This is a genomic window from Paenibacillus sp. R-74696, from assembly GCF_055814915.1.
Window position 1 is genome coordinate 1 of the sequence record NZ_JBPULM010000009.1, and the last position, 53676, is coordinate 53676.

The following is a 53676-nucleotide window of genomic DNA, read 5'->3' on the forward strand; positions in this document are numbered from 1 at the left end:
AGCTCCAGCACCGGCAGTTCTCCGCTAAACTGGCTCAGCCAGTAGGCTCCCTGCTGGTTCAGACGCTCGCGCTGCGCTTCGGATTGCTGCCATACCGCGTAATCCTTGTACTGTATCCGCAGCTCAGGAAGCTCCTCGCCACCGTACAGGCGGACGAATTCTTCGACGAGGACATCCGTAGATACGCCGTCCGAGATGATATGATGCATGTCAACGAGCAGGATGTGGCGTTGTTCCGCCAGTTGGATCAAGCCTATCCGCAGAAGCGGCGGCTTCTTCAGATCGAACGCACGGATGAATGCCCGCACCTTCCGTTCCGCCTCTTCTTCGCTAGCCGCCATATACTCCACGGCAAAATTCGCCTCTGGATATACCCGTTGTACCGGTTCGCCGTTTACGATCTCGAACCCGGTGCGCAGCGTCTCGTGGCGTGCGATCAGACCGCGGAACACCGCTTCAAACCGTTCCCGCACAAGCGTTCCCTCCAGCAGCATCGCTCCTGGCATGTTGTAGCTTTGCTCCGCTCCTTCCAGCTGGTGCAAAATATAAAGCCGCTTCTGCGCCGACGATACAGGGTAATGCTCGCTTGCCTCCGTCCGAGGAATCGCTTCGTAGGCCTGCTGCGCCATCCCCTCGAGCGCTTCCGCCATCTTCTCGACGGTAGCCGAGCGAAACACCTCTTTTAACGGCAGACTGACGTTCAATTCCTTGTGAATCCGGCCCACCAGCGTCGTCGCGCGCAGCGAGTGCCCGCCAAGCTCGAAGAAATTATCGTGGACGCCGACCCTGCCCACTCCGAGCACGTCCTGCCAGATGAGCGCCAGCTTCACTTCCAGCGGCGTTCTCGGCGCCACATAGTCCATCCCCGTCTGCATGCTTTCCTCCGGGGCCGGAAGCGCTCGACGGTCCACCTTCCCGTTCGTCGTCAGCGGCATCTGCTCCAGCTGCACAAAGTACGTCGGGATCATATAGCCCGGAAGCTCTTGCGACAGCGTGTTTCTTAGTTCACTTGCCGCCAGCTTGCTGCCAGCTACGAAGTATGCGCAAAGCTGCTTCTCCCCTTCTGCGGTTTCACGAACCACGACTGTCGCTTTTTCGATCGGCTCCACCTTGAGCAGATGCGATTCGATCTCGCCCAGCTCGATGCGGAAGCCGCGGATCTTCACCTGATCATCGATCCGGCCCACATACTCAATCGTGCCGTCCGGCAGCCATCTGGCCAGGTCGCCCGTCCGGTACATCCGCTCGCCTGGCGCAAACGGGTTGTCCGCAAACTTCTCCGCCGTCAGCTCTGGACGGTTCAAGTAGCCTCTGGCCAGTCCGTCCCCAGCCACACACAGCTCCCCGGCGACTCCAATCGGCTGCGGCTTATTCTGTTCGTCGACGATATAGATCGCCGTATTGCTGATCGGCTGTCCGATCGGAATCGTGATCGCATCCTCTTGCACTTCGTTCACATCGTGGCAGGTCGCAAATACCGTGCTCTCCGTCGGTCCATACACATGCTTGATTTTGCCCGGTCCAAGATGCTTAAGCGCTTTTCGCACATGGTTGACGGAAACTCGTTCTCCGCCGAACAAAACAGCGCGAATGTAGCGCAGGCAATCCGGTTTCATGTCTACGAGCACATTGAAAAATGCGGTGGTAATAAACATCACCGAAATTTGCTGCCGTTCGATCAGGCCCGCCAAGTTCCCTACATCCAGCATCGTTTCCTTGGGAACAAGAATCAGCCTGGCTCCATTCAATAGCGCTCCGAAAATATCGAACGTCGATCCGTCGAAGGAATAGCTTGATAATTGCAACACGCTGTCCTTCCCGGTCACGTTTATGTAGTTGGTGTTGCGCGCAACACGAACGATGTTGCGATGGGTCGTCAAATTGCCCTTCGGCTTGCCGGTCGTTCCGGATGTATAAATGACGTAGGTCAGATGCTCCGGCTCGTTGACATCTTCCAGATTGGAGCCATTCTCATGATAAGACGCCTCATCGTCCAGCTCGATCCATGTACCACCAAAGGATGCCCGTGTTTGCAGACCACGCTGAGCCAACAGCACTTGCGCTCCCGAATCCTCCAGCATGTAGTGAATGCGCTCCTCTGGATACTCCGGATCAATCGGCACATAAGCCCCGCCAGCTTTCAAGATCGCCATAATACCAACGATCATCTCCAGCGAACGCTCTGTCATCAGACCGACAAGCTCGTCCGCCTGCACTCCCCTTGCGCGCAATGTCCGTGCCAGTCGGTTCGACCGTTCATTCAGCTCCCGGTAGGTCAAATGCTCCTGCTCATAAACGACCGCCACCGCTTCCGGGATACGCTCAGCCTGCTCCTCAAACAACTGATGGATCGTTCGTTCACGCGGGTACTCCGTGCTGGTTTCATTGAAAGCGTGCAGCAATTGCTGCTTCTCCGATTCAAACAAAATATCCACTTGATGGATTTCAAGCTCGGGCGAGGAGAGAACGATCGAAAACAGCCGTTGCAGGTGGTCTATAGCCTGAGTCATAAACGATGCATGATACAAATTCTCGTTATACTCAAGCTGGTAACGAACCAGACCGTTCTCCTGTGAGAACTGCAATGAAATATCTGTCATCACATGCTGACTGACATCAGCCGTGTGGATTTCCTTCAAAGAAACGAGGGTGTTGACTACAGGAACTCCGTCGATATATTCAAGCTCCAGCCGTTCTGTCATTTTCCGGAACGGTATGTTCTGATGCTTGATCGCTTCCGTCAATGAAAGCTTTACTTGGTTCAATAGAGCCTTAAAGGATTGATCCGCGCTGAAATTATCCTTGAGCATGACAACAGGGCTGATATGCCCCGTGGTTTCTTTCGACTTGCTGACAACCGGCATGCCGAGCAGGATATGCTGCTCGTTCGTATATTTGTAAAGGAGGCATTGCACTCCCGTTAATAGAACCATGTATGTAGCCAAGCCGGAGCCTTTGCTTAACTGAATAATCTGTTGCGATACATCCGCAGACAGCGCGCCGGCAATCGTCTGAATCTTCGCTGCAGCGTTATTTGGCAATTTGTTATAGGGTAGTTTCGTAGGTGTAACGTCTTCACCATCAAATTTTCCATTCCAAAAAAGGGCTTCCTTCTCAAATGCCACTTTCATCGTCTCCTTCTCTACCCGCAAAAGTCTGGTTGTACCATGTTTACATTCGCCGTAAGTGTGCGCTGTGGCGTTTCGGCCATCACGCACACTTGCAGGGAATGAAGATTAAAAGGCAAAATCAATGAATTCTTCAAGGAGCTGCTCTTGCTCCGCACTACGTGTAAGCGAAATCGTGTTCAACAGGACGTAAGGTTGTTCACAAATCTGGCTGATAATCGTTAATAAATCCTCGGCGAAATGACGAATCATGTTCGGGGTAAACAATTTTGTACAATATTCGAATTGACCGCTAATCGTGCCATCCTTCTCTACTTTCAGTTCCAGGGTCAGATCGAATCTGGCGATCGTTTGATAATGCATGAACGGTTCTACGGTCATCTCTCTGATCTCGCCAATACTTCGGTCTTCGGTGTTCTGCAGCACAAAGACGGTGTCAAACAACGGATTGCGGCTTAATTCCCAGGCAACCTGCACTTTTTCCAAAAGCTCCTCGAACGGGTAATCCTGGTGCTCATAAGCTTGGAGGGTCGTCTCCTTCATTTCCTCCAAATAAGACAGGAACTTCTTCTCTCCAGCCGGATAACTGCGGATGGCGAGCGTATTGACGAACATTCCGATCAGCGGCTCTACGTCTGTATGCGTTCTTCCCGCAATCGGCGCGCCCACGATGATGTCTTCCTGACCGGAGTATTTATGAAGCAAAACCGTATAAGCCGCCAACAGCACCATGTATAGGGTTGACCCGGTTTCCTCGGCAATTCGCTGCAATCCTTCGCTTCTCTGTTTGTCGATGACGATGCTCAGCACAGCTCCCTCAAAGCTGCGAATGGCCGTTCTGGCGAAATCGGTCGGCAGTTCCAAGCGTGGCAGTTTGCCGCTCAAAACATTCGTCCAGTAAGCCTCCTGTCGTTTCATTCGTTCGCGCTGAGCTATGGACTGTTGCCACACGGCATAATCCTTATATTGAATTCGCAGAGGGGGCAACGTCTCCTCGCTGTACAAACGAACAAATTCATCTATCACAATGTTGATGGAAATGCCATCGGAAATGATATGGTGCATATCAAACAACAGAATGTGGCGTTCTTTTTCTATTTGAATCAGCCCTACCCTCAGCAGAGGAGGCTGCTCCAGGTCAAAGGTGCGGACAAATTGTCGTGCAATTTCCTCGGCTTCCTCTTCCGTTGCCTGCCTATTCTCCACCGCAAAATCCACCTGCGGGTATATCCGCTGTACCGGCTCGCCGTCTACTAGCTCAAACCCGGTGCGCAGCGTCTCATGACGCGCAATTAGAGTGCGGAACGCCGCTTCGAAACGCGCCCGGTCGAGCGGCCCCAAAAGGAGCAGCGCTCCAGACATGTTATAGCTTTGTTCCGCTCCCTCCGTTTGCTGCAGAATATACAACCGTTTCTGCGCCGAAGACATCGGGTAATAATCGCTTTCTTCAGCCGTAGGAATGGAGACGTGCTCCGTTTGCTCCATCCGGTTGATGGCTTCGGCCATTTCCTCGACCGTCGCGTAGCGGAACACGTCTCGCAGCGGCAGATTCACGTTCAGCTCCTTGTGGATCTTGCTGACCAGCGTGGTTGCCCGCAAGGAGTGGCCCCCAAGATCAAAGAAGTTGTCTCGAACGCCAACCTGCTCAGCCCCGAGTACCTCCTGCCAGATGCCTGCCAGCTTCGCCTCCAGCGCTGTCCGTGGCGCAACATGCGCCACCCCACTCTGTCCACCTTCCGGTGCTGGCAGCGCCTTGCGGTCGATTTTGCCGTTCGCCGTGAGCGGCAGCCTCTCCAATTGCACAAAGTACGACGGGATCATATACCCCGGCAGCTCCTGCGACAACGCCGCTCTCAGCTCGCTTGCCTTCCGCTCATTCTCCGACGTGTAGTACGCGCACAGGGCTTTCTCCCCTCCTGCGTCCTCTCGCACCACCACGACCGCTTCCCCTATGCCTTCCGCTTTCAGCAGCTGCGACTCGATCTCCCCGATCTCGATCCGGTATCCCCGGATTTTCGCCTGATGGTCGATCCGTCCGATAAAGTCCACGTTCCCGTCCGGCATCCAGCGCGCCAGATCCCCCGTCCGGTATAGCCGCTCCCTCGCTTCGAACGGGCTCGGCACAAACTTCTCCGCCGTCAGCTCCGGTTGATTCCAGTAGCCTCGAGCCACGCCCGCTCCTCTGATGCACAACTCGCCCAGCACACCCACCGGCACCGGATTCAGATGCGCATCGACGATCGCAAACCGTGCGTTCAGCCACGCCTTGCCGATCGGCACGTTTCCTGCTTCCGGCAGCTTCTCCAACGGCTCCTCGTAGTAGCTCGAGTCGATCGCCGCTTCCGTCACGCCGTAGGCGTTTATGATGCGGATCTGCCCGCCGTATCTCTCCTGCAGCTCCCGGTAATCCCCCACGCTGCAGCTGTCTGAGCTCGTAATCAGCAGCCGCATCGAGGGAAGCGCCAGCTCCTGCTCGGCGATATACGCCATGAACGGCACGATCAGCGCTGGCGTCGATTCGAAGATCGTAATCTCGCATTCCCGTATCCAGCTGTACAACCGGGCAGGGTCGATCCGGTCGTCCTTCGGACAAATGACCATCGTTCCCCCGTTGTACAGCGTCCGCGCTATATCCCCCACGAACACGTCGAAGGAGAAGCTCGCTAATTGCAGCAGCCGGACGGGGAACTCGCTCAGGCGGTACTCTCGGCGATAGCCTTCCGCCGTATTCACCAGACTGCGGTGCTCGATCATGACGCCCTTCGGACGTCCCGTTGTCCCCGACGTATAGATCACATAGGCCAGATCACTCGGCTTGTTGACGTTCACCAGATTCATCCGGTTCGCGTCGTTCGACGCTCCTTCGCTGTACAGCGCCTCGTCGTCCAAGCACAGCACGGCCTGCAGCGTCTGCTCTTCCGCCAGCCACTCCCGCGTACGCTCCACTAGATGTGTCTGTGTCAGCAGCACTTCCGCTCCGCTGTCCTCCAGCATAAAACGGATCCGGTCGGACGGGTAATCCGGATCGAGCGGCACATAAGCGCCTCCCGCCTTCCATACCGCCAGAACCCCGACCAGCATGTCCACCGACCGATCCGCCAGAATGCCGACCAACTGATCCGGCTTCACCCCTTGGGATCGCAGGCTGCGCGCCAGACCGTTCGAACGCTCGTTCAGCTCGCGGTAAGTCAGCTGTTTCTCCTCGTACACCACCGCCGTCGCCTCCGGGCTCCGCTCCGCTTGCTCCTCAAACAGGTGATGGAAGGTTTTCTCCAGCAGCGGCGGCGCGGTCTCTGGGTTGAAGACGCGCTGAATCTGCTCCTGCTCCTCCGCCGTCAGCATGCCTAACGACGCGATTTTCGCGCCCGGATCGTTCACTATCGCGGCGACCACTTGCTCGTAGTGCTTCGCCAACCGCTCTACCGTTTCTGGTTTGTACAACGCGGTTGCGTATTCGAGGGCGCACTCCAAACCGCCTTTGCCCTCCATGACGTCAAGGCTCAAGTCAAATTTCGACACCAAATGCGCATTCGGATACAAGGCCAGTTTAAGGCCCTCGAGATGATAGGCTCTATTTTCCAAGCTTTGCAGCGAAAACATGGTGTCAAAGAGCGGATTGCGGCTCAAGTCGCGGGTCAGCTGCAATTTGTCCACCAGTTCTTCAAACGGATAATCCTGGTGCTCGTAGGCACCCAAGGTTGTTTCCTTGACTTCCTCCAGATACGACAGGAATGTTTTCTCTCCAGACGGGCCGTTGCGCAGCGCCAGTGTATTGACGAACATCCCGATCAAGGGCTGTAGATCGCCGTGTGTTCTTCCCGCGATCGGCGTGCCGATGATCATATCTTCCTGACCCGTGTACTTTTGCAGCAGAATCGTATACGCCGCAAGCAACACCATGTACAGCGTCGCACCGTTTTCCGCCGCAATTCGCTTCAAGCCCTCGCTCTTCTCGGCATCCATACGGAACTGCAGCGTATGGCCATCGTACCGCTGCACGGCGGGACGCGCATAATCTGTCGGCAGCTCCATCACCGGCAGTTCTCCGCTAAACTGGCTCAGCCAGTAGGCTCCCTGCTTGTTCAAACGCTCGCGCTGCGCTTCGGATTGCTGCCATACCGCGTAATCCTTGTACTGTATCCGCAGCTCAGGAAGCTCCTCGCCGCCGTATAAGCGGACAAGCTCCTCCACTAGGATATCCACGGACACGCCGTCGGAGATAATATGATGCATATCCAGCAGCAGGAGTTGGCTCTCTTTAGACAGCTCCAGCAGACCTGCACGTAACAATGGCGGCTGTCCCAGATCGAACGCTCGGGCAAAATTTCGCATTGCCTCCTGCGCTTCTTCATCGCTTACTTGCCGATGCTCCAATATCAAATCCGCCTGCGGGTATATCCGCTGCACAGGCTCTCCATCCACCAGCACAAAGCCGGTGCGCAGCGTCTCATGGCGCGCGATTAAAAGCCGGAAAGCTTCTTCAAGCCGTTTCCGGTCAAGTATGCCGTCAAGCCTCATAATCCCCGGCATGTTGTAGCTTTGCTCTGCTCCTTCCAACTGTTGCAGAATATAAAGCCGCTTCTGCGCTGACGATACCGGGTAATACTCCTTTTCTTCGGTGAGCGGTATGGAGGCATACATCTTCTCTTCCATCCCGCCCATCGCCCGAGCCATTTCCTCAATGGTCGGGAGCCGGAAGACATCCCGCAGCGATAGATTGACGTTCATCTCTTTGTAGAGCTTGCTTGCCAACGCAGTCGCACGAAGGGAATGCCCGCCAAGATCGAAGAAATTGTCCTTCACTCCGATCCTTTCCGTCCCAAGCACCTCTTGCCAAATCTGCACGAGCTGCTCTTCCAGCGGTGTACGGGGCGCGGTGTATTCCGCACCGGTATTCACGCTTCCCTCCGGCGCGGGCAGCGCCTTGCGGTCCGTCTTCCCGTTCGACGTCAGCGGCATCTTCTCCAGCTGCACGAAGTACGATGGGATCATGTACCCCGGCATCTCCTGCAGCAGCCTTCCTCTTAGCTCGCTCACCGTCAGCAGTTTGTCTGCTACCACGTACGCGCACAGCTGCTTCTCCCCGCTTTCATCCTCGCGCGCCATGACCAGTACTTCCTGCACCGACTCTACCTTCAACAGCTGCGCTTCCACTTCCCCAAGCTCGATTCGGTACCCGCGTATCTTCACTTGATGGTCGATTCGTCCCATGTATTCGATGTTCCCGTCTGGCAACCATCTCGCCAGATCTCCCGATCGGTACATCCGCTCCCCTGGCGTAAATGGATCGTCCACGAATTTCTCTGCCGTCAGCTCTGGGCGGTTCAAGTAACCGCGCGCCAGACCCTCTCCGGCCACATACATCTCCCCTGCCACTCCCGCTGGTACGCATCGGCGCTTACCATCCAGCACGTACACCTTCAGCGTCGGGATCGGTCTTCCGATATTGCTTCTCCCCTCGGCGATTTCCACCTCGGTGATTTCCTTGTAGGTCACGTGCACCGTCGTTTCGGTGATCCCGTACATATTGATCAACTCCGTAGCCGGGTAACGCTTCCTCCAGTCCTTCAGCTGCTGCGGCGCCAGCGCCTCTCCTCCGAAGATGACCTTCCGAAGGCTCAGCGTCTGCCCGCTCTCCGTCAGCGCTTCGCGAAGCAGCTGGTAGAAATACGTCGGCGTCTGGTTCAGAATCGTCACGCCCCGCTCCTTCAGCAGCTGCAGGAACTGTGCCGGCTGTTTCGCCGTCATCGGCGGCACTATGACCAGCTTGCCCCCATACAGCAGCGCTCCGTACATTTCCCACACCGAGAAATCGAAGCAGAACGAGTGGAACAAGGTCCACGTATCGGATGCGCCGAAGTCGAACCGGTTCTTGCTGTTGAACAGCAGCCGCACGACGTTCTTGTGCGCGATCAAGGTGCCTTTCGGCTTGCCCGTCGTTCCCGACGTATAGATCACATAGGCCAGATCGTTCGGCTGGTTAACCGAGGCGAGGCTCGCGCTGTCCGCTGCGTAGGTCTGCTCGTCATCCAGAAGCAGGCAGACACCCGCAAAGGTCGCTTTGTCCTGCAAATGCGCTTGCAGCAGCAGCACACCGACTCCCGAATCGTCCAGCATGTAGCGAATGCGCTCCTCTGGATACTCTGGATCGATCGGCACATACGCCCCACCCGCCTTCAGGATCGCGAGAATCCCGATCACCATGGAAGGGGAACGTTCGGCCATAATACCCACCAGTTGATCCGCCCCTACGCCTTGGCTGCGCAGGGTACGCGCCAGACGATTCGCCCGCTCATTTAGCTCGCGGTACGTCAGCCGCTCGTCCTCGTACTCGACCGCGACTGCATCCGGATGACGCTCCGCCTGCTCCTCGAACAACATGTGAATCGTCTTCTCTCTCGGGTAATCCGCATCCGTATCGTTGAAGGCAGTGATCAGCCTGCGCTGCTCTTCTTCGCTAATAAGCGAAAGCTCGGAGATTTTCTGATATGGGCTGCGAATCATATGCTCCAAGACACAGTTGAATTGTTGGATGATCGCCTTCGCTTCATGCTCGCCAAATAGCTGCGTGCGGTAATACAGATCAACAAAGAGCTTTCCATCATCTGTAAAATCCAGCACATGAATATCAAAGTCGTTAACCGAATCCTCGGTGTAATCTTGATTCCCATATACAACTGCCTCATCCATACGAAAGAAGCTCACTGGTCGGTATTGTATCGAAACGCCAAACAACCGCTGGACATCCTGATTGCGGTGAGCCTCTCGCAAGTCCTGAATGATCTTATTGTACGGATAACGCTGATGGCGCAGGATGGAGGCTTGTTCTTTGGCGACATTTTTTAGAAACGAAAGCAATTCCTGCTCAGGCTCCACCAGCATCCTCGTTGCGACCGTACTGACGAACATACCGACCGTTTCTTTTTCTTTCCTTGTCGTCCGGTTCGCATACAATGTGCCAATTGCCACATCCTGCTCGCTCGTTACCTTATGCATGTAAATATATAAAGCGCTCAGAAAGAAGGTAAAGATACTGATCTGATGCTCCTCGCAAAAGGCTTTTACGCCATGATGCAGTTCATCGTCAAGCATCCATCTCTCGACTCTTGCGTCGGTGCCCATCGTTAGCGGATTGTATGACTTCAAACTAATGGCTTCGGGCATAGTGCCGAATTTTGCGAGCCAATAGTCCTTGTCCTTCTGATAGCGCTCGGATTGCTCGTAGTCGTGCTCAACCTGAATAAAATCGATATAAGAGCTGTACTTACAAGGAGAGCTATTGCCCTTTATGATATTTGAATAATGCTGCATGATTTCGTTTGTGGCCAAATTCATGGAGATGCCATCGGATACGATGTGATGCATCTTGAAATTGATCCACGTCTCCTCGTCCCCAATCCGTACCACAACGAACCGGTGCAGCTCGGAGTCCAGCAGCTCAAGCGGAATCGACCGAAGCTCAAGCATCCTTTGCTCCGCCTGCTCCTTGCTCAAATCAATACATTCGAAATCCTTCTCCTCATAATCCCGAACGTATTGATAAGGAACTCCATTCTCCGTCTTCAATCGGATACGAAAAGAGTCGCTTTGCTCAATGACTTTGTTTATGGCTTGCTTCAAAGCAAACACATCGATGCGGCCTGTTATTTTCACTATCGCAATGATCGTCGAGGTCGTTCGATTTGGATATAGCAATTCGGTATACCAAATCCGCTGCTGGGGTTGCGTTAATGGAAATAATGGAACATTGTTGTTTTTCATCGTCTCTCCCCTTGATAAATGCTTGATTGAACCTCCGAGGTACGCGAAGCCTAGCCAGACGTCCGACGTTGTGCTATGTAACCGCCAAAATGATCGCTACCAGCCAGATCGCTTGGCAGGCGCCAACGCCGTCCGTTCTTCTAGGCGATGTTTATGTCAGCTGAGGCTGAAGTGAATCGATCAAGGTGCAGCATTCCGATACGCCCCGCCTAAATATTTCGCATCCGGCAGCTAGTTCGTCCATGGAAATCGTAAGCGCAGGCATCAGCTTGACAACCATATCTTGACGTCCTGCTCGTTCGACAATCAGTCCAAGCTCATAGCATCGAGATACGATGGCTTTGGAGAGATTCTCATCCTGGCAAGCCGAAACGTCAATGCCCCATATCAATCCCATACCGCGCATCGAAATGAGTGGGTTGATCGGCAGAATATGCTCCCTCAGGTATTGCTCAACAAACTGCGCTTTACGTTCCGTCTCTGCTTCCAACTGCGTCAATTCCCGGAGCTCAAGAGCCGCCGTCGCGCCAACGAACGCAAGCTGATTTCCCCGGAAGGTGCCGTTATGTTCAGCCGGCTGCCAAACATCCAGTTCCGGCTTTAGCAGCAGCAACGACATCGGCAGACCATAACCGCTGATTGATTTGGAGAGCACGACCAGATCAGGAACAATCCCCGCCCGTTCAAAGGAGAAAAATGAACCTGTTCGTCCGCAGCCCACCTGGATATCGTCGACGATCAGCAAAATATCGTGACGGTTGCAAAGATCCCGAAGCTCCTGCAGCCACTGGGTAGGCGCCGCATTTAAGCCGCCCTCAGCTTGCATAGTTTCAAGGATGATAGCTGCCGGCTTAGCTATGCCCGAGTGATCGTCCGTTAAAATCGCTTCCATGTAGCCAATCGTATCCAAACTATCGATAAAACCCGTTGGGAATGGCATAAACGTAACATCATGCAGCGGCAATCCTCCCGCTTCGCGGTGGTATAGACTACTTGTGGCGGACAAGCTTCCAAGCGACATCCCATGAAACGAACCGATGAAAGCAAACACGCCCGTCCTTCCCTTCACTTTTCTTGCCAATTTCAGCGCCGCCTCTACCGCATTGGTTCCGGTAGGACCGCAAAACTGAAGCTTATAGTCGAGACCGCGTGGCTTCAGAATCTTATCTGAGAACGTCTGCAGAAAGGTCTCCTTGGCGGAAGTGTACATATCCAGTCCGTGACTAAGGCCGTCCGATTGCAGATATTGGATGAGCTGTTGCTTGATAAAATCATTATTGTGTCCGTAATTTAGCGCTCCGGCTCCGGCGAAGAAATCGATAAACGCTTTGCCGGACTCGGCGTACAATACCGAGCCTTTCGCACGCACAAAGACATCGGGAAAAGAACGGCAATAAGATCTTACATTGGATTCCAGCATTTCGAATGTGGTTGTCATAAAAAAATCCCTCCATAATTATGAAAATGTGCATAACAAATAGACTTCGTTAATAGGCGGCGATGGACAGCAATGAGCGTGATTTCATCATTTTTATGCGGCAGTTGGTTAACGTACAACCGGACCGCTTGCAGCAACCCCCCTCATCTGAGGTGATAATTCACGCAGCACACTTCTGATGACCTCTTGTTCCTGTTTGTGGAGAAAAAAATGATTGCCCTCCAACATCTGCACTTGGAATGCACCATTTGTATGCTCTTGCCAAGCGTCAAGCGATTCAATGCTTACGTCATGGTCCTGCAATCCGCCAAAAACCGAAATCGGACAAGGAAGCACTTCTCCCGGTCTATATACATAGTTTTCAACAGCGGAAAAGTCAGCCCGTAATTGAGGCATTACAATTTCCATCAGTTCATCATTCTGTAAAACTTCTTCAGGTGTGCCTTGCATGAGCTGAAGCTCTTTCTTAAACTGATCATCGGGCAATTTGTGTAGGGATTTTCTTGGATAAGGCAAGTGAGGCGCAGTTTTACCTGATACGAATAAGTGGAGTGGAGCCACATGATGCTTGAAGTGTAATTGACGAGCGGTTTCAAATGCTACTAGCGCCCCCATGCTGTGGCCAAAAAATGCGAAGGGCATATGTAAAAACGGTGTTATTTCCGAAACAAGCGAATGAACGATAGCCTCGACGGAATCCATCGGATCATCTAACATTCTGCTCTCTCGGCCTGGAAGCTGAACGGGACAAACATGAATGTGAGTCGGCAATTCTCGCTTCCAGTTACTAAATACAGAGGCTCCGCCGCCGGCGTAAGGAAAACAAAATAAGCGGAGCTTTGCAAAAGAGCCGGCGTGCGCATTCAAGAACCAGGAACTCTCTCGAGCAGTCATCTCTCTATCACCCACATCATAGTATTTATGTGGCTACTATAACAAAAATATCAAAAATATACAATTTAAAAATTGTAAAAAGCGAGTAAATAAGTCTAAATTAAACATTAAGCGACCATGAAGGCGCGTAACCATTCATTTTTATAGATATTGGGAGATTTCCCATAACGTTCTTTCACTCACGAATCCTCACTGCCTTAAATACCTTCTCAGCATCCATAAAGATAGGTGGGGTAAGGCTTTTCATTGTACCACCTTTGTTCATTCCCTCCTATTTCAATTTTTGAATCTATTGATTTTTACCATTTAGGAATGATTATAGATTTTTTTGGTTATTACACCAAAAAACTCGACTTTTTCTAAGTAGCTCCAAAATCGCGAGAAAATGGACCGAAATCCGGAATCCGGTAGACACCGATCTACAATGATGGGGTACATACGACTCTACAACATTATGATCTGCCAGCACATGGATGCCTGTTACGTCAGCCAGAAAGCGGAATGGGACCCGTTGAAAACGACAATTTGCCCTTCTGTTGCTTAAGTATTTAAAAAAGCAGGTCAAAAAATGGGCGGAGTCTATCCTTTATTAAAACTGCTTTTTATCTTTTACTATTTCCATATAATCCATCCATTTCCTTTCAACCAAACGTCGATTTGATCCATTTAATTCTAATAGGCGGTATAGGGGACCATCGGGAACGGTCGCGGGGCGGTTAGGCTGTGCAGGGTTGTCTGCTGACTATGCTTCTTGAATACTCTTCGGCAGACCAAGGACAATGGCTGCTTTTACATCGGCTTATGGAAATTACCGGTAGGCCTATTTATTCACGAAACAGATGACAGCATGCTTTCAAGAAGCATATGCACGGTTCTTTAAGCCTATTGACGGTGCGTACCAAGCCCTTGTCTATGACAACATGAAGGTGGCAGTCAAACGACTTGTCGGTGATGAGAAAGAATCTACGGAAGGGCTATTGCAATTATCTGTTTACTATGGCTTTGAGTTTCGGTTTTGCAATGCTCGTAGTGGAAACGAAAAGGGGCATGTTGAGAGAACCGTTGAAGTCGCTAGGCGTAAAGCATTCGCCTTTAGGGATACGTTCGAAACGTTAGAAGAGGACAACGACTTTTTGCTAGAAGTATGCGAAAGACTGAACAACAAACCCCACAATCGGCGGGAAGGAAAGACAGCGACAGCATGTCTGGAGGAAGAGCAGCCTTACCTGTTTCAGAGCCTGCCTATGTTTGGCGCTGCAAGGGTCGTACATGCCAGGGTGGATAAATATGCAACACTAGTTGGATGCCATGAGTGGCGAATGGAACTGCTTCACAATCTCGAAACATTAAAGAAAAAGCCTGACGCATTAGCCGATAACGGCACTTGCGCAGGCTCAATCCTACATCAAAAACATATATAAGACCTATATTCCAAAACAGGCCGAAATACACTTGCGTCAGTACGACGAAATGTTTAGAGCCCAAATGCGACCAATGGAGGAGGCGATTGCATGACTCCATCCATGGGCAAGGCTTGTTTACACGCTCCTTCTTGTTTGGGCTCTAGCTTACGTTCAGCTTATCGTTTAGGCTTGCGGCTATACGCCATATTGCTCGATTTTGATCAAATTCGTCGTACCGGATAGACCAACTGGCGCTCCTGCCGTAATGACGACAAAGTCGCCCTCAGCAAGCAGTCCGGTTTGCTCCGCATCCGCCATTGCAGCATGCAGCAGCTCGTCCGTCGTGCCTGTCTTCGTGCCCTTCACCGGAATAACGCCCCATAGCAGCGCCAACAGCGGCAAAATTTTCTCGTCCGAAGTGATCGCGATAACTGGCGATTGCGGGCGATATTTGGATACCATCCGCGCCGTAAAGCCGCTTTCCGTACGAGTAAGAATCGCTTTCGCCTTGAGCTCAAGGGATGAGCTGACAACGGCTTGGCTAATGACTTCAGTAATCGTCGTTGAAGCATTCTGACGGCGCTCTTGGAAGCCTGCGTAATAGTCCAGCTGGGATTCTGCTTTAAGCGCAATGGCAGCCATTGTAGCAACCGATTGAACCGGATATTTTCCTGCAGCCGTCTCGCCGGACAGCATGATCGCATCCGTTCCTTGCATAACCGCACCTGCAACGTCGCTCACTTCAGCGCGTGAAGGACGCGGGTTTACTTGCATGGAATCCAGCATATGAGTCGCAACGATAACAGGCTTGCCCGCTACGTTACATTTATTGATCATGTCGCGCTGCATCGATGGCACATCCTGAACTGGAATTTCAACGCCCAAGTCGCCACGGGCAACCATAATGCCATCCGATGCTGCAATGATGGAATCCAGGTTGACGACGCCCTCTTCATTTTCAATTTTCGAAATGATTTGAACATGGCCGGCACCGTGCGCCTGCAGCAGCTCGCGAATTTCCAAAATATCTTCCGCTCTTCTTACGAAGGAAGGCGCAACAATATCAATATTTTGCTGAATGCCGAAGTGGATATGGCGAATGTCGCGCTCCGTTACGCCCGGCAGCGTCGTGCGGATGCCCGGCAGGTTAACGCCTTTGCGCGGCTTGATCAGACCGCCGTTTACGATCGTACAGTGCACTTCCGTCGCTTCCACCGATGCCACCTCAAGATCAATCAGGCCATCGTCGAGCAAAATCGTATTGCCAGGCTTCACGACAAGCGGAAGCTCGCTATAGTTAACATGAATGCGGCGGCCATTGCCGAGCACTTCTTCCGTCGTCAGCGTCAGCGTTTCGCCAGCTACCAGTAGGTAAGAAGCTTCCTCCAGCTTGCCAATCCGCACTTCTGGTCCTTTAATATCCAGCAAAATCGGCACGATTGCATTTTCAGCAGCAGCCGCTTCGCGAATCCTCTCAATCCTCCCGGCATGATCCTCCAGTTCCCCGTGCGCCATATTCAGCCGCGCCACGTTCATCCCCGATCGAATCATTTCCCTTAAGGTTTCAATAGAATCACAAGCAGGTCCCATCGTACAAACAATTTTGGTTTTACGCATGAAGTCACATTCCTCCTGAACATTTATACCCCTATTATAAACCTAGCCGTTTCAATCGACTACGAAATATAGTATTCTAAATGTAATATAGTACTGTTTTGAAAAGGGGGCTAATGGCCTAAATGCTGCAAGTAACAGCGGTTCGGCAGGATCGGGGAATGGATTGGTTTTACGAAAAAAATACAAAACATACGAACGAAGCCGCGTTGATACTAGTGAGCTACGGGACCGTCGTCTATTGGATTGAGAATGAGAAGGTTATCGCCGAGAAAGGCGACCTGCTCTATATTCCGCCGAATCAAGCTTATTATGGCAAATGTGTGCCTACTGTTTTTCATGAGAAGTTTGTTGTTGCAATAACGTTGTCTGCTTCTCCCGTATTGCCGCTGCTTCAGCGCCAGACATGGGTGAAATCCCGCATTGGCATGTACGACATGCTGCTGGCCAGAATGAAGCATCTGCATGCGGAATGGCTGGAGCAGGCTGAGTATGCGAATATAATCGCTCAGTCTGTCGTAACCGAATGGCTAGCGGTCTGGAACCGCGAATGGAACAAGGGGCCCGCGATGGCCGATACGAACCAGCAGGTAGAGCGCATGAAGCATTATATTTTCAACCATTACCGTGAAAAAATTACGAAGGAGGAGCTTGGCAGCTACATTCAGAAAAGCCCCAACTATGCCGCTACCCTCTTCCGCCGTGTTACTGGGCAGACGATCAGCACTTTCGTTCACGATACGCGGATGAAAAAAGCGATCTATCTGCTCATCGATTCCATGCTGACGGTTGGTGAAGTTGCTGAATTCGTCGGCTATCGCGACGTTTCTTACTTCCAGCGGCTGTTCAAGCGTTTTACCGGAAGGACGCCGACCTTTTATATGAAAGAGCGCGCCAAGACCCAGCCTTAAATAACCAAATAATCGAAGCATGGAAATCCTAGGTTCAGCCGCAGGCTGTACAAGGGCAAATTCGCTAATGAGCAAATCATTGACGATGTGCTGAACGCAATGGTGAAATAAACAATTAATAAGCCTCTGGCTTTAAGAACACGCCGTACGATCGTCCTTGCTAGGCGAGGTACGGCGTATTTTTTTCATCAATAAGCACTGTACGCTTGTTCATTTAGCATTATAATAAGAGGTGATGTAATCACTTACATGGAGGTTGATAAACGTATGAGTTCGATCCCTTTGCATAAACGCGGCATTGAAGCGAGTCAGCTGGTTCTCGGCTGTATGCGCTTTGGCGGCGGCTGGAACCGTAATCCGATTGAGGCCGAGCATTTTAAGGAAGGCCATGAAGCAGTCGACGCAGCGCTGGAAATAGGCATCAATATGTACGATCATGCAGATATTTATACGTTCGGCAAAGCCGAGCAAGTTTTCGGCCAAGTGCTGAAGGACCGTCCGGGCCTGCGTGAGCAAATTATTTTGCAGTCCAAATGCGGGATTCGCCTGCAAGGCGGCGATGATGATCCTCAGCGCTTTGACTTTTCGGAAAGTCATATTTTAAGCAGTGTCGATGGCATTTTGGAGCGGCTGCAAACCGATTATCTCGACATTTTGCTGCTGCATCGCCCTGACGCGCTTGTCGAGCCGGAGGAAGTGGCCAGTGCCATTTCGAAGCTCAAGGCTTCCGGCAAAGTTCGCGCATTCGGCGTTTCCAATATGAGCCAAGGACAGATTAAACTGCTTCGTGCATATACGGACGAGCCGTTTATTGTGAATCAACTGGAGCTTAGCCTGCTCAAGCATGGATTTATTGATACAGGTTTGCATGTCAATCAGCTCGCAGCACGCGATAATGTGTTCCCAGAAGGGACACTGGAGTATTGCCGCATGGAAAATATTCAGCTGCAGTCGTGGGGTCCGCTCGCCCAAGGCATCTATTCTGGCGCTCCGCTCGGCGACAGCCCTGAATCGGTTGTTGCAACAGCCGCGCTCGTTGCTGAATTCGCGGAACGTAAGGATACGACGCCGGAAGCGATTGTGCTCGCATGGCTGATGAGACATCCGGCTAACATTCAGCCGGTTATCGGCTCAATCAATCCAAAGCGTATACTCGCCTGCAAAGATGCGGATACGCTGCGCCTGACACGTGAGGAATGGTACAGACTGTATAACTGCTCGCGCGGCAAAGCGCTGCCTTAAGGTTGATGAGCACAACGATACTTATACGTTTTTTTGCAAATAGCCACACCTATAAATTCAAGAAAACAATGCTTGCTCCACCAGCATGCAAAAAAAAAGCTTCCAGCGCCACTTTTCGCGGCGCAGGAAGCTTTTTTCTTATTCATTTCTTATTCATTTCTTATTCATGACTTATTGACTCAAATCGACTACAACGTGACTATGCGAGACTGTTCCAGACTAAAAACCAGCTTAAACGCCGGTAGCACGGAAACGGTAAACCTTGCTTGCATAATCGTTATGGAATTGCGGCGCTGCAAGTCCAGCATACAGCAGCTCATCGCCGCCATATGTCTCGCCATTCTCTTCCCATACATAGTCGAGGCTTGGATCTAACCCTTTCAGCACGAAGCGGCTGAGCGGCGGATTCGGCTCCTGCAAGACGGATGTGTAGACAGCAAACGCCTCGCTCTTGTCTTTAGAAACGAACATCCATGCCGCAATATTGCCTTCAAACGGGCTGGACAGACGATAGAAATCGCCAAACTGTACCAGGTGGCGGACTTCTTTATAGAGCGCAATTTGGTCTTTCACCGTTTCTTTCTCATCGTCGGTGAACTTCGTCAAATCCAGCTCATAACCAAAATTGCCAGACAGCGCCACATTGCCGCGAGTCTCAAGCGGCGTATTGCGGCCGACCTGATGGTTAGGAATATCCGATACGTGGGAGCCCATCGAGCTAATCGGATAGACAAGGCTTGTGCCATATTGAATTTTCAGCCTGGATACGGCATCGGTATTATCGCTTGTCCAAGTTTGCGGCATGTAATACAGCATGCCCGGATCAAAGCGTCCGCCGCCGCCCGAGCAGCTTTCGAACAAAATATGCGGGAATGCAGACGTAATACGCTCCAGCACGTCATAAAGACCAAGCATGTAGCGATGGGCCGTCTCACGCTGGCGCTCGGCTGGAAGCAGCGCTGAGCCGATCTCGGACATATTGCGGTTCATATCCCATTTCACATAAGTAATCGGCGCGCTAGCGAGAACATCCGAAATCGTTTTAACAATGTAATCGCGAACGTCGGCACGGGACATATCCAATATCAGCTGATTGCGGGCCTCTGTACGGCGTCTTCCCTCGACATGAAGACACCAGTCAGGATGAGCACGATACAGCTCGCTGTTCGGCGATACCATCTCCGGCTCAAACCACAGGCCGAACTGCATATCCAGCTTGCGAATGCGCGCTACCAGATCCTCAAGACCGCCCGGCAGCTTGTTTTTGTCAACGAACCAGTCGCCAAGCGACGAATTGTCACTATTGCGCTGTCCAAACCAGCCATCATCAAGGACGAACAGCTCCATGCCCAGTTCCTTGCCAACCTTAGCAATATCCTCAATTTTATCCGCTGTAAAGTTAAAATAGGTAGCTTCCCAGTTATTGATCAGAATCGGTCTGCTCTCGTCACGGAAGCTGCCGCGGCAAAGACGCGAACGATAGAGATCATGGAAGCTGCGGGACATGCCGCCCAGCCCTTGGGAGGAATGAACGAGCACCGCCTCAGGCGTCTGGAATTGCTCGCCCGGCTCCAGTCTCCAATTGAAATCAAACGGATTGATACCGATAAACAATCTTGCGGCATGGTATTGGTCAACCTCAACGCCACCCACAAAGCTGCCGCTGTAGACGAGGTTTACACCGTACACATCGCCATGATCCTCGGTTGCCCCTTCGGACAACAGCGCGATAAATGGATTTTGCGCATGGCTGCTGGCGCCGCGGCGGCTTTCCACCGATTGCAGTCCCGGCTCAAGATGGCGGCGATGAATGTAACGCTCGCGTGCCCATGCGCCAGACAGCTGAAGCATATCGTAGTGGTCATGCGGCAGGTCTAGGCTCATACTAAGCGCCCGCAGCAGCTGCAGCGTATTCTCTCCGCCATTAATGACACGAGCCGAGCGAGTAATCGCGTTATACGATTCGATTACGGTATAGCTCAGTACAACACGCAGACCGGAATAGCTGTCCGCAAGTGTAATTTCAAGTGTCTGTGCTTCATCCTCGCCCTCTACATAAACAGACGGCAATCCTTCAAGCGCCGGCTTGCCTTGTACGATACGGTGGGAATCGTAACGCAGGTCCGTTACCGTCGTTCCGTCAGCCAGCTGTACCTGATACGCCGGATAGCGAAAATCCGAGTTGCCGAATGCCGGATATTCCTGCGGCAGCGTGTCTAGCGATATTTTAAAATCATCCGCTTCTGTTGAAGGACTGAAAGAACAGCGCTCCTTCAGCTCAAGCAGTCTTCCGAGCTGGCTGCCGCGTACCCGCTTGCCCCAATAGACATGTGCCGGATAAGCGCCTTTCACCAATCCGATTACATAGCTGGTTTCTCTCGATTGCAGATGAAAAAGCTGATTTTGTTCGTCAAAAATAATAGCCATTATTCGTTAGCCTCCTTATTATGTCCGGCTGCCCCGCTGCTTTCACGCGCCATTAGCGTCGTATTCATCATGACATGCAGCGGAACCTCGCGGCCTTCAATCCGTTCTAAAAGCAGCTGCACGGCTGTCTTGCCCATTTGCTCCGTATACGCCTTAACGCTCGTTAGCGGCGGCTGTATGAAAGCTGATACCTCAATGTCGTCGAAACCGACAATCGCCATTTGCTCCGGCACCTCAACACCGTGCTCATGCAGCGCGTGAAGCGCACCGATCGCCATCGGATCGCTGCCGACAAAGCATGCTGTAGGACGTTCTTCCTGCCCTAGCAGCTTGTTCATCAGCTCGTAGCCGCTGCCTGTTGTCCATTCCCCAGCAAGCACCCATTCCTGGCGCAAAATGCCTTGAGACTCCAGCTGGCGCTGCATATGCTTGCGCCGCGGCTCGTCGGCGGCTTGATCTACTCCTCCGCCGATGTAGCCAATGCTGGTATGTCCAAGCTCCAGCAGATGCTCCATAACATCCTCAACCGCCTGCTCAAAATTCAAGTTGACCGTGTCATAATGCCGCAGCTTGCCCAGATGGTCAATCATGACCACTTTGTAGCCCTCGTACAGCATTCGAACATCGCGCTGCGCTACACCGCCAACGACAATGAGGCCATCCAGCTGTGGATGAGGCTCCATAGGTCCGCCAATGCGCCATACTTTACCGATGGCAATACCGAGCTCCTCACAGCGGCGTTCAATCCCTCTGCGAATCGACAGGAAGTAAGGATCAATATCCTCATGTTCAAGCGTAAAGCTCAGCAATAAGCCAATTTGCAGCTGAGAACGCTGGCTTTCTTGCTTGAGCCGTTTTAGACGCGATGGCTTGTACTGCAACTTTTCCGCTATCGCGAATATGCGCGCACGCGTCTCTTCGCCGACAGCGAGCGTCATATCGTTGTTGAGCACACGTGACACCGTCGCGGCAGACACCTCCGCCATAGCCGCAATTTCTTTAATCGTTGCCATTTCCTCCACCACATTCGTTTAGTTAATAAATTTACTAAATAACTTCCGCTTTATTTTAGCAAATTTCTCGGTGCACGACAAGCCTTGTCTCAAAGAACGAAAAAAAGAGCCTGCCCTTATACGGGAAGCTCCTGCTGGCTTTTCCTTATTTTACTCATAACCGGCTTAACTTACTCTCATCTAAGGCATACAAGCCTTAAGACACATGCTTGTGGTAAAGCTCGATGAAACACTCAGCCGTAACCGGCGGGCTATAAATATAGCCTTGTACCAGGTCACATTTATGCTGGCGAATAATTTGCAGCTCCTCGTCCGTTTCGACGCCTTCTGTCACAACCTTCATGTTCAGGTTGTGGGCGATTACAACCAACGATTTAAAAATCATTTGCTTCTTAAAATCCGAGACGATGTCATGGATAAACGATTTATCCAGCTTCAGATAATGCAGCGGAATGTTCTGCAAATAGCTAAGGGACGAATAACCCGTTCCAAAATCATCCAGAGAAAGCCGAATACCAAGCTGCTGCAGCTCGCGCAATATTTTAAGCGTATGATCGGGATTATCCATAAATATCGTCTCCGTCAGCTCGAGCTCAATTTGCTCTGGCCGGACTGAGGCTTCCGTAATAATGGACTGGATCGTCTCCACGATATGCTTTTGCTGAAATTGCAGCATCGACATATTGACGCTGACCGTCAGCGCTGTGACGCCTTGCTGCTCCCACATTTTAATTTGTTTGCATGCCGTTCGCAGCACCCATTCCCCAAGCGGAATAATGAAGCCTGTCTTCTCGGCCAGCGGGATGAAATCAAGCGGCGAGATCATGCCAAACTCCGGATGGCGCCAGCGGATCAAAGCTTCGGCTCCGTATATTTGTCCGGATTTCAAATCCACCTTTGGCTGGTAATACAATACGAATTGCTCGCCTTCAAGAGCAGGGAACAGACCGTTCTCCAGCTCCTGCTCCCGCTTTGAAACATCCTTCATCGATGGAGAGTACAGCCTGCTTGTATTGCGCTGCTTCTTGGCGACAAAAAGCGCCGTGTCTGCCTCCTTGACCATACGGTCGCCGGTTTCCTCCGTCAGCTCGTGCTGCAAGCTAATGCCAATACTTGCGGTTATGTAAAAAAGCCTGTCATTCAATTGGATAGGTTCAGCAATCGCAAACAAAATATCATCGGCTACAAGCAGCAGCGGATTCATATGATTCACATCATTCAGAAGCACGACAAATTCATCTCCACCAAAACGGAACACCTGGCCATTGGCACCAATGTTCTGTTTAAGTCGGTCTGCAAACTGCTTGAGCAGTTGGTCGCCCATTGCATAATCGAGCGTATCGTTAATGACTTTAAAGCGATCCAAATCGATATAAAGCAGTGCTGCCTGCTTGCTGCTGCTGTACGGCACGGTATGTATTTGCTCAATATGACGCGTATAGCCATAACGATTGGGCAAGCCCGTTAGCAAATCATGAGTCGCTTGAAATTCGATCAGTTCCTCGCTCGCCTTGCGATGATCAATCATGCGATTGAACTGCTGCGCCATAAATTCGAACTCGTCCTTCGTGTCAATGTCCAGCTTCTGGTCCGTGTCGCCCTCCACTAGCGCTGAGGACACGTGCACCACTTTGCGGATGTTTTGGAGCACGATTTTGCGAATGAGCAATATCATCAGCATCGTTGTGAAAATAAAAGCAACCAGGGAAATGATAATGGTGTTGCTTAAGCCTTTATAATAGTCCTTGAGCATATTGCCCTTTGGAATGATCGTTTCAAAATACCAGGTTTGATCCTTTATATGTATCGGGTTAAGCAGCCTCATTACAGTCCCGCTCACCATAGGGTCGGAGGTATACATAATGGTCAGGGCCTGCTCCTTCAGCTCCTCTAAAGAATTGCCATCCGGCAAAGGCAAGTAGGGCTTGGATACCAGCGCGCGATCGAGCCCATTAGCAAGGTAGCTGTCACCAGCCGTAATCATCGTCGCGTAGCCGCCCATAGGACGAATTTTCTCCACTTCCTGCTGCACCATGTCGAGCGAAATATCCGCTCCAACGACACCTAGAAAGTTGCCCTCATCATCCAAAATCGGATAAACAAACGACGAAATTAAAATCCGCTCGCCGTTAATATCATAATAATAAGGCTCCAATAAAGCGAATTTCTTCGTCTGCTTAGGAATTTGGTAGTAGTCCCCATCGCCGACCTGCTCATAGTTCTTATTTGGGTAAGCAACGATCCTGTCGCCTTGACGCACAATATAGGGAACAAAACGTCCCGTATCATCATCGTAGCTGCTTTTATTGCGAAAATTCCCATCCCGATTATCGAACGCATTAGGCTCCCAAACCGTAAAAACACCAAGTATATAAGGCTGTTCCCGCACAAAATTTTCAATAAGCCTGACTGCCTCCGTGCGGTCAGCCATGTTATATTCCTTCATTTGCTGCAAGGATTGCTGCAGGCCTTCAAGTCTAATTAAGGCATCATTTATCTCAATGGACATCTTGGTTATGTAAGCATTGGACTGGTTTTGCGCAACCAGTTCACCTTGGCGCAAGCTAACGTCGTACAGCTTCATTAATTGAATGGAAGCAAGCAAAGTGAAAGACAGGATCATGAGGGCTCCCAATGTAAAAATTAATTTATGCGCAATACCAACCCTCATTGTTTTCAAGTGCCTATCCTCCTCCAAATGAAGCTGCTTATAGAATCGACGAATTTTGCCAAATTATGATATAGTTCTAGTATACTTGACGCATTAATCCAAACACAACGCCAAATTAATTTAATATTTTAAATTGCCGCGACAAATTGCGACAATTATTGTCGAATCTCAAATTAACTGCTTTATTACCTGAAAAAAAGCTGTTTTCCCGAAATTCCCGCTTGGCTGCTGATGTGCAAAAATCTGTATTCCTCTGCCTCGTCTTCTGTTATTGCCGAAAGCTCCCTCACAAGAGATGGGAGCTTTCGCGCTTTCCGGGTTTACTTGGGTAGGCCCTATCGAACCTGTTTCCTGCTAGAAAAAAATGGTCCTTTTAACGCCTGCTATCGTCTGCCGCGTCCTTGGAACGTTGAAACTTGCGAATATCCTCGCGAAGCTGCTCGGCGGTTCTTCCTTCTGTTTCAAGGCCATACTCTTTCGCTGCTTGGCGCAGCATTTCCAGACGCTTAGCCCGATGCTCCGCTTTGAAAGCTTCCCACTTCGCTGGATCTTTTTCCTTCGCCGCCTTCAGCTCGACTTTTAATTGCTCGGAGGTCTTGCCTTCAACAGCAATGCCGAAATATTCAGCCATATAACGAAGCTTGGCTAGACGATACTGCTCATGGCCCAGCGCGTGCTCGCGATGATGCTTTTTATGCCCCTCGTGAAAATGGCCCTTGGCAGCTGGCAGCTTGTTAGGCTGCTGCTCCGCCTGCGGCTGGGCTGGCTCGGCGGCATAGGCTGCGGGTGCCATTATGGCTGCCGCGAGCAGGCATGCCGCTGCTGACCGCACTATTTTTGACTTGTTCATCCTTGGACACAACCTTTCTGCTGAGCATAAGCGAAGAAATAAATTTCTATTTCAGAAGCCTTTCACCGCCATGCCTACGTTCATGATGCAAGGGGGGCGAATTTCGCTTCAGCCCCTTACTTGGTTATTTTGTCCATCAGCGATTTAACATAATCAAGAGGATAGCGGAAGCAGCATAAAAAAACGCCAGAGCCTCTGCTCTGACGTCTGACGTTCTTACTATTGGCTGGCTGGATTGCTTTATGCCCCAGATGAAGCGCCGTTCTCCAGCTGCGAAAGCTCGGCAATCAGCTCTTCCCGGGAAAAATGCTCGCCAATAAACACGGCTACATCATTGACTTTGCCCTGCGGTGTTATTTTCATAAAATCGCTTTCCCCATAGGCATATTGAAACAAAAAACGGCTCGCCGTATCGGTGAACGTAACGATGCCCTTCGCCCGGTACACATGCTCCGGCAGATTGTTCAGCAGCGCCTCAAACTGGACACTGTCAACAGGCCCCTGTAAATAATGGGTCAGCGCCATTACATGGTCATGCGAATGATGGTGATGCGCGTGCGGCTCTTCCTGCTCATACGAATGATGGTGATGGATATGATCCTCATCATGCTCATGGGAACAGCCTGGACCACAGGCATGTGCAGCTTCTGCGTGCTCCTGGCTTGCAGGCGGCAGCAAAGCGGAAGAGCTTGCAGCCGCCGCTTGCTGGGCATCCAGCCAAGACCACTCGTCTATGATGCAGCGCATCGTCGCAACGATCTGGGCATGGGCGTTCAGCTCCCGCAGCGCCTGCTGCGCTTCAACCAGCTGCTCCGGCTCCAGCTTGTCCACCTTATTGAGCAGCAAAAAGCTCGCGCAGCGAATTTGGTCCTGCATCAGCTTAAGCGTGCGTCCTTTGCCGGCACGAGTTCGCCTTAACAGCTCGGGGCCATCTACGACCGTAATGACCGCTCTCAGGTCAATGCGCATATACATGGCCGCTTCGGTCACGCCGTCCAAAATCTCCATCGGATTCGCCGCACCCGTCGATTCAATGACGATGATATCAGGCTGATGCTCATCCATCAGCAGCTTCATCTCCAAGCTCAAATCACCGCGAATCGTGCAGCAAATACAGCCGCCCAGCAGCTCGGCCATCGGCACCTCGTCTCCGACTTCTTGCCCATCCAAATTAATATCGCCCAGCTCATTCATAATGACAGCTGCTTTCTTACCCTCAGCCTGCCAGTATTCGAGCATGCGTTTCAACAGCGTCGTCTTGCCGCTGCCGAGAAATCCGGTCAGCAAATAGACCGGCACTGGTGGTTTGCTATTTTCCATCTTCAAAACTCCCGTATCCATTATCGTCCTTCTACATAAGCTTTATTATATCGTAATTGTTACGTTGTCGCACCCTAAATACGGCCCCAGCTATGTAAAAGCCCGGAGCGCGGGATGCTCCGGGACGATTAAGCCTATTTCATGATTTTGCACGCTTTGTAAATGATGCAAAACCTTATAAAGTTAATAGCCATATCGGCAGACATCAATAATCATTCATTAGATGAAAGCGCGAGTGATGATAACAAGTAGAATGAAAAGGACGAGAATTGCTCCTACGTTAGTGAAGGGGCTGCAGCCGTGGCCGTGGCCGTGGCCGTAGCCTGCACCTGCTAAATTGTAGCTCATTTGTTCAACTCCTTTTTGTTCAGATATACGTTCCTGCGGCCCAGTGCCTAGTCCGGCACCGAACCGCCTGGTCCTATAACTGGACTATAGCCAGCAAGCGCGAGTAATAATAACAAGCAGGATGAAAAGCACGAGAATCGATCCTACGCTTGTGAAAGCTCCGCCTACACCGCAAGGGGCACAGCCAATTCCAGCGTTTGCCACATTGTAGCTCATTTGTCCATCTCCTTTGGTTGAAGTACACAGTATCCTATGGACGAAATGGCGAAACGGTATAGGCGCTTGCAAGAAATGTGCGTTTGCCCTGTTAGCCTCGGGCTTGCTGGCTTAAGGAGCCTTTTATGCAAAAACCTTGTCAAATCCAGCCTTTGAGCGGCTTAGCAGCTCATCCGACGTTTCCTCAGGAGCAGTCCGGGTCAATATCTCCTGTACAACTGGCCCCTTGTAGCCGATGTCTGCGAGCGCGGCAAGAAAGCCTTTCAGGTTAATAATCCCTTCACCAGGGTATAGACGGTCATTATCCAGCAGCTCATCGACAGGCAGGTCGCGGGCATCATTGATGTGGACATGAACGACCTGATCAGCTCTGAGGCCTCTCAAATGCTCCGGCGTAAAGCCCGTCGTATGGCAATGATAAGCGTCCACCAGCAAGCCAACATTGGGCCGATTAATCGCCGAGATAAGCGCAAGCGTCTCCTCAACCGTCCATATAAAAGGATTCGCCCATGCCGTCCGCAAATGATGCGGCCCCACAAACTCCAGCGCAAAACGAATGCCATATGCGTCCAAAACGTCGGCGATTAGGCGCAAGCGGGATACGGCAAGTGCTGTAAACAGGGCCGATTTGTAGTCCGTCGAAGGCAAAATATATGTACAGCAGGCTGTACATCCCAATTGTGCCGCCGCCGCCGCATGCAGCGGAAGCTGCTTCAGGCCCTCCCGAAACTGCTCATCCGTGCCGCGCCATTCCACATTCAGCCCTATTGAGCCTAAAGTCACCTGATGGTCAGACAGCAGCTTTGCCGCCCCTTGCTCTCCATGCTTGTCTACAAGCGCCTTGGCATCCATATCAACGACACCAAATCCATACTCTGCCGCTTTTGCAATCAGCTGTTCATCTGTAATGGATCCTAATCCCGACTTGCTTAATCCTCTAATCATTCCCCTACACCTCTTCCCAGTTAAATAGCACACCTAAATATTCATCTTTTTTATTTCGTAATCCTTCATAAGCAGCAGGTGCATCAGCAGGACTCATAATGTGGCTGATGAGCGGCTCGATCTGCAGCTTGCCATATTGCATAAGGCGGAATACGACCTCTGAATTGCGTACAAGGGAATGCTTGACGAAAGCTTCCGGCGTTAGCGGATAACGCCATTCATGCGCTCCCTTGAACGTCACACAGCCGCGTCCATTCAAATGGATGCTGTTCAGCAAATCGGTTACATTGCTTTGAAGCTCGCCCCTCGGGCTGCCGAGCAGGATCGCTTCCCCATATTGTCCGACAAGCGCTACATTATCCAAAATGACCTGCGGCACCCCTGTCGCTTCAATAAGCGTAGATACACCTTTGCCGCCCGTCAACTCCATAACCTGCTTATGCGAATCCGCACCTGCCTCAATGGCGTGCTGGATGCCGCAGTGCTTGGCGAGATCTCTGCGTTTTGCCGCTAAATCAATGCCAATAACCGAAGCACCTTGAAGCCCGGCCAGCTGCGCGGCCATATTGCCAATCAGTCCAAGGCCTGTCACCGCTACATAATCGCCGAGTTCAATGGACGATACCCGTGTGCTCGTCATCGCCACCGTAGCCAAACGCGTAAATGGAGCCCAAGCCAGTGGCAAGCTGTCTGGCACTTTAAGAAATACCCCGCTTGTCGTCGTCAGCTCATAGCGGGAATGCTTGCCGTAATGAAACACCATATCGCCAATCTGGAAGCCTTCAGCCGCCTCTGGTCCCATTGCCACAATTTCACTAGCTGCCGCATACCCAGGCACAGACGGCATAGTGAACCAGCTTTCGCCTCCGGAAAGACATGCGAGCTCCGTGCCAGGGCTAATGAGCGTATAATGCTTTTTCACCAGCACCTGATTGCCTGTAAGCTCTGGAACCTGGGCTTGCAGCTCCTCCTGCTTCACTTCTACTTTCCATGGGGCTGTAAACTCAATTTGCGTATTTTTCATGAGATGCACTCTCCCGTTATGTAGTGGTTGGACTACCCGCTTATGAGGCTCCGGATAGGACCGGAGGCTTCGGCCTTGAACTGGCTGGGCGTCAAGCCCGCCTCCCGTTTAAATATGCGGCTAAAATGATGAATGCTCGAAAATCCGCTGCCCGACGATATCGCAGTCAACGTTTCCTTGCCTGCCATGATCCGTTTTTTAGCATGCTCGATGCGTACATACGTCAAATACTTATGAAGCGTGACACCCGTCTGCTCTTTAAACAAGTTGGATAAATAGCCTGGCGACAGCCCAGACTGCTCGCTTATGCGATCATTGTCCAGTTCAGGATCGGCATAATGCTGCTGAATATAGTCAATACATTGCTGGATCGGCGCCCACGCTTTCGCTTGTGTGCCTTCCTGACGATCATGCCCGCTTTGATTGCGCAGAAAAAGCACAAGCAGTTGCAGGGCAATTGCCTTAAGCTCCAGCTCGCTCGTTGCGCCGCCTTCGATGAATTTTTTTCGCATGATGAGAAAATGCTTTTTCAGCTCCATGCGGTCTGGACCGCCGATGGCGGAAACGGGATGCAAGCCATGAAGTAATAGCTCACGCTGCGGAACGATCAGTTGCTCGCCGCTTGCAATGCCGATCGACTGCCAGCGTCCCCGCGCCTCATCATGATATAAATCAAAGTGGAAAATATACTGAATCAGCGGCTCGCTAGACGTGGAGCGAATGAAATGCGTCATCAGCGGCGGCATGACTATCGCATCCCCTTCCCCCAGCTGATAGCGCACGCCATTTAAAATAAAATCGGCCTTACCCTGCTCGATAAACGTAAACACATGGTCATAATCCAGCCACTCGCCCGATAGCTCGGCGGATTTGATGATTTTAACAAAACGCACGAATGGGGAAATGTCCTTTAATACTGCTGCCGAAAAAGTCATCCGCTCGCCTCTCCTCCTGCAAAAATAGCTTATAAGCTTTAGTTTAGCATGGAAGAGGCAATCGTTGGAGCGATAGATAGATTCGCTATAATGGACTTGATCGCCGAATAGGCTGCTTCCCTATCGTTTTATTCTAACGTAATAACGCTTCCAGTTCTTTAGGGGAAAGCAGGACTATTTAACAAAAACTACGATATATTTTTCACAAGGATTTGGTAGGAGAATAGATTTTGCTGGAGAATGATCCGAAAGGGGAGAAGCTGGTAGAAATCTATGAAGCAGAAGAGGATGCGGCGGGAATATATGTAAGGGGCCCTATGGAAGACCAGGATGCGGCGCATATATTCCGCTTTCCTTATATTTACGAAGTTCACCCGGATGGCGGCTACTTCTAAATGAATGAGCAAATTAAGCTTTCTTATCCTACATCCTACCCTTGCTATCGAAAATGCGTGACGGAACTGTTCCATTACCTCGACCGCAATCTGGAAATCGGGGAGGAAATCGAGCTATTTTCATGCTGGACGGATGGAATGGAGCGCTTTAAGGAGGCGGCGAAGCTGGAGGCCGATCTGATGTTGGAAATATCTGAGCTGCTTCAAGCAGAGGAGTTTGAATGGAGGAGGCAGCAGTACATCGTGGTCAAAAAGTAAGCTTGCGGCAAGCGCCGAAATGGAGAGCGTCTGGTGAATGTCGCTTAATAGCGTCGAAATCATGGTTTCTCTCCATTTCTTTATTCAGAGGCTAAATGCAAATCGCCAAAATTAGAGGTAGCTGGCGATCTATTGTTCTTTTTGACCACTTGCTTTGCGAAGCTCATTGGCAAGCCGGTGTGCTTCTTGCATGCCTGCGGTATCGCCTTTTTGCTTGCAGGCTGACCAGGCGGGCTGCAAGTAACTTTTAATAAGATCAGTAGCATCTTCAGCTTTCATCATATAGGAGCCCTCCTTCGTAATAATGGTCATCGCTGCCGTAATCTGTGCCGCTGTTGGCCGTATGCCAGCCCGAAGCTGAGCCGTCGAAAGGCCAAACGTCATTTCAAAATGGGGATAATCCTTAAATGAGGTCCAATCTCCTCCCCACGCAAAACCAAGCCGCTTCGCTTCATCTACAACCTCAGCCCAGTCGGCGACTTTATTGGCATTGCCGTCGCGTTTTGTATCCCAATATACCTGCTTTCCGTCTGACGACAGCAGCGCAAAATCTATCGCTACGCCAAAATTATGGTAGCTGTAGCCGCCTCTGGCGTTAGTGACAATGCTGCCCGCCGTCGTTCGGCCTTGCGCGTAGAGCTTGTCTTGCTCAGCTATTGTACGCAGGCCTTGCGTGATAACGATGGGAATATCACGCGCATAGCAGCGTTCGATAAGTCGCTCTGCGGCGGCATGAACTGGGACTAGCAGCCCTGCGAGCTTGGGTACGGATTTATTTTTCACCTGCAATAGGGTCAGCATTACGAATCGTTCCTTTCTTTTGGGTCACTTGATTCAGCTCGTTCGTTTGATTCTGCACCACGTTTTGTCGCCCTCTCCATCTTCGCCTTCAGTTCGCTCTCGATCAGCTTGACGACAGCCTCGGGAATCCATTTGCCCCAGCCGGCACGGTAGGCATTAGCCGTTAAGGACTGCCATGTGTGATAAATAAGCCCAATCGTAATCGCGTAGAAAAACAGCCCCGGCATCGCCAGCATCATATCCAGCAAATTCGCCAGCACTGGCAGGGCTAGAAGAAACAATGTCCGCAGCACGCCCTGCATGCCATATTCCGAGGAATACGTCGTATCTTTATGCGAAGCAGCAATACCCGTGATCCAGTCCAGCCCAATGACCACAATTAGCAGCAAAATCGGAATCAGCCTCCCCTCCCCGTAAATGAGCCCTATCCACGGTGCCAAAAAAGCGCCGATCGCTCCCGCAATCGTCGTGCCCGGCGTAATATCGACGTTGAAAATAGTTTTAAACATGCTTCTCATCCTCTCTTTGCTCACGCAAAAGGGGCTGTCCAATAAGTCCCTAAAATAAAAAGCGGGCGGAAAAACGCAATGTTTTCCGTCCACTTTTTTGGAAAGTGGCAAAGCCTATGCCTGCCAACTTCAGTAAATTGCAGGCCAAAGCCACAATCCCAAACTCGGTGTGAACCTTCTCTAGTCCTCGCAATTAGAACCAACCATCGTTTTCTTCATATATCCATTTCGAGCCATAGCGGATGTCCTTCTTGTAATGACATATCTTTTCGTTTATATAGTTACCATAAAGAATGAGAAGATCAAAACGTTAAAACTCGCCGCTTCCGCTCGAACTGACGCCCGTTTAAAGATTAACATCCGATATTTTAATTTGGGGTAAGGCAGCCGGTCTTCGCCGTGCGGCCCTTTTGCTTTAAACAAAAGTGTCCGGCTTGCTGACGAATCGGCTATCAATAATAGTGGACTGATTTTATTACCGACTGTCAGAATAGTCCCGCTACCCATCGTTGTTGCACCGTCGTGAAACGGGTGGAGCGTAGGCATTTCAGGCGCGACGCCCCACCGCTTATGCTTCTAATTAAGGCACATCAAATTAACGATGCTGCCATCCTCGCCGACTATCCGACCGGAATGTATTTCAAGCCTTTGAATATTAGGCATTAGTCCACCTCCTATTGTCCGATGATGATATATTTAAATGTCGTGTCCGATGACCATGAAGGCAAACATATATAGCTTGATGTAAAATCGCTTGGATTAGCGTGTTTAGAAAAATCCGTTCTTGTTGCATTATTTTGTCTTGACCTGATTGGATAACCTGAAATCGTATCCGGGGCTAGTTCCTCACAATAAAGTGTGTAACCTCCATAAAACGCATTGTTCATAAGCAACACGATTCTTGGCGTTACGTTATGGCCTGTTATCTCGACGATATACCCACCATCACTGCCTCCGCCATATGAGGGGAATCTATTTGATGTAGATATCGAGCCATTAGTCACCGTTCCTGCTACAATTTTATACCCGACTGGCATAGTTCCTAGTAAACCAAAAATGTCCACGCCTTGCCGGATGTTAGCAGCTATAAAATCAGGATCATAGATCAAAACCGTTCCAAATCCTGCTCCATTAAGCCCCGTTGTGTAAAATCCGGTTTTAGGCTCTATAACCAAATTCCCCATTGAATCAACTTTGATCGATTGTGCTCCGGTATACCCCTCGCCAAGCGCCGCCCTTGAGTAATTCGGCATTGCTCCTGCCACCAAACCCGATTCCGTCCCTATCGTCTTTCCTGCTAACACCTCAGCAGCGACAGCTGTCCCATACTCACCCCCTTCACCCTGTAATGTAAAAGCCGAGCCATTATAAACGAGCGTGTAGATTGAGCCTGCTTTAAGCAATCCCGCTGCCGGGGCACTGCCGGAAGGCTTGAGAATTCCTTTTGCACCTAGTCCATTAATATTAAGTGTTGGATTTGCGCCACTAGCTGCATGCAGCTTAATAGTGACACGCAAGCCTTCCGTTAGCGCCGAAACTAGCCCAATAGCTGCTGCATACGCTGATCCTGTTCCGCTTGTTGCACCATATCCAAAAGTTTGAACCGTATCCAGCCTTGCAACATCATCAGCAGCAGCCGGTACAGCTACCTTCGCTCGGCCACTAGCATCCCGCAGAATGGTACGATTAGCAGTAGCTGCTGCATCTGGCCTCATATTGATCCAATTAGGCGTAAATGCTAGACCAGCCGTCGTTGCAATAGCCCCCGTATCAAAATACTCCACGCTAGCAGTCAATTGGTTAAATCGAATTCCCCTCGCACCTAACGACGCATGTGTATTGCTATAACGGTACTCATTACTATTTGCTGTATAGCAGTTTTGCGCGAAAAGAGCATATCCTGTACTATTCGCACTCATATCTGCCCAAGAGCCTGCGCTAATTTCACGAGCAGCCGTCTCTACGAACAAAGCTCCGGTCATTTTGCCCCCAGTTTGGTCCAATTTCTCAGCATGCAGCTCCGCAATCGCCCCAGCCGCATCCTTCGCATCTGTCGGCACTGTAGACATATCCCCGATAGCCGCGACCTGATTGTTTACTTCCTGACCCAGCTCATTCATATCCGCCTCGGTCACGATATCATTAAATTTCCAATCTGTTTTAGCCATGTGTATGTTACTCCTCCTTCACAAAAATCGTTTGTATCATAAGCGTGTCTGATGCAATGGGCAGGTTTACGGTGTTGTCGCTGACGGTTCCGGCTGCATTTTTCAGTTCAATGCGAGTGACGGTATCGACCGTTCCCTCCGGAATCAAATAATTCAGGCTAAGCACACCTTCGCTGACCGATTTCACAATAAAATCCGTAATCTCATAAGCCCCGCTATTGAGCACAACCTTCGTAATTTTTGAATCAATAAACTCCGCGACCTCATGCTTAAACGTTGACGTAATCACTTCACAATCACCTCTGCTTCCCTATCTGTAAATGGCGTAACGCCTAGCTTCCAGCTGCCAAGTCTAGTATTCCGCAAGAGCGGAGCTCCCACAATGCGTTCCTCCAAAACAACGCCATCCATAATCGCTGTCTGCTGCCGATATACGATATTGGCGGGCTTAATCGCGGAAACCGTACGTTCCACCTCTTTAAAAATATTTGCCTCTTCAATCGCCGCTGTTACCGTCAATATGAAGTTTTGCACATCAACCGTTGCGATTCCGCGTCCTGTACCGACAAGAAAATCCAGCCGTTCCTGCAAATATTTCATTGTAAAAGGAGGCTTGGTCGAATAACGATTGACGATCCGTCTCCGGCGAAAATCAACGCTTTCCGCATTCGGATCGGCTTGAATGCCCAGCATGCGCTCCCTGCGTTTAATAGCCGGCAGGCTCGCCGTCATTACAAACCCGTCATCCAGTTGCTGAAGCTGTGCCTGCTCCAGCAGAGCCAACTCCACATCTTCCGTGGCTGCGAGCTTGATGAATTCCTTAATGTCCGCATACAGCTCCGGCCAATAGGATGAAACCGGCCTAGTCATGCACAACCACCGCCCCCAATAACGGGATTTCATCCTCAGCCAAAGCTAAATTGGCAGCGGCTCCGTTTAGCGTTGTGCCAAGTACATCAACCACTCCTGAAACGGTCAAAATACGGGCCTCGATTTGAGCAATGCGAACGGTAAGCTCCTGCTGATTCATCCACTCTTGACGCAGCTCTAGCAAATAAGCGGAAATTTTATCCTCAATATCGCTTTGAACCTGTCCTACCGTCCGGCCTTCCGCGAGCATGACCGTCGTTTCCACAGCAACCTGCGCCGTGTCGACACCTGTTACTGTTACCTCATGTCCAATCGGCGCCATACCAAGCCCAAGCCCGCTGTTAATGGTTGGATCAATGGCGGTCTGAACAAGCGCGATGAGCGGTTCCGCTGGCTTTGTCCAATCCGCAGCGATCACCGTGCATTTGACGGTGCCGCCACCATTCCACACCGGGAAAATTTTCGCTCCGCCTACGCCATCAATCGAGCTGATCATTTGCTTGTAATCGGCAATATTGCCGCCAAACGCTGGCTCGTTCACAACGCTATAATACCTTGCCCGCAAAGCCTCATCCGTTTCAGCTTCTTCGCCAGGCACCAAGATTTGCGCAAGCTCGGCGCGAGCCAAGCCATCAACATAAGCAAGCGGCAGCATCGCTCCATATTTCTGATTGCCAAGATTACCCGCTGTCTCGCAGGTTAATGTGAATAATCCCGTTCCGATTTTCCCCGTCACCGTATACCTCAGATCATCAATGGCAAATCGGCTCTGCAAAGGAACATCTACAAGCTGGCCATTGCTGCCAAAAAACTCCCCTTGCCGCTGGGCGAAGGTAGCTGGCTGCCTTTCCACACCAAACTCAGCCGTTCGCCGTTCCAGCCACTCGCCCGTAGCCGTATCCGCGAACAAAAGCATCTGATTCACATCAAGCTGCGCATACATCTCTGATAGCTCGGCAGCCGCTGGCGCCAAGGCATCATAAATCACGCTGCCTTCCCGCTTATCTACATCATCTGAAACCCGGTCCAGCATACGCTGTAAAATAAAACTGTACGTAAATGCCTCATACACGGGCCATCACCTCCTCTTTAAAGCTTCCTTCATCGGTAACTACCGTAAAACTCACCGCTGCCTTGTCCCCCTCAACCGTCAGTTCAAAATCGGTCACTTCTGCTATTCGATCATCCGACAGCAGCGCTTCAGTTACGCGACGCTTGAGCTCAGAGCGTACATAGAGATGAGAGGATTCATTCAATAAATCCAGCTCGGAGCCATAATCAAAGCTATAGATAAAATAGCGATATCGCTCCGTTTGCAAAATTTTGAACACCGCCTGCTTAATCGCACTGAGGCCATCCGTCATGCCGGACATACGCTTATTGGCAAAATCGATATAATATGTTCGGCTAGGCTCAATTGCCGTTTCGGTCTCCAACTCGTCGATGCTTGCACCTTGTGGAATCATGCGCTCACCCGATCCAGCACGACGAACTGTTGTCCGCCCTGAACCCGAAGCAGCAGCACAATATCACCTGGCTCCAAAGCGCGGCGAATCCGCTGCACATCGCTCACGCCTTCCGGAATAATTAAAAAATCCTCCGAAAGCGTGAAACGTTGGTCAACGTTCACTTCCAGAGGATTCGTGCCGGTTACCCGGCCGATCAACACAGCGACGGGATTGCCCGACGCATGGGCGGCAGCGCCCGCTTTTTTAATTGCATCAAGCAGTGCCATCATATCACCTTCAATTCTAATGTCATCGTATGCGCGTCCGCTTCAAGCTTGTGGGAGCATTCATCGACCAGAAAATATTGCCCAATGTCCAGCTCCTCAATGACAATCGGAACATAGGAGCCTGCACGCACGCCTAAATCGCCAATCGCTTCAACGCTGAGGCTGCGCTGCTCCCGATTTTTCAGCTTCAGCAGTTGGTCCAGCAATTCATTAATTTGCGCACTGTTCATTTGCTCATCGGCTACCTGATAAAATTGCAGCAGGCCCCATTTGGCGATATTCGCGCTGTCCTGTCCAATGTAGACGTCGCGCTTCCCGGTTTCTTTATTGTTTTGCACGATTTTGATTTTATTGTACGATTCGCTGTCGATTGAGCTTTTGTAGCCAAAATCCGTCATCAGGCTCCAGTCGCCAATGATAGAATCCGTCTTCATGTCCTCGATATTGCGAAGCGTCAGAGCACCTGCATCATCGAATAATACAAAATTACCCTTATCGTTAATCAGCGTATAATCGAGCGCCTTGCACATAATATCCAGCAGCTTTTTATTGTCCTCAATCATAGAAGGAATAACATACTCCGTCTCCGCCAGCGTCCCTATTTTCAAGCCCGTATCCTCAGCGATTTGCTTAATCATCTGGGTAGCGGTCTTGTTGCTGAACACATACGTATCGCTCATCAGCAAATAACGCAGCTGGTCATACGCCTTGATCGTAACGCTCTCGTCCCTGCCAAAATTGTATTCAAACACATAGCCGTAAAATACGACCTGCCCATCCTTCGACAGTCGAACGACATCGCCATTGTTAACCTCAAACGCTTGGTGCTGGTACGGAGCGCCCTTAATAAGCGTAAAATCCAAGCTCGATGCGGAGCCTATCCGCTTCGTTTTATACGTTAGGGAAGGCACGAGATTTGTCACATTCCACACTTTCCCATTCCGGTTATCGATCAAAATTTCCAGCATCTCATCACCCCGGCAGCTTCAGCACCCTGCCGATTTGCAGCTTGCGCAGCTCAGAATCGGCGATGCCATTCAGCTTCTGTATTTCCTTCCAACGCGACTCGTCTCCGAGCTGCTTTTTGGCTACCCCAATGAGCGTATCGCCGCTTACGAGCGTATAGGTTTTTGGGGTTTCCTTCGTATCGCGCTCTTTCTTGCTGCCCTTCTTTTGGCTTTTATTAATTTCGACGGGCCTTGCCTTATAAAACACATACTTTTTCAGCCCCAGGCTGTATTCAATATCACCAGAGCCCGCCGCTTCCCGCCATTCAAACTTCTCAATGCTGACGGCAAGATTCAAATCGAAGGAGGCACCTGTGAAAATAAAGCGGATCGGACGTTTCTTTTTCATCCAGTCCTGGATCAAGGTCAAATATACATAAGGCTCGAGCAGCGTCTCGCTGGCGATAAACGAATAATTCGCTCCGGGCGCAGGAAAAAAGCTGTCGAAGGAAACCTCCGTCAGCTTTGGACTTTGAATCACATTAATTTCACCAAGACCGGATACGTCGTAAGACTTGCCGCTAGTTGCGTCGCTTATTTGCAGCTCAGCTGGGTTAACCGGCAGTCGAAAGCCGCTTTTCTGATTGTCATAGCTGAGCCAAATACCGTACTCATGATGCTTGTTCGTAATCATTAAGCATACACCCCTTCCGCCGACGAAGCGATTTGTTCATTCAAGGAGCGCTCGATTCGGCCAATGATGGTGTCGATATCCGTACCATTGTTAATGTCGCCGGTCTGCACGCTCACGGTCGGCTGGAGCGATACGAAGTTCTGAATATTTTTCATCTCCGCAAGCTCGCGCATCGTCTTCAGATCCTCGCTGGCGATGTCGACGGTGTCATTGACCTTGCCGACTTCGTCGACTTTGTTGACGTTGGCGATGTCAGGTGTCCCGGATGTTACTGGCGTCACAGGCCCAGTAGGCAGCGCAAATCCGCCGTCTAAATCAGGACTGAAGTTATCTATTGTACTCAATAAACCATCCGTCAAATCCTTCCCTGCTCCATTTCCCTGTGTATAAGCATCAGTGGTGTCTGTTGTTTTCATTCTTAAATCAGAAAAGTCAACAACATTACCAATTTTATCTGGCTTAAGCCCTTCCACTGCGCTTAAATCAAGTTCAGGAATCAAAGGAATTTTCAAATCTGAGATGCTGTTAATTTTACCAATAAGCCAGTTCACACCATTAATTAAGAAATTAATCATACTTCCGAAATTATCAGTAATATTTTTAATAAGATTATAAAAGAGATTTTGAATAGCATACCCAGGTTCTTCAAATACATTGATCAAAAATTCAGCCACTGAAACGATAATATTCCAGAGAAAGGCAATTGAATTTTTAATAGTAGCAAATAGTGCATAAATGATTCCAATGACAAAACCAATTATATCTCCAACTGTCCCACCAAAGGCAATGACCGCTGCGACTAATAATCCCACTACCAAGATAACGGCTAGTATAGGCAAATTCAACATTAACCATCCGGCTATCTGCATATAAAGAGGAAGCAGCATATTATATAATCCTGCGATCATAGTAGGAATCAAAAAGACTGCCGCTGTTAGTAACATCGCAGCAATTGCTGGCCAGTAGGTTATTATATTGGTTATTACCCATAATGCTGCATCCCCCAGCATGACAAAGAGTTCTGCTGCAAAGCTTAATCCAGCACTGAGGATATCAAAATAGCCTTGAAGCTGTCCGCTATTAAAAGCTTCCTGAACCCTTGCAATGAATGGGGAAAGGACATCCAATGCCCCCATTCCTGCGTCAGCCAGGGAGGTTTTCAAATTACTAACAAGTGTATTGATTTGACTTTGTGGACTTTTATATACAATATCCAATTCAGCTATACCGAGATTTGCATTTTCAAAAACTTGATTAAGTCCAGTCAAAAATCCGTTCACATCGCCATTATTAATGTATGCTTGCGGATCGAAGCCCTCTGCCGCTTCCGAGGAAATACCATATTGTCTCATTAATAACGTCATATCGCCGTTCATCGCAGCTTTTATGGCCTCACCCGACTTGGCAGTACCTCCTTCTTGTGGATCAAATGCCGCAAGCTGCATAGCCATAGAGGTCATCTTCGTATATTGATCCATATTCTCTGCCATTGGAAGAAGCGTCATCGTATTTTTAAGCGCTTCAGTAGGGTCAATTCCTGCTGAAATCGCCTGATTCCTTACCGTCTCAAAAATGGCCGTGCCTTTTTCCTTACTCCCTGTACGTGCAATTAACAAATCCTTTTGAGTACGTTCGCTTAATGCACCTTTCAGGGATATTGCTGCTAGCTCAGAAGCTATTTTCAAAAGCTGCGTTTTAATAGCACTAAAAGGAGTAAGAAACGAATCGTCAACCGGCATTTGAAATGCCAGTTTCATATCTTGAAATGGCTTAAGAATCATATCCTGCTTTAGTCCGTTAAAAAAGCCCCCAGCTTTACCTAATAGCTTAGTGAACATGTCATTTGACGGTTCTTGCGAATCATTACGAGTATTTCCCACCGGCTTAATAGTCTTGTTATTCAACGGTATTTTAAAATTACTAACCATGAATTTAAATGGCAAAACAAACTTACTCTCAAACTCCCATGTTAATGCTTGGCCAACATCTTTTATCTTCGAAATCGCCCCAGCCGCTTTTTGGGTTTTTAATAGATTTTTAGCACCCGCTAGTGGTACAGTAAACATATCCCTCAACGGCGATTCTAATACATTTTTAACGTCTGTTTTTAACCCAAGTAAGAGACCCTCCAAAGACAATTTGGGTACGCTTACTCCCTTTAGCATGCCACCTATCCCCGACATACCTGAACTGCTGCTCTTAGCGGCAGTCGCATTGAAGCTGCTTAGCGTTTTGCCCAAAGTTGAAACTACACGATTCATCTCGTTCATCGTTTTGTTTAGCTTATTGAATTCCGAGGCTGCAGCAAACGTTTGCTGGGTTGAAGCGGCGCCGGTCTGTACCATGAACAACAACGTATTTTTCAACTGATCCAGCATTTTAACAGCACTTGCAGCAGCACTAGCATCCAATTTTACCGTATCGGCCATCCTTCCACCTCCTTACAGAACAAAAGCGCCCTCTAATAGAGAAGCGCCGTCCCGTTACCTTCATTATTTCTTCTTCATTTTGGCCCGTTGCTTTTTCTCGCTGTCGATGCGAACATCGATCATCGCGTAGATCGCCGCTTTCTCGCGGCGCGACATGCTCATCAGCTCATGGGGCAAAATGCGAAGCTCGTGGAGGGCGTAGTAAGCGTAATTCGCTTCCCCGTCGCCCTCTTTAATTAGTTTTTTACTTCATCGCTCAGCTCATTAAGACTTTGATTAAAGCCATTGATTTCCTGTACACGCTGCACGAGCGAAGCATATTCGCCCGGGCGCAGCATTTTGCGGAGCAGATGCTCAGCGCCCATCGTGCCGTACGATTTCTGCAGCTCGGCATCCTTCAAGCTCGGATATTGAATGCTGCTTACGACCAGCTTGGCCAAATATTCATCCGTATTCGTCTCCGGCACGAAGGTACCGTTTTTGCCTTTCACTTTGCGGGTTGCGGATTTGCGGCATTCTTCATTCTCCGCCTCCGTCATGCTGCGCAGCTCCCAGGCTACCGGATTGCCGTCTGCATCCTTGAATCGCTCGGACACGACGAATTTCTCCGTCGCCTCCGCAGCTGTATTTTGCGCAAAAAACAAGCTTAAGTCACTCATTTGCTACCTCCATGGATTGGGTTTATTTTAAAATAAAGCTATTTTATACGCGTGCTGGCGCTTTGAAGCTTTCAGCAATATCGACGCCGTCGAAGGTGAACTCAAGCTCTTCCTCAAGCGCTTCGCTCTCCGTGTCGAGCTTGCCGATGATGACCTTGTTCAGGTTGACGTTGTATAGTACAACCTCTTGGCGGCCGATTGTCGAAGTCGGATCTTCGTTGATGATGTGGACATCAAAGTTCGTATCAATGCCCGTTTTCACATAATCGAGCATCATTTGGCGGAATTTCGACGTCACATAATACACCGTCATGCTGCCGGTACCCGACCAGCCCGTTGCTTTGTGCTGCAATGCGCGATGACCCAGCGTCTTAATTTCCGCTTTCGTCTTCTCCACGCTTGCTTCAAGCGTTTTAATATAGAACATTTCCTCGTTTTGGCCGTTGATTTTCGCATAAGCGCGTCCCTCTTGCCCCGAAATCGTATCTCCTGCATGCAAAAATGCCATATTACTTCACCGTCACTTTCATGTATACTTTTTCAATGCTGTCAACCGGCTGGATGTAAACGTTGATAACGATGCTGTCGGAAGCCTCGCCCGCTTCAACCGTCAGGTCGGTTTGGGAATTAAAGTTTTGAATCGCATTGCCGTCCTGGAGCAGCGTCAAATATTTCACGCATTCGCTGCGGAATAGGCTGCGGCCATCCGGGTTGTTATCGATTTTGCCGATATATTGCGTCTCGAACAGTTTTTTCATGTCAGTCGCAATGCCGTCCAGCACGCGGATAACGCGATTTTTCGCAAAAGAAGGATTTTTGCCTGGCACATAGGTGACCAGAGAGTTAATATCCTGCTCAACAATGACGCGGCCGCCATTCGGTGTGAACAAAAACTCACCCGCACGCAAAGCCTGCTCGATTTGTGAATTTGAATAACGAACGTCGGCATCCACCGCACCTTCATACACGCTGTAAGTAAGCGACTCACTCATGCTTGCGCCGGAAGTAGCAGCTGCCACCCATACGGTTGCCTGCTCGGCATTTACAGCTGTGCCGTCTTCAAGCTTGACGCCATTTTTCACGCTAATGATACCTTCGTAATCCGATAGTGGGGCATTCGCCAGCACGACCTGAATTTTCTTGCCATCATTTTCGCGCAGCCTGCGGGCAAAAGCGGCGTAAACCGACTTCAGCGAGCTGTCGCCAGACACAAGCGCCACCGCATTAAATTCCTGCAGCTCAACAGCTGCCAAGTAATCCAAATGATTTTGATTCGTCACCGTGCCGTTCGCACCGCCAGCAAGTACTGTGCCAGCTGTCGCAACAAGCGTGCCCGTGCCGCTGAAATCGACGAAGCGATTGGATTCAAGACCGGCAATCGCAGCCACCGTCTGCGAATCCACCTCTTCACCCGCCAAGTAAGTAACAACGTCGAATTGATCTTCGTCATCCACATTGCTTTGAACCGATACGGTAATATCGTTACCACGAGTACCGCCAAATTTGGCTGTTGCAACCAGGCCACCAATCGTTGCAGTCGCTTTCGTCCCTGCGTTCAAGCGGTAGAGCAGCAAAGTTTGTGCCCGTTTCAAAGCTTCACGAACGAGCAGCATTTCCGGTGCGGTTACATCATAACCAAGTACGCTGCGCAGATCGTCACCTGCTTTAATAGAAATCATCGTTTGCGGCGCACCCCAGTTCAGTGTCAGCGCCGTTGATACGATGCCGCGTTCCCCTACGTTTGCTGCCGATTGCGGCTCAGCCGCGAAATTAATGTATACCCCTGGTCTTGCTTTCGTTTGCGTTGTCCAAGTTCCTCCTGCCATGATCTACATGACCTCCTTTTGTGAATATGCTTGTAATTGCTGTTTGACCTGCTCATGGGAGTACGCGCTCTGCTCGTCCAAAATGACGCTCAGCACATCCTTCTCTCCTGCGGAATACCGTGCTGCTGCCAGCAGCTTCCGCTTGCTGTGCTTTGCTTCCAGCGTGCCTTGCCGATTTTCCTGATCGTTCACCGCTGCTTCCCTCCTGTTTCCTCCAAGCTACCTTGCGGCTCTGTTGCCGCCTCTCTCGGCGATTACCAGCCTTGACGCTGCTGCTGTAAAGCTTCCTTCACCTGGCGCTACATGTCCTCACCCCCTTTCATATTGAGATATTTAAATTACTTATAATTATGAAAAGAGGATTTAAAATACCTATCGAGCATCGCTTGCTGCCGTTGCTCATTTGGTGACAATATCATAATAACACGGTTTTGAAGGCCATTTCGGACACTGGGCGGACACTATACGGACATAAACCGGACAATCTCGGAAACGGCTTTTTGACGCCATCTGCGGAAGGTGCGATCGACGATTCCGAGCTCCGATGCGACGAAATCTGCTGGCTTTCCTTCAATATATCGAAGCCTGAGCAGCGTCGCATATTCAGGGAAACAAGCTTCCAGCGCTTCCAGTGACTCATCAATCGTTTGCAGCTGACGCTCCAAATCCTGCAGCTCGCTCAAACGCTCAATAACACCTTCATAACCTTCCGGCGCTGCACCGGCCCTCGCCTCAATAACTTTAGCGATTTTGCGGCTGAGCTCCTGTACGAGCTGTTCTTCATCGGCATTGCCCGGCTGAATTTGCTTCACTTCTCTTAATTGAGCCTTCGTTCCCGCCGGATATTTCGTTAAATGCGCATGTGCCAGCTGCTCCAGCTGCTGCTCCTGCTTGTCCAAGTACATATAAGAAGGAATCCCGCGCAGCTGGCGATGAAGCTCCTGAAGCTTGTCATCCTCATAGACCGTGCTCACCGTCAGACCGCTTCCAACCTTTTGCCTCTCAATCAGCTTCTTTCTGGCAGCGAGACGCTTATACGACTTTAATTGCTCAATAGTCAACTTTTCTACGTCCATTAAAATACCCTCTTCCTATTTATTTAAGTATTTTTATTACCCTGCGTTTTAAAAAAATAATAACATATCTACGATATTGACAATACCATCGTTAAAAGGTAAACTATAATTATAGTATTAAAAATACGTTTTAGCCGCTTTTAAGGCTTATATACTCGCTTTCAAATGCTTCACTTGCTATTTTCAGTAGCATTTGCTGAATTCGTTCATAGCCGCTGTAACGACTGTGAATCCTATTATAATTGATATTTATAATACCGTCAAGTATTATAAATACCTTTTCGAGAGACGGAGGGTATTACCATGGCGATGGGAGCAAGGATCAAGCAATTGCGCACACAACGAGGGCTAACGCAGCAGGAAATTGCTGAACAGCTTGGCATGGGACGTTCAAATTTTGGGCATATCGAAAACGATCGTGTCGTTCCAACTAGTGAGGATTTGCAGAAAATTGCAGACATTTTGCATACGACTGCCGACTATTTGCTAGGACGCCGCGATGCGTTTGCGGAGCACGTGCCGGACTGGGCAACTGCCAAAGACAAACGGGATTTCAAAAAAATGCTGGAGGAAGACGGAGAAGTCATGTTTGATGGCGTTCCGATGAGCCAGGGTGACCGCCAGCGTGTCATGGATGTGCTGACCGGCCTATTCTGGGAAGCTAAGCAGATGAACAAACGTGCTCCCAAACCAGAGATAACGGACAAAACAACAGATCATACCGAAGGGTAGGTGCTGCCATGGACAAACTAATACTGCGCCTTGTACGAAAATTCCAGACAAGAGATCCTTTTGTGATCGCAAACGGTTTGGGTATCCATATCCGTTACGCCGATCTGGGGCAAGAAACGCGAGGCTTTTATTATAAGAAGCTGCGCCGTCGGTTTATCGTTATACACGAGCGTCTGCCGGATGACTGGCAGCGTTTTGTGTGTGCGCATGAGCTGGGACATGACCGCCTGCATCCCGGCTTTAGCCGTTTTTGGCTGGATGAGCAGTCCTTTATCAATGTTGGAAAATATGAGCGCCAAGCGAATAAATTCGCCGTCCGCCTGCTGACCTCAGGTGACACGATCGGCCGTTCGGAATCGATCGGCGAGCTGCTACAGCGCAACGGCGTGCCAAAGGAAATGGATAAGTTTTATTTTTAGCTGCTTCATTCATGGAGAATAGAAATGAAATCACCAAGAGCTCCAGAACGCCAATCGGCGGCCTGGAGCTCTTGGTGCTGCAATTATTTTATAAATACTTTTCCAAAATATTCACAAATGCCGTTAACGTCGCCAAATCCGTCTCATCAAACCGCGAGAATTGCGGGCTATCGATGTCGAGCACGCCAATAACCGCTCCAGCCCGTTTCAAGGGAATGACCAGCTCGGAATTTGATGCGCTGTCGCAGGCAATATGGCCGGGAAATTGATGCACATCCGCAACCAATACCGCCTCGCCGCGGCTAACCGCTGTTCCACAGACACCTCTGCCCACTTTGATGCGCGTACATGCCGGCTTGCCTTGGAAAGGTCCGAGTACAAGCTCCTCCCCATCCAGCAAATAAAAGCCGACCCAGTTAATATCGCTCAAAAATTGCTGGAGCAAGGCCGAAGCATTGGCCAAATTAGCGAGCTGGCTGGGCTCATCTTCGATAAGCCCCTCCAATTGCTTCAGCAGCAGGCGTTCGTTCTCTTCTTTTGTTCCTGTATAAAGTTGTTCAGTAAACATCACTTACTCCTGACTGATTTTGATCGCTTGCTCCAAATCATAAATAATATCGTCAATGCCTTCTGTGCCGACAGATAAACGAATGAGTCCTGGTGTAACTCCCGATGCAAGCTGGCTTTGCTCATCGAGCTGTTGATGCGTCGTGCTTGCCGGATGGATAATAAGCGACTTGGAATCGCCGACGTTGGCAAGATGTGAAAATAGCTCCACGCCATGAATCAGCTTTTTGCCTGCTTCCACGCCGCCTTTAATGCCGAAGCTGATAATGGCGCCTTGGCCCTTCGGCAAATATTTTTGCGCCAGGGCATGCGATGCATGGCTTGCGAGACCCGGATAGCTTACCCATTCCACTGATTCGTGCTGTTCCAAATAATTAGCAACAGCAAGGGCATTAGAGCTGTGGCGTTCCATACGCAAATGCAGCGTTTCAAGCCCCTGCAGCAGCAGGAACGAGTTGAATGGCGACAGCGAAGCCCCCATATCGCGAAGCAGCTGCACGCGTGCTTTAATAATATAAGCAATTGCACCAACAGCTTGCGTATACACAAGACCATGGTAGCTTGGGTCCGGCTCAGTCAGACCTGGGAATTTGTCATTTTGCGCCCAGTCGAATTTACCTCCGTCTACAATAACGCCACCAATGGACGTTCCGTGACCGCCAATGAACTTCGTCGCCGAGTGAACAACGATGTCTGCTCCATGTTCAATTGGACGAAGCAAATACGGGCTTGGGAATGTATTGTCCACGATAAGCGGAATGCCATTCTCATGGGCAACCGCAGCAACCGCTTCAATATCGAGCACATCGCCGCGCGGGTTGCCAATCGTTTCAGCGAAGACCGCCTTCGTATTAGCATTAATAGCCTTGCGGAAATTTTCCGGATCGGAGGAATCAACAAAATGCACTTTAATGCCGAGCTTCGGCAGCGTATGGGCGAACAAGTTGTATGTGCCACCATACAGGCTGGCCGAGGAAACAATTTCGTCGCCTGCAGATGCAATGTTCAGAATGGAATAAGTGATCGCTGCTGAACCGGATGCCACGCCAAGTGCGCCAACTCCGCCTTCAAGCTCAGTAATCCGCTTCTCGAACACATCTGTCGTTGGGTTCATAATGCGTGTATAGATATTGCCAAATTCCTCAAGACCAAACAATCTTGCCGCATGATCTGTATCTTTAAACCCATAGGAAGTGGTCTGATAAATCGGTACCGCACGCGATTGTGTTGCTGGATCAATTTGCTGACCTGCGTGTACCGCTAAAGTTTCAGGTGAATATTGTCTCTCTTGCTTAGCCATTATAAAAAACCTCCCAGAACGTTAGTTTTTTCAAGCTTGCGAATATAACACCCTGCGTCATCACTATTCCTACCATAAAAGTAGGAATTAAAAACGATTATAGCAGATCTATGCAAAATTATACAGTAGGGAGACAAGCTTTCATACAAAAAAATATTCCGCCAGCCCTTGACAGAACTGGCGGAATACTGATTAAGCAATCAACGTTTACACTTACTCAAACGCCTCAAATGGCGTCACAAACTCCGGCATGCCTTCGGCATAAGACGTATATTCATACTGCTCGAAAGCAATGGCGATTCCCTCATGCTTCAAATAGAAGGAACGATTCGATTTAATGCCATTGAACGGTGCAATCAGCGGCAGCCTGCGTTCTTTAATTTGCTTGTTGATCGAAGCATTAATAATGGATAAATATTTCGAGTTGTAATCGGCAGCTTCCTTCAGCGTCAGCAGCTCGCCGTTACCCAGATCAAACGTATAAGGCACGCGGATGGTTATGCCATGCGCTCCGCCCAGGTAGGAGTAATAATCCACATACAGGCTGAGGCGTCCCTGTTCATTATAGGTCACGTTAAACGCACCCTCAAAGGTTACCTTGGGAAATGTTGTACCTGGATTTTTTTTGATGTAAGCTGCATTTCCGGCCGTAGCAATAGAAAGATCCTTCTGACCGGCTGCCGCATAAGACTCCGCTTCCTGCTTCAAATACGTATTGATTTTACCCTCAACTGTTTTGTCCTTTAGGTCTTCGATGACCGGATAATTAACAAGCAGCGTTTGCTTGTCGCTATTTTCCTCAATCGTGCCCAGCGCAACCGTAAGCTCATTTTCCTCAATCGTGTTAATGACTACCGTCTTGCTGCCTTTCTCATAGGAAATGCCGTAGCCCATTCGTTCCAGCAAAAAACGCAGCGGCACATAAGCCGAGCCTTTATAAATAAGCGCTGGGTCGCCGTATGTCCTCTGACCATTGATGACATAGCTGCCATCCTCCGGATTCGCCGTCAACTTGCGTCCTCTTCCATCGAGTGTAATCGTGCGGCTATTCACATTCCACGTAATATCCAGACCCAGCTTCTCGTTGAGCGAGCGAATGCCAATATAGGTGCTGCCGTTAATGTTAATCGTCGGGATGGAGTATTTGTAGTCGTCAATGATAAACGGTTGTGGGACGACGCGATAGGTTTGCACAGCCGTTGCCGCTGCTGCCTTCTCCATTGCAGGAAAACCGAATGCTGCAGGCGAAGCGCCTACTATAAGACTTGCTGCCAGAATCGAAGCAAGGGTACGTTTGTAAGTCATCGTTTTAAAAGGATTCATATTCATCATTCATCTTCCTCTCCGTGAGTTCATTATCATTGTAGACGCACATACCATCAAATAAGTTACAAACTAGGTTTAAAAAATAAGGCTTGAACGGGATGCGACGAATCGCCCCGCTACTTGTTCCGATTCACAATAACCAGCTTCATCTCCAGCATTTCTTCCACTGCATATTTAATGCCCTCGCGCCCGGTGCCGCTGAGCTTCACGCCGCCGTAAGGCATTTGATCGACGCGGAATGTAGGAATATCGTTGATTAGAACGCCGCCCACATGCAGCGCATCCGCCGCATCAAGCGCTTTGCCAATATTTTGCGTAAAAATGCCCGCTTGCAGGCCGTAATCGGAAGCGTTCACCTGCTGAATGCCTTCCTCGATGCTGCTAATTTTATTGATTATCACAATCGGTGCAAACACTTCCTTGCAGGAAACCTTCGCCTCTGCTGGCACCTGAAGCAGCACGGTCGGCTGCATAACGCCTTGCTCGTCGACTCGGCCCCCAATAGCCAGCTCGGCACCAAGCTGGACTGCTTCCTCCACCCAATCCATCGCCCGTTTCGTGGCTGTCTCCGAAATGAGCGAGGATACATCCGTATGTTCGCTCAGCGGATCGCCTGTCCGCAGCGCTGCTGCCAAAGCTACAAATCTATGCACAAAAGCTTCATACAGGTCCTCCACGACAAAAATCCGCTGCAGCGATATGCAAATTTGTCCTTGATACGAATAGGCTCCGGTTACACAACGTGCAGCAACAGCATCGACATCACTATCGTGATCAATGATGACTGCGGAATTGGAGCCCAGCTCCAGCGTCACACGCTTCAGTCCCGCCTGCTTGCGAATGCCTATTCCGACCTCCGGGCTGCCGGTGAACGTAATCATCTTCACACAGGAATCCTGCACCAGCCTCTCGCCAAGCAGCTTGCCGTCTCCACTAATGACATTGAGCGCTCCCGGCGGCAGGCCGGCCTCCTCGAACAGCTTGGCAATAAAATAAGCGGATAGCGGCGTCTGCGGAGCGGGCTTCAGCACAACGGTGTTGCCCGCCGCAAGCGCGGGTCCGACTTTATGCGCAACCAGGTTTAGCGGAAAATTAAACGGCGTAATCGCGCCAATAACGCCAAGCGGCTCGCGCAGCGTATAGGCAAGACGACCTTCACCGCCGGGCGCTGCGTCTAGCGGCACCATTTCGCCATGAATCCGCTTCGCTTCTTCCGCGGCAAATTGATACGTTTGCACGGTGCGGTCCACCTCGGCGCGAGCCGTCTTAATCGGCTTTGCCGCCTCCATAGCTATGATCCGCGCCGCTTCTTCCTTGCGTTCCCGCAAGAGCGATGCCACCTTGGCCAAAATCTCCGCCCGGCGATAGGCGGGCAGCTTACGCATAACGGCGCCCGCTTCCAGCGCCGCCTCAATCGCTTGATCAACCTGCTCGATCCCTGCACTCGCTACCTCTGCAATTACCTCGCCTGAATAAGGCGAGCGTAACGAATCGTATTGCTGTGCACTTGCTTCTTGACCATTGACATATAAGTTTTGTTTCATTGGAGCCCGTCCCTTCTCTAACCAAACCATGCCTATCCACTAGCCCTATGTAACTATTTATAACCATAATTCGGGCCATTGAAGCGAAATCCCTTCTAGTACGCTTGATTCAAGCTTCATTTACATTCATATCCTTATACTTTCGCAATGACCGTTGAAAAAGCTTATATTGAATTCAAGCGGGCGAGTCTTTACAATGAGCAGGTACAGCAGGTACCCATTTACTTTTTTAATTTCTTAAAGGTGGCTATTGCAAATGTTCAACCGACTTCGTACCGTTAACAAAAATTATGTGCTGCAGCTCGCAGCTATTTTCATCGGTTTTATTGTGTTCGGTATTTCTGAAAATGTAAAAGGACCCGCAATTCCTCGGATCCAATACGATTTCGCCCTCGATGAGCAGCAGCTTGGCTCCTTGCTGTCGCTAAACGCGCTCGGCTATATGCTTGCTTGCTCATTCACAGCCTTTCTAACGCGCAAGTTTGGCGTCAAGCTTGTCACACTGGTTGCTTTCGGCTCGATGGTTCTCTCAGGCGTCCTTATATTCTTTTCCAAAAGCTATACCTTTTTCGGAGCCTCCTATTTCCTCATGTATATCGGCAACGGCATGCTGGAAATTGCGCTCGCGGTCATTGGGGCACGCATCTTCGTGCGCAATGTCGGAACGATGATGAATTTATCCCATTTTTTCTATGGGCTCAGCTCGACCGTTGCCCCGATGATTGCTTCGGGCCTCATTACAGTGAGCGTCTACGGCCATATTCTGGATTGGCGCGGCATGTATCTCATCATGCTTTCGCTATGCCTCATTCCGATGATCCCGACGCTGCTCAGTAAATTTCCCGGCGATGATGCAGCGGATGGTCCACGCTCCGGCTTTCGGGAGCTGATGCGTGATCCGGCCTTGTGGCTGATCGCGCTCATTCTCACCTTCGGCGTCGTGGCAGAGCTTGCGGTAGGCGGCTGGCTCGTCAACTTTTTGGAGAAGGCTTACGCTTGGCAAAATGTATCCGCATCCGGCATGCTGTCCGCCTTCTTCCTCTGCTTCGCTGGCGCGCGGCTGCTGCTTGGCCCGCTTACGGACAAAATCGGCTTCAACCTGTCGCTGCTGCTCTTCGCCGGCGTATCGTCGATCTGTACGTTTATCGCAGTGTGGGGCGGTGAATCACTGGCGTTTCTGTTCGCTGCTGCCGGAATCGGCATCGCTCCGATTTATCCGACCGTTATGGCCTTCATCGCGAGGCGCTACCCGCGCGGCAGCGAATCCGCCATTACCTTTACGGTCACGATCATGGGGATCGGCAGCGTTATTTTCAACTATTTGATTGGCGCTGTTACCCAACTAGTGAAAAATACGTACGGGGCCGAGACGCAAATTGGCTTGCTGCGCGGACTTCAAGCCGGCTACGGCTTCATTGGCCTCTGCCTGCTCTTATGCGCGATAACCGGCGTCATCCTCTACCGTTATTTAGCGGCGCGCAAAGAGCTCATCTAGCAGCTTGTCCGCCTGCTTAAACCCTATTCAGCCTATTCTGCCAATAGATCCGATTTTAATTAAACGGCCTGACCGATTCGTGGGGCGCAAGTCTGTGCTCCGTGGTTCAGTCAGGCCGCTTTTCCTTTATCCTTGAAAGCAGTCATAACATCCGGCGTAGACCGACATACAAAGTGATCTAAACTTCCCTATGAAACCAAGCTCTTGTGCATAAGCATCTTCAATGCATGATGGAAACAGAAACCACGTTGTATTTTTGAAGCGTCTATCATAAAAAAGACTACCTCCTTGGTTTAGGAAGTAGTCGATGCTGTAGAAATTAGTTTTAATTCATAGAAATTACAGCTATCTTTGTGCTAAATTTCAACCTATACTCTCTCAGGATAATGATCTCTACAAACTGTTAATTTCCCAAAATGCGAGCAGCGTACAAAGTGTAGATTATGCTCGTGGAAAGGCTTTGTTCATTTAGCTTAAATTAGCTCAGACTTTTTAAGAAGCCGTTGTATCATGACTGCAGCCTCAGCTCGCGTAATGTACGCTTTAGGAGCAAGAAGGGCATTATTCTTGCCTATAATAATACCAGCTTGTACAGCGTCGGCTATGCTCTCTCTTGCCCAATCCGAAACACCAGCCGCATCTTTGAATGAACTTATCCACTCTCCTACAGGTTGTGAAGATAGTTTCTCTTCCAGGCCTGTGATTGTCATCGCCTTGACAATAATAGACATCGCCTGTTCTCGGGTAATCCGATCATTAGGACGGAAAGTCCCGTCTTCATAACCGCTAATTAATTGGTATTCATAAGCTGCGTTAATTGCGCTGCTATACCACTCTGAATCTTTAACATCTGTGAATCGAGCTGCTCCATTCTCCAATTTCAATCCCAATCCACGAACAATAAACTCCGTGAATTCAGCACGAGTAATGTTTTGATCGGGTTTAAAATTATCAATATCGACTCCTGTTATGACCATGCGAGAAGCCATATCATTCACCGTATCCTTGGCCCAATGCTTTTCCACATCCTTGAATATCATTGGATTCCATATAACCGTGTACATACTGTTAGTCAAACTGCTAATTTTTGCGTGGTATTTGTCTTCGATCTGAATAATTTGGGTGGGTACATGTCGAACGGTTCCGTCTGCCTCAATAACAACACCAGTTGTAATGTTATTTGGATCCACACTCTCTGGAATTGCGATTGTTCGTTCAACGTAGTTGTCAAACAGCGATAGATCGACGACTACATTGCCGTATACAGCCTTTACAGTAAAGTTAATTGTCGGTGTTACAATTTTAAATTTCCCATTCTTGGCTGCATTTTCAACTAATTTAATCATATCTGCTGTAGGTAGAGAAACTTCAACTTGGAAAGTAATATCTCGCAAATTAACCGAACTTCCGATTTGGTCAGATATAAAATCCAAATCGATTTGATCAACAGGAAGCGTATAAGTCGCTTTATCCGTATGCAATGCTAGAATCACAAGATTGTCTAGCATGTGTTTGACCATCTGACCATTCAGATCAACTTTAATCTTATCTGCATTATCTGTTACTTGTATCGTGACTACTGCACCTTTACCTTCATCCGCGATTTTCTCCTCATATTTAGCCTGATCGAGGATAACGGTTGTCACGGTTTGATTATCTATCTTAGTCCTAATAGCCTTGCCCAGATTCTCAACCTTGCCATTGATTAGAACGTCGATACTCGTGTCCGAAATCTCAGGCATGGTCGAAGATGATGTTTGTCCATTATTATTACTCGATTGCACTG

42 protein-coding genes and 1 pseudogene are annotated in these 53676 nt (G+C 50.0%); 8 read left to right on the plus strand and 35 right to left on the minus strand.

Annotated features, from left to right (window positions below; translation table 11 throughout):
• The 4 genes from ACSR9A_RS01920 to ACSR9A_RS01935 form a co-directional block, all read right to left on the minus strand.
• Positions 1-3131, minus strand: a 3131-nt coding sequence (locus tag ACSR9A_RS01920) for a non-ribosomal peptide synthetase (RefSeq protein ID WP_473755346.1), incomplete at its 3' end; no start/stop codon positions are given.
• A gap of 105 nt (positions 3132-3236) precedes the next feature.
• Complete coding sequence (locus ACSR9A_RS01925; protein ID WP_473755347.1) at positions 3237-10889, minus strand: amino acid adenylation domain-containing protein; 7653 nt, start codon at positions 10887-10889, stop codon at positions 3237-3239.
• A gap of 151 nt (positions 10890-11040) precedes the next feature.
• A complete protein-coding gene (gene ectB, locus ACSR9A_RS01930; RefSeq protein ID WP_473755348.1) occupies positions 11041-12327 on the minus strand; it encodes a diaminobutyrate--2-oxoglutarate transaminase in 1287 nt (428 codons plus the stop codon).
• A gap of 108 nt (positions 12328-12435) precedes the next feature.
• Positions 12436-13221, minus strand: coding sequence for a thioesterase II family protein (locus tag ACSR9A_RS01935; protein ID WP_473755349.1), 786 nt, complete (start codon positions 13219-13221; stop codon positions 12436-12438).
• 779 nt (positions 13222-14000) lie between these two features.
• On the opposite strand from ACSR9A_RS01935, the pseudogene ACSR9A_RS01940 reads away from it, so the two are divergent.
• A pseudogene (locus tag ACSR9A_RS01940) lies at positions 14001-14661 on the plus strand (transposase); the annotation flags it as partial.
• 158 nt (positions 14662-14819) lie between these two features.
• Here ACSR9A_RS01940 and pyk read toward each other — a convergent pair.
• Positions 14820-16241 (minus strand): pyruvate kinase, encoded by a 1422-nt coding sequence (gene pyk, locus ACSR9A_RS01945; RefSeq protein WP_473755350.1) that lies wholly within the window; start codon positions 16239-16241, stop codon positions 14820-14822.
• 122 nt (positions 16242-16363) lie between these two features.
• Between pyk and ACSR9A_RS01950 the strand changes: the two genes are divergently transcribed.
• Together ACSR9A_RS01950 and ACSR9A_RS01955 are read left to right on the plus strand one after the other, a co-directional pair.
• A complete protein-coding gene (locus ACSR9A_RS01950) occupies positions 16364-17149 on the plus strand; it encodes an AraC family transcriptional regulator (protein ID WP_473755351.1) in 786 nt (261 codons plus the stop codon).
• Between the two features lie 267 nt (positions 17150-17416).
• The gene (locus tag ACSR9A_RS01955) at positions 17417-18391 is read left to right on the plus strand and encodes an aldo/keto reductase (RefSeq protein ID WP_341279337.1); all 975 of its coding nucleotides are present in this window, start codon (positions 17417-17419) and stop codon (positions 18389-18391) included.
• Positions 18392-18622: 231 nt separating this feature from the next.
• Here the strand turns inward: ACSR9A_RS01955 and ACSR9A_RS01960 are convergent, their stop codons facing one another.
• The 9 genes from ACSR9A_RS01960 to ACSR9A_RS02000 all read right to left on the minus strand — a co-directional run bounded on the left by ACSR9A_RS01960 (position 18623) and on the right by ACSR9A_RS02000 (position 30140).
• Positions 18623-20818, minus strand: coding sequence for an alpha-galactosidase (locus ACSR9A_RS01960; RefSeq protein WP_473755352.1), 2196 nt, complete (start codon positions 20816-20818; stop codon positions 18623-18625).
• Entirely contained in the window at positions 20818-21831 is a 1014-nt protein-coding gene (locus ACSR9A_RS01965) for a LacI family DNA-binding transcriptional regulator (protein WP_473755353.1), read from the minus strand. The genes ACSR9A_RS01960 and ACSR9A_RS01965 overlap by 1 nt, the downstream gene beginning before the upstream one ends.
• 196 nt (positions 21832-22027) lie before the next feature.
• Entirely contained in the window at positions 22028-24502 is a 2475-nt protein-coding gene (locus tag ACSR9A_RS01970) for an EAL domain-containing protein (protein ID WP_473755382.1), read from the minus strand.
• 373 nt (positions 24503-24875) lie between these two features.
• Positions 24876-25352 (minus strand): hypothetical protein, encoded by a 477-nt coding sequence (locus ACSR9A_RS01975; RefSeq protein ID WP_473755354.1) that lies wholly within the window; start codon positions 25350-25352, stop codon positions 24876-24878.
• Between the two features lie 240 nt (positions 25353-25592).
• Complete coding sequence (locus ACSR9A_RS01980) at positions 25593-26672, minus strand: CobW family GTP-binding protein (protein WP_473755355.1); 1080 nt, start codon at positions 26670-26672, stop codon at positions 25593-25595.
• 432 nt (positions 26673-27104) lie between these two features.
• Entirely contained in the window at positions 27105-27236 is a 132-nt protein-coding gene (locus tag ACSR9A_RS01985; RefSeq protein WP_235533354.1) for a YjcZ family sporulation protein, read from the minus strand.
• Between the two features lie 123 nt (positions 27237-27359).
• On the minus strand, positions 27360-28181 hold the full coding sequence (locus ACSR9A_RS01990; protein WP_473755358.1) for a sugar phosphate isomerase/epimerase family protein: 822 nt from the start codon (positions 28179-28181) through the stop codon (positions 27360-27362).
• A 4-nt stretch (positions 28182-28185) separates the two neighbouring features.
• The gene (locus tag ACSR9A_RS01995) at positions 28186-29205 is read right to left on the minus strand and encodes a zinc-dependent alcohol dehydrogenase (protein WP_473755359.1); all 1020 of its coding nucleotides are present in this window, start codon (positions 29203-29205) and stop codon (positions 28186-28188) included.
• Between the two features lie 32 nt (positions 29206-29237).
• Positions 29238-30140, minus strand: coding sequence for a helix-turn-helix domain-containing protein (locus ACSR9A_RS02000; RefSeq protein WP_473755360.1), 903 nt, complete (start codon positions 30138-30140; stop codon positions 29238-29240).
• A 230-nt stretch (positions 30141-30370) separates the two neighbouring features.
• Between ACSR9A_RS02000 and ACSR9A_RS02005 the strand changes: the two genes are divergently transcribed.
• Together ACSR9A_RS02005 and ACSR9A_RS02010 are read left to right on the plus strand one after the other, a co-directional pair.
• On the plus strand, positions 30371-30535 hold the full coding sequence (locus ACSR9A_RS02005; protein WP_473755361.1) for a hypothetical protein: 165 nt from the start codon (positions 30371-30373) through the stop codon (positions 30533-30535).
• Positions 30536-30793 (plus strand): hypothetical protein, encoded by a 258-nt coding sequence (locus ACSR9A_RS02010; RefSeq protein ID WP_473755362.1) that lies wholly within the window; start codon positions 30536-30538, stop codon positions 30791-30793.
• Positions 30794-30922: 129 nt separating this feature from the next.
• Here the strand turns inward: ACSR9A_RS02010 and ACSR9A_RS02015 are convergent, their stop codons facing one another.
• The 16 genes from ACSR9A_RS02015 to ACSR9A_RS02090 all read right to left on the minus strand — a co-directional run bounded on the left by ACSR9A_RS02015 (position 30923) and on the right by ACSR9A_RS02090 (position 44507).
• Positions 30923-31594, minus strand: coding sequence for a M15 family metallopeptidase (locus ACSR9A_RS02015; protein ID WP_473755363.1), 672 nt, complete (start codon positions 31592-31594; stop codon positions 30923-30925).
• Positions 31594-32103: a phage holin family protein gene (locus ACSR9A_RS02020; protein WP_473755364.1), complete on the minus strand. Its 510-nt coding sequence runs from the start codon at positions 32101-32103 to the stop codon at positions 31594-31596. Before ACSR9A_RS02020 ends, ACSR9A_RS02015 begins: the two co-directional genes overlap by 1 nt.
• Before the next feature lie 674 nt (positions 32104-32777).
• Entirely contained in the window at positions 32778-34271 is a 1494-nt protein-coding gene (locus ACSR9A_RS02025; RefSeq protein WP_473755365.1) for a hypothetical protein, read from the minus strand.
• Positions 34272-34278: 7 nt separating this feature from the next.
• Positions 34279-34560, minus strand: a complete 282-nt coding sequence (locus ACSR9A_RS02030; RefSeq protein ID WP_473755366.1) for a ketopantoate hydroxymethyltransferase — start codon at positions 34558-34560, stop codon at positions 34279-34281.
• Positions 34557-35141, minus strand: coding sequence for a putative phage tail protein (locus ACSR9A_RS02035; protein ID WP_473755367.1), 585 nt, complete (start codon positions 35139-35141; stop codon positions 34557-34559). Before ACSR9A_RS02035 ends, ACSR9A_RS02030 begins: the two co-directional genes overlap by 4 nt.
• Positions 35134-36213, minus strand: a complete 1080-nt coding sequence (locus ACSR9A_RS02040) for a baseplate J/gp47 family protein (protein ID WP_473755368.1) — start codon at positions 36211-36213, stop codon at positions 35134-35136. Before ACSR9A_RS02040 ends, ACSR9A_RS02035 begins: the two co-directional genes overlap by 8 nt.
• Positions 36206-36607 (minus strand): DUF2634 domain-containing protein, encoded by a 402-nt coding sequence (locus tag ACSR9A_RS02045; protein WP_473755369.1) that lies wholly within the window; start codon positions 36605-36607, stop codon positions 36206-36208. The genes ACSR9A_RS02040 and ACSR9A_RS02045 overlap by 8 nt, the downstream gene beginning before the upstream one ends.
• Complete coding sequence (locus tag ACSR9A_RS02050; RefSeq protein WP_197091339.1) at positions 36604-36876, minus strand: DUF2577 domain-containing protein; 273 nt, start codon at positions 36874-36876, stop codon at positions 36604-36606. The genes ACSR9A_RS02045 and ACSR9A_RS02050 overlap by 4 nt, the downstream gene beginning before the upstream one ends.
• Positions 36876-37844: an XkdQ/YqbQ family protein gene (locus ACSR9A_RS02055; protein ID WP_473755370.1), complete on the minus strand. Its 969-nt coding sequence runs from the start codon at positions 37842-37844 to the stop codon at positions 36876-36878. The genes ACSR9A_RS02050 and ACSR9A_RS02055 overlap by 1 nt, the downstream gene beginning before the upstream one ends.
• A 4-nt stretch (positions 37845-37848) precedes the next feature.
• Positions 37849-38517 carry a LysM peptidoglycan-binding domain-containing protein gene (locus ACSR9A_RS02060; protein ID WP_473755371.1) on the minus strand — a complete coding sequence of 223 codons (669 nt, stop codon included), beginning with the start codon at positions 38515-38517 and terminating at the stop codon, positions 37849-37851.
• Entirely contained in the window at positions 38517-40946 is a 2430-nt protein-coding gene (locus ACSR9A_RS02065; RefSeq protein ID WP_473755372.1) for a phage tail family protein, read from the minus strand. The genes ACSR9A_RS02060 and ACSR9A_RS02065 overlap by 1 nt, the downstream gene beginning before the upstream one ends.
• Before the next feature lie 236 nt (positions 40947-41182).
• The gene (locus ACSR9A_RS02070) at positions 41183-41605 is read right to left on the minus strand and encodes a phage tail assembly chaperone (RefSeq protein WP_341279358.1); all 423 of its coding nucleotides are present in this window, start codon (positions 41603-41605) and stop codon (positions 41183-41185) included.
• Positions 41606-41648: 43 nt separating this feature from the next.
• Positions 41649-42113: a phage tail tube protein gene (locus tag ACSR9A_RS02075; protein ID WP_046229141.1), complete on the minus strand. Its 465-nt coding sequence runs from the start codon at positions 42111-42113 to the stop codon at positions 41649-41651.
• Position 42114: 1 nt separating this feature from the next.
• Positions 42115-43431, minus strand: coding sequence for a phage tail sheath family protein (locus ACSR9A_RS02080; RefSeq protein ID WP_473755373.1), 1317 nt, complete (start codon positions 43429-43431; stop codon positions 42115-42117).
• A gap of 3 nt (positions 43432-43434) precedes the next feature.
• Positions 43435-43623 (minus strand): hypothetical protein, encoded by a 189-nt coding sequence (locus tag ACSR9A_RS02085; RefSeq protein WP_473755375.1) that lies wholly within the window; start codon positions 43621-43623, stop codon positions 43435-43437.
• A 269-nt stretch (positions 43624-43892) separates the two neighbouring features.
• Positions 43893-44507 (minus strand): ECF-type sigma factor family protein, encoded by a 615-nt coding sequence (locus ACSR9A_RS02090; protein ID WP_473755376.1) that lies wholly within the window; start codon positions 44505-44507, stop codon positions 43893-43895.
• Between the two features lie 303 nt (positions 44508-44810).
• Between ACSR9A_RS02090 and ACSR9A_RS02095 the strand changes: the two genes are divergently transcribed.
• Positions 44811-45239 carry a helix-turn-helix domain-containing protein gene (locus tag ACSR9A_RS02095; RefSeq protein WP_341279362.1) on the plus strand — a complete coding sequence of 143 codons (429 nt, stop codon included), beginning with the start codon at positions 44811-44813 and terminating at the stop codon, positions 45237-45239.
• An 8-nt stretch (positions 45240-45247) separates the two neighbouring features.
• Positions 45248-45658 (plus strand): ImmA/IrrE family metallo-endopeptidase, encoded by a 411-nt coding sequence (locus tag ACSR9A_RS02100; RefSeq protein ID WP_338552900.1) that lies wholly within the window; start codon positions 45248-45250, stop codon positions 45656-45658.
• Positions 45659-45746: 88 nt separating this feature from the next.
• On the opposite strand, the gene ACSR9A_RS02105 is transcribed toward ACSR9A_RS02100, so the two are convergent.
• The 4 genes from ACSR9A_RS02105 to ACSR9A_RS02120 all read right to left on the minus strand — a co-directional run bounded on the left by ACSR9A_RS02105 (position 45747) and on the right by ACSR9A_RS02120 (position 50395).
• Positions 45747-46226 carry a GAF domain-containing protein gene (locus tag ACSR9A_RS02105; protein WP_473755377.1) on the minus strand — a complete coding sequence of 160 codons (480 nt, stop codon included), beginning with the start codon at positions 46224-46226 and terminating at the stop codon, positions 45747-45749.
• A gap of 3 nt (positions 46227-46229) precedes the next feature.
• A complete protein-coding gene (locus ACSR9A_RS02110) occupies positions 46230-47525 on the minus strand; it encodes a homocysteine synthase (protein WP_341279365.1) in 1296 nt (431 codons plus the stop codon).
• Positions 47526-47738: 213 nt separating this feature from the next.
• Positions 47739-48857 carry a stalk domain-containing protein gene (locus ACSR9A_RS02115; RefSeq protein ID WP_473755378.1) on the minus strand — a complete coding sequence of 373 codons (1119 nt, stop codon included), beginning with the start codon at positions 48855-48857 and terminating at the stop codon, positions 47739-47741.
• 110 nt (positions 48858-48967) lie between these two features.
• Positions 48968-50395: an aldehyde dehydrogenase family protein gene (locus ACSR9A_RS02120; protein ID WP_473755379.1), complete on the minus strand. Its 1428-nt coding sequence runs from the start codon at positions 50393-50395 to the stop codon at positions 48968-48970.
• Between the two features lie 256 nt (positions 50396-50651).
• Here ACSR9A_RS02120 and ACSR9A_RS02125 point away from each other — a divergent pair, with 256 nt between their 5' ends.
• The gene (locus ACSR9A_RS02125) at positions 50652-51890 is read left to right on the plus strand and encodes an MFS transporter (RefSeq protein ID WP_473755380.1); all 1239 of its coding nucleotides are present in this window, start codon (positions 50652-50654) and stop codon (positions 51888-51890) included.
• Positions 51891-52363: 473 nt separating this feature from the next.
• Here ACSR9A_RS02125 and ACSR9A_RS02130 read toward each other — a convergent pair.
• Positions 52364-53676: S-layer homology domain-containing protein (locus ACSR9A_RS02130; protein WP_473755381.1), on the minus strand; the 1313-nt coding region annotated here is incomplete at its 5' end.

Coding starts and splice junctions, on each gene's coding strand:
- ACSR9A_RS02035 (WP_473755367.1), bottom strand. CDS start 35,141: ATGACTAGGCCGGTTTCATCCTATTGGCCGGAGCTGTATGCGGACATT.
- ACSR9A_RS02000 (WP_473755360.1), bottom strand. CDS start 30,140: ATGACTTTTTCGGCAGCAGTATTAAAGGACATTTCCCCATTCGTGCGT.
- ACSR9A_RS01975 (WP_473755354.1), bottom strand. CDS start 25,352: ATGAACAAGTCAAAAATAGTGCGGTCAGCAGCGGCATGCCTGCTCGCG.
- ACSR9A_RS02075 (WP_046229141.1), bottom strand. CDS start 42,113: ATGGCATTTTTGCATGCAGGAGATACGATTTCGGGGCAAGAGGGACGC.
- ACSR9A_RS01960 (WP_473755352.1), bottom strand. CDS start 20,818: ATGGCTATTATTTTTGACGAACAAAATCAGCTTTTTCATCTGCAATCG.
- ACSR9A_RS01950 (WP_473755351.1), top strand. CDS start 16,364: ATGCTGCAAGTAACAGCGGTTCGGCAGGATCGGGGAATGGATTGGTTT.
- ACSR9A_RS02105 (WP_473755377.1), bottom strand. CDS start 46,226: ATGTTTACTGAACAACTTTATACAGGAACAAAAGAAGAGAACGAACGC.
- ACSR9A_RS01925 (WP_473755347.1), bottom strand. CDS start 10,889: ATGAAAAACAACAATGTTCCATTATTTCCATTAACGCAACCCCAGCAG.
- ACSR9A_RS02045 (WP_473755369.1), bottom strand. CDS start 36,607: ATGATTCCACAAGGTGCAAGCATCGACGAGTTGGAGACCGAAACGGCA.
- ACSR9A_RS01970 (WP_473755382.1), bottom strand. CDS start 24,502: ATGAGGGTTGGTATTGCGCATAAATTAATTTTTACATTGGGAGCCCTC.
- ACSR9A_RS02055 (WP_473755370.1), bottom strand. CDS start 37,844: ATGCTGGAAATTTTGATCGATAACCGGAATGGGAAAGTGTGGAATGTG.
- ACSR9A_RS02065 (WP_473755372.1), bottom strand. CDS start 40,946: ATGGCCGATACGGTAAAATTGGATGCTAGTGCTGCTGCAAGTGCTGTT.
- ACSR9A_RS02010 (WP_473755362.1), top strand. CDS start 30,536: ATGAATGAGCAAATTAAGCTTTCTTATCCTACATCCTACCCTTGCTAT.
- ACSR9A_RS02090 (WP_473755376.1), bottom strand. CDS start 44,507: ATGGACGTAGAAAAGTTGACTATTGAGCAATTAAAGTCGTATAAGCGT.
- pyk (WP_473755350.1), bottom strand. CDS start 16,241: ATGCGTAAAACCAAAATTGTTTGTACGATGGGACCTGCTTGTGATTCT.
- ACSR9A_RS01995 (WP_473755359.1), bottom strand. CDS start 29,205: ATGAAAAATACGCAAATTGAGTTTACAGCCCCATGGAAAGTAGAAGTG.
- ACSR9A_RS02020 (WP_473755364.1), bottom strand. CDS start 32,103: ATGTTTAAAACTATTTTCAACGTCGATATTACGCCGGGCACGACGATT.
- ACSR9A_RS02110 (WP_341279365.1), bottom strand. CDS start 47,525: ATGGCTAAGCAAGAGAGACAATATTCACCTGAAACTTTAGCGGTACAC.
- ACSR9A_RS02095 (WP_341279362.1), top strand. CDS start 44,811: ATGGCGATGGGAGCAAGGATCAAGCAATTGCGCACACAACGAGGGCTA.
- ACSR9A_RS02080 (WP_473755373.1), bottom strand. CDS start 43,431: ATGGCAGGAGGAACTTGGACAACGCAAACGAAAGCAAGACCAGGGGTA.
- ACSR9A_RS01985 (WP_235533354.1), bottom strand. CDS start 27,236: ATGAGCTACAATGTGGCAAACGCTGGAATTGGCTGTGCCCCTTGCGGT.
- ACSR9A_RS01955 (WP_341279337.1), top strand. CDS start 17,417: ATGAGTTCGATCCCTTTGCATAAACGCGGCATTGAAGCGAGTCAGCTG.
- ACSR9A_RS02100 (WP_338552900.1), top strand. CDS start 45,248: ATGGACAAACTAATACTGCGCCTTGTACGAAAATTCCAGACAAGAGAT.
- ACSR9A_RS02070 (WP_341279358.1), bottom strand. CDS start 41,605: ATGAGTGACTTAAGCTTGTTTTTTGCGCAAAATACAGCTGCGGAGGCG.
- ectB (WP_473755348.1), bottom strand. CDS start 12,327: ATGACAACCACATTCGAAATGCTGGAATCCAATGTAAGATCTTATTGC.
- ACSR9A_RS02050 (WP_197091339.1), bottom strand. CDS start 36,876: ATGGCACTGCTTGATGCAATTAAAAAAGCGGGCGCTGCCGCCCATGCG.
- ACSR9A_RS02115 (WP_473755378.1), bottom strand. CDS start 48,857: ATGATGAATATGAATCCTTTTAAAACGATGACTTACAAACGTACCCTT.
- ACSR9A_RS01990 (WP_473755358.1), bottom strand. CDS start 28,181: ATGATTAGAGGATTAAGCAAGTCGGGATTAGGATCCATTACAGATGAA.
- ACSR9A_RS02120 (WP_473755379.1), bottom strand. CDS start 50,395: ATGAAACAAAACTTATATGTCAATGGTCAAGAAGCAAGTGCACAGCAA.
- ACSR9A_RS02125 (WP_473755380.1), top strand. CDS start 50,652: ATGTTCAACCGACTTCGTACCGTTAACAAAAATTATGTGCTGCAGCTC.
- ACSR9A_RS02015 (WP_473755363.1), bottom strand. CDS start 31,594: ATGCTGACCCTATTGCAGGTGAAAAATAAATCCGTACCCAAGCTCGCA.
- ACSR9A_RS01935 (WP_473755349.1), bottom strand. CDS start 13,221: ATGACTGCTCGAGAGAGTTCCTGGTTCTTGAATGCGCACGCCGGCTCT.
- ACSR9A_RS01980 (WP_473755355.1), bottom strand. CDS start 26,672: ATGGAAAATAGCAAACCACCAGTGCCGGTCTATTTGCTGACCGGATTT.
- ACSR9A_RS02060 (WP_473755371.1), bottom strand. CDS start 38,517: ATGATTACGAACAAGCATCATGAGTACGGTATTTGGCTCAGCTATGAC.
- ACSR9A_RS01965 (WP_473755353.1), bottom strand. CDS start 21,831: ATGGCAACGATTAAAGAAATTGCGGCTATGGCGGAGGTGTCTGCCGCG.
- ACSR9A_RS02025 (WP_473755365.1), bottom strand. CDS start 34,271: ATGGCTAAAACAGATTGGAAATTTAATGATATCGTGACCGAGGCGGAT.